Origin of the sequence: Pseudomonas sp. B23(2017), from assembly GCF_002113725.1 — a bacterium.
Classification (GTDB): Bacteria; Pseudomonadota; Gammaproteobacteria; order Pseudomonadales; family Pseudomonadaceae; genus Aquipseudomonas; species Aquipseudomonas putida_Z.
On the sequence record NZ_NEJM01000008.1, the window covers coordinates 1 to 57,671 of the forward strand.

At 62.4% G+C, this 57,671-nt stretch carries 42 protein-coding genes, 4 tRNA genes and 4 pseudogenes (1 of these 50 running past the window's edge); 31 read left to right on the forward strand and 19 right to left on the reverse strand.

The window, feature by feature from the left end:
* Positions 1 to 428 precede the first annotated feature (428 nt).
* On the forward strand, positions 429 to 2,237 hold the full coding sequence (locus CAG46_RS14420; protein WP_085617468.1) for an ABC transporter ATP-binding protein/permease: 1,809 nt from the start codon (positions 429 to 431) through the stop codon (positions 2,235 to 2,237).
* Here CAG46_RS14420 and CAG46_RS14425 read toward each other — a convergent pair.
* A complete protein-coding gene (locus CAG46_RS14425) occupies positions 2,234 to 3,463 on the reverse strand; it encodes an MFS transporter (protein WP_085617470.1) in 1,230 nt (409 codons plus the stop codon). The genes CAG46_RS14420 and CAG46_RS14425 overlap by 4 nt on opposite strands.
* 299 nt (positions 3,464 to 3,762) lie before the next feature.
* On the opposite strand from CAG46_RS14425, the gene CAG46_RS14430 reads away from it, so the two are divergent.
* From CAG46_RS14430 to CAG46_RS14450, 5 genes are all read left to right on the forward strand, one after another.
* On the forward strand, positions 3,763 to 5,997 hold the full coding sequence (locus CAG46_RS14430) for a TonB-dependent siderophore receptor (RefSeq protein WP_085617472.1): 2,235 nt from the start codon (positions 3,763 to 3,765) through the stop codon (positions 5,995 to 5,997).
* 204 nt (positions 5,998 to 6,201) lie between these two features.
* Positions 6,202 to 6,489, forward strand: coding sequence for an iron transporter (locus tag CAG46_RS14435; RefSeq protein WP_075044517.1), 288 nt, complete (start codon positions 6,202 to 6,204; stop codon positions 6,487 to 6,489).
* On the forward strand, positions 6,486 to 8,000 hold the full coding sequence (locus CAG46_RS14440) for a PepSY domain-containing protein (protein ID WP_085617474.1): 1,515 nt from the start codon (positions 6,486 to 6,488) through the stop codon (positions 7,998 to 8,000). The genes CAG46_RS14435 and CAG46_RS14440 overlap by 4 nt, the downstream gene beginning before the upstream one ends.
* Positions 7,997 to 8,323 (forward strand): DUF3325 domain-containing protein, encoded by a 327-nt coding sequence (locus CAG46_RS14445; RefSeq protein WP_085617476.1) that lies wholly within the window; start codon positions 7,997 to 7,999, stop codon positions 8,321 to 8,323. Before CAG46_RS14440 ends, CAG46_RS14445 begins: the two co-directional genes overlap by 4 nt.
* A 104-nt stretch (positions 8,324 to 8,427) precedes the next feature.
* Positions 8,428 to 8,967 (forward strand): histidine phosphatase family protein, encoded by a 540-nt coding sequence (locus CAG46_RS14450; RefSeq protein WP_085617478.1) that lies wholly within the window; start codon positions 8,428 to 8,430, stop codon positions 8,965 to 8,967.
* A gap of 3 nt (positions 8,968 to 8,970) precedes the next feature.
* Here CAG46_RS14450 and CAG46_RS14455 read toward each other — a convergent pair whose 3' ends face one another.
* On the reverse strand, positions 8,971 to 9,756 hold the full coding sequence (locus tag CAG46_RS14455; protein WP_046616814.1) for a sulfite exporter TauE/SafE family protein: 786 nt from the start codon (positions 9,754 to 9,756) through the stop codon (positions 8,971 to 8,973).
* A gap of 227 nt (positions 9,757 to 9,983) precedes the next feature.
* Positions 9,984 to 10,577 (reverse strand): helix-turn-helix domain-containing protein, encoded by a 594-nt coding sequence (locus CAG46_RS14460; protein WP_075044520.1) that lies wholly within the window; start codon positions 10,575 to 10,577, stop codon positions 9,984 to 9,986.
* Between the two features lie 114 nt (positions 10,578 to 10,691).
* Between CAG46_RS14460 and CAG46_RS14465 the strand changes: the two genes are divergently transcribed.
* The 3 genes from CAG46_RS14465 (at position 10,692) to CAG46_RS14475 (ending at position 13,466) form a co-directional block, all read left to right on the forward strand.
* Positions 10,692 to 11,828, forward strand: coding sequence for an FAD-binding oxidoreductase (locus CAG46_RS14465; RefSeq protein ID WP_085617480.1), 1,137 nt, complete (start codon positions 10,692 to 10,694; stop codon positions 11,826 to 11,828).
* A gap of 12 nt (positions 11,829 to 11,840) precedes the next feature.
* Entirely contained in the window at positions 11,841 to 12,218 is a 378-nt protein-coding gene (locus CAG46_RS14470; RefSeq protein WP_085617482.1) for a RidA family protein, read from the forward strand.
* Between the two features lie 183 nt (positions 12,219 to 12,401).
* Positions 12,402 to 13,466, forward strand: coding sequence for a hypothetical protein (locus CAG46_RS14475; protein WP_085617484.1), 1,065 nt, complete (start codon positions 12,402 to 12,404; stop codon positions 13,464 to 13,466).
* 112 nt (positions 13,467 to 13,578) lie between these two features.
* On the opposite strand, the gene CAG46_RS29340 is transcribed toward CAG46_RS14475, so the two are convergent.
* From CAG46_RS29340 to CAG46_RS14490, 3 genes and pseudogenes are all read right to left on the reverse strand, one after another.
* The gene (locus CAG46_RS29340; protein ID WP_370290711.1) at positions 13,579 to 14,319 is read right to left on the reverse strand and encodes a methyl-accepting chemotaxis protein; all 741 of its coding nucleotides are present in this window, start codon (positions 14,317 to 14,319) and stop codon (positions 13,579 to 13,581) included.
* Between the two features lie 114 nt (positions 14,320 to 14,433).
* Positions 14,434 to 15,510 (reverse strand): annotated as a pseudogene (mcpA, locus tag CAG46_RS29345) (methyl-accepting chemotaxis protein McpA); the annotation flags it as partial.
* A gap of 97 nt (positions 15,511 to 15,607) precedes the next feature.
* Complete coding sequence (locus tag CAG46_RS14490; protein WP_085617488.1) at positions 15,608 to 16,486, reverse strand: LysR family transcriptional regulator; 879 nt, start codon at positions 16,484 to 16,486, stop codon at positions 15,608 to 15,610.
* Between the two features lie 102 nt (positions 16,487 to 16,588).
* On the opposite strand from CAG46_RS14490, the gene CAG46_RS14495 reads away from it, so the two are divergent.
* Positions 16,589 to 17,017, forward strand: coding sequence for a PACE efflux transporter (locus tag CAG46_RS14495; RefSeq protein WP_085617490.1), 429 nt, complete (start codon positions 16,589 to 16,591; stop codon positions 17,015 to 17,017).
* Positions 17,018 to 17,141: 124 nt separating this feature from the next.
* On the opposite strand, the gene CAG46_RS14505 is transcribed toward CAG46_RS14495, so the two are convergent.
* The 5 genes and pseudogenes from CAG46_RS14505 to CAG46_RS14525 all read right to left on the reverse strand — a co-directional run bounded on the left by CAG46_RS14505 (position 17,142) and on the right by CAG46_RS14525 (position 22,120).
* On the reverse strand, positions 17,142 to 18,203 hold the full coding sequence (locus CAG46_RS14505) for a hypothetical protein (RefSeq protein ID WP_025338406.1): 1,062 nt from the start codon (positions 18,201 to 18,203) through the stop codon (positions 17,142 to 17,144).
* 267 nt (positions 18,204 to 18,470) lie between these two features.
* Positions 18,471 to 19,139 carry a GntR family transcriptional regulator gene (locus CAG46_RS14510; protein WP_025338407.1) on the reverse strand — a complete coding sequence of 223 codons (669 nt, stop codon included), beginning with the start codon at positions 19,137 to 19,139 and terminating at the stop codon, positions 18,471 to 18,473.
* A 16-nt stretch (positions 19,140 to 19,155) separates the two neighbouring features.
* Complete coding sequence (locus CAG46_RS14515; protein ID WP_025338408.1) at positions 19,156 to 19,860, reverse strand: FadR/GntR family transcriptional regulator; 705 nt, start codon at positions 19,858 to 19,860, stop codon at positions 19,156 to 19,158.
* Between the two features lie 44 nt (positions 19,861 to 19,904).
* Positions 19,905 to 21,215, reverse strand: coding sequence for a C4-dicarboxylate transporter DctA (locus tag CAG46_RS14520; RefSeq protein WP_003260726.1), 1,311 nt, complete (start codon positions 21,213 to 21,215; stop codon positions 19,905 to 19,907).
* Between the two features lie 438 nt (positions 21,216 to 21,653).
* Positions 21,654 to 22,120 (reverse strand): annotated as a pseudogene (locus CAG46_RS14525) (Lrp/AsnC family transcriptional regulator).
* Between the two features lie 102 nt (positions 22,121 to 22,222).
* Here CAG46_RS14525 and CAG46_RS14530 point away from each other — a divergent pair.
* Positions 22,223 to 22,657: pseudogene (locus CAG46_RS14530) on the forward strand (transposase); the annotation flags it as partial.
* On the opposite strand, the pseudogene CAG46_RS14535 reads toward CAG46_RS14530, so the two are convergent.
* The 5 genes and pseudogenes from CAG46_RS14535 to CAG46_RS14560 all read right to left on the reverse strand — a co-directional run.
* A pseudogene (locus CAG46_RS14535) lies at positions 22,649 to 22,890 on the reverse strand (IS5/IS1182 family transposase); the annotation flags it as partial. The pseudogenes CAG46_RS14530 and CAG46_RS14535 overlap by 9 nt on opposite strands.
* Before the next feature lie 104 nt (positions 22,891 to 22,994).
* Positions 22,995 to 27,503, reverse strand: coding sequence for an RHS repeat-associated core domain-containing protein (locus tag CAG46_RS14540; protein WP_085617494.1), 4,509 nt, complete (start codon positions 27,501 to 27,503; stop codon positions 22,995 to 22,997).
* Positions 27,500 to 32,479, reverse strand: coding sequence for a hypothetical protein (locus CAG46_RS14545; RefSeq protein ID WP_085617496.1), 4,980 nt, complete (start codon positions 32,477 to 32,479; stop codon positions 27,500 to 27,502). Before CAG46_RS14545 ends, CAG46_RS14540 begins: the two co-directional genes overlap by 4 nt.
* Positions 32,480 to 33,057: 578 nt before the next feature.
* Entirely contained in the window at positions 33,058 to 34,122 is a 1,065-nt protein-coding gene (locus CAG46_RS14555) for an ornithine cyclodeaminase (protein ID WP_085617498.1), read from the reverse strand.
* A 452-nt stretch (positions 34,123 to 34,574) separates the two neighbouring features.
* Positions 34,575 to 36,323: a sigma-54-dependent Fis family transcriptional regulator gene (locus tag CAG46_RS14560; protein ID WP_085617500.1), complete on the reverse strand. Its 1,749-nt coding sequence runs from the start codon at positions 36,321 to 36,323 to the stop codon at positions 34,575 to 34,577.
* A 224-nt stretch (positions 36,324 to 36,547) separates the two neighbouring features.
* On the opposite strand from CAG46_RS14560, the gene CAG46_RS14565 reads away from it, so the two are divergent.
* The 6 genes from CAG46_RS14565 to CAG46_RS14590 are packed head-to-tail and all read left to right on the forward strand — an operon-like array spanning position 36,548 to position 42,479.
* On the forward strand, positions 36,548 to 37,642 hold the full coding sequence (locus CAG46_RS14565; protein ID WP_025338412.1) for an ABC transporter ATP-binding protein: 1,095 nt from the start codon (positions 36,548 to 36,550) through the stop codon (positions 37,640 to 37,642).
* Positions 37,642 to 38,751: an ABC transporter ATP-binding protein gene (locus CAG46_RS14570; RefSeq protein WP_085617502.1), complete on the forward strand. Its 1,110-nt coding sequence runs from the start codon at positions 37,642 to 37,644 to the stop codon at positions 38,749 to 38,751. Before CAG46_RS14565 ends, CAG46_RS14570 begins: the two co-directional genes overlap by 1 nt.
* Complete coding sequence (locus CAG46_RS14575) at positions 38,748 to 39,611, forward strand: carbohydrate ABC transporter permease (protein WP_013971875.1); 864 nt, start codon at positions 38,748 to 38,750, stop codon at positions 39,609 to 39,611. Before CAG46_RS14570 ends, CAG46_RS14575 begins: the two co-directional genes overlap by 4 nt.
* Before the next feature lie 3 nt (positions 39,612 to 39,614).
* Positions 39,615 to 40,415 carry a carbohydrate ABC transporter permease gene (locus CAG46_RS14580; RefSeq protein WP_013971876.1) on the forward strand — a complete coding sequence of 267 codons (801 nt, stop codon included), beginning with the start codon at positions 39,615 to 39,617 and terminating at the stop codon, positions 40,413 to 40,415.
* Between the two features lie 12 nt (positions 40,416 to 40,427).
* Positions 40,428 to 40,700 (forward strand): DUF2160 domain-containing protein, encoded by a 273-nt coding sequence (locus CAG46_RS14585; protein ID WP_013971877.1) that lies wholly within the window; start codon positions 40,428 to 40,430, stop codon positions 40,698 to 40,700.
* 39 nt (positions 40,701 to 40,739) lie between these two features.
* Positions 40,740 to 42,479 (forward strand): ABC transporter substrate-binding protein, encoded by a 1,740-nt coding sequence (locus CAG46_RS14590; protein ID WP_085617504.1) that lies wholly within the window; start codon positions 40,740 to 40,742, stop codon positions 42,477 to 42,479.
* A 186-nt stretch (positions 42,480 to 42,665) separates the two neighbouring features.
* On the opposite strand, the gene folD is transcribed toward CAG46_RS14590, so the two are convergent.
* Complete coding sequence (gene folD / locus CAG46_RS14595) at positions 42,666 to 43,520, reverse strand: bifunctional methylenetetrahydrofolate dehydrogenase/methenyltetrahydrofolate cyclohydrolase FolD (protein ID WP_013971879.1); 855 nt, start codon at positions 43,518 to 43,520, stop codon at positions 42,666 to 42,668.
* Positions 43,521 to 43,791: 271 nt separating this feature from the next.
* Between folD and CAG46_RS14600 the strand changes: the two genes are divergently transcribed.
* The 11 genes from CAG46_RS14600 (at position 43,792) to CAG46_RS14650 (ending at position 53,893) form a co-directional block, all read left to right on the forward strand.
* Positions 43,792 to 43,868 (forward strand) — tRNA-Arg (locus tag CAG46_RS14600).
* Positions 43,869 to 43,909: 41 nt separating this feature from the next.
* Positions 43,910 to 43,985 (forward strand) — tRNA-His (locus tag CAG46_RS14605).
* A 52-nt stretch (positions 43,986 to 44,037) separates the two neighbouring features.
* Positions 44,038 to 44,122, forward strand: a tRNA-Leu gene (locus tag CAG46_RS14610).
* A gap of 44 nt (positions 44,123 to 44,166) precedes the next feature.
* Positions 44,167 to 44,242: transfer RNA gene (locus tag CAG46_RS14615), tRNA-His, on the forward strand.
* A gap of 625 nt (positions 44,243 to 44,867) precedes the next feature.
* Positions 44,868 to 45,167: a DUF6388 family protein gene (locus CAG46_RS14620; RefSeq protein ID WP_085617506.1), complete on the forward strand. Its 300-nt coding sequence runs from the start codon at positions 44,868 to 44,870 to the stop codon at positions 45,165 to 45,167.
* A gap of 247 nt (positions 45,168 to 45,414) precedes the next feature.
* Entirely contained in the window at positions 45,415 to 46,728 is a 1,314-nt protein-coding gene (gene tig, locus CAG46_RS14625) for a trigger factor (protein ID WP_024086620.1), read from the forward strand.
* A gap of 91 nt (positions 46,729 to 46,819) precedes the next feature.
* Complete coding sequence (gene clpP / locus CAG46_RS14630) at positions 46,820 to 47,461, forward strand: ATP-dependent Clp endopeptidase proteolytic subunit ClpP (protein ID WP_003259400.1); 642 nt, start codon at positions 46,820 to 46,822, stop codon at positions 47,459 to 47,461.
* 108 nt (positions 47,462 to 47,569) lie between these two features.
* Positions 47,570 to 48,853, forward strand: coding sequence for an ATP-dependent Clp protease ATP-binding subunit ClpX (gene clpX / locus CAG46_RS14635; RefSeq protein ID WP_025338419.1), 1,284 nt, complete (start codon positions 47,570 to 47,572; stop codon positions 48,851 to 48,853).
* A gap of 163 nt (positions 48,854 to 49,016) precedes the next feature.
* On the forward strand, positions 49,017 to 51,413 hold the full coding sequence (gene lon / locus CAG46_RS14640; RefSeq protein WP_015269697.1) for an endopeptidase La: 2,397 nt from the start codon (positions 49,017 to 49,019) through the stop codon (positions 51,411 to 51,413).
* Between the two features lie 152 nt (positions 51,414 to 51,565).
* Complete coding sequence (locus CAG46_RS14645) at positions 51,566 to 51,838, forward strand: HU family DNA-binding protein (protein ID WP_003259401.1); 273 nt, start codon at positions 51,566 to 51,568, stop codon at positions 51,836 to 51,838.
* A gap of 183 nt (positions 51,839 to 52,021) precedes the next feature.
* Positions 52,022 to 53,893 (forward strand): SurA N-terminal domain-containing protein, encoded by a 1,872-nt coding sequence (locus CAG46_RS14650; protein ID WP_025338420.1) that lies wholly within the window; start codon positions 52,022 to 52,024, stop codon positions 53,891 to 53,893.
* Positions 53,894 to 54,070: 177 nt separating this feature from the next.
* On the opposite strand, the gene CAG46_RS14655 is transcribed toward CAG46_RS14650, so the two are convergent.
* On the reverse strand, positions 54,071 to 55,111 hold the full coding sequence (locus CAG46_RS14655; protein WP_024086621.1) for a patatin-like phospholipase family protein: 1,041 nt from the start codon (positions 55,109 to 55,111) through the stop codon (positions 54,071 to 54,073).
* Between the two features lie 178 nt (positions 55,112 to 55,289).
* Between CAG46_RS14655 and CAG46_RS14660 the strand changes: the two genes are divergently transcribed.
* The 3 genes from CAG46_RS14660 (at position 55,290) to CAG46_RS14670 (ending at position 57,240) form a co-directional block, all read left to right on the forward strand.
* On the forward strand, positions 55,290 to 55,568 hold the full coding sequence (locus tag CAG46_RS14660; RefSeq protein WP_003259403.1) for a hypothetical protein: 279 nt from the start codon (positions 55,290 to 55,292) through the stop codon (positions 55,566 to 55,568).
* A gap of 17 nt (positions 55,569 to 55,585) precedes the next feature.
* Positions 55,586 to 56,365: a CHAD domain-containing protein gene (locus CAG46_RS14665; RefSeq protein ID WP_085617508.1), complete on the forward strand. Its 780-nt coding sequence runs from the start codon at positions 55,586 to 55,588 to the stop codon at positions 56,363 to 56,365.
* 77 nt (positions 56,366 to 56,442) lie between these two features.
* Positions 56,443 to 57,240 (forward strand): acyl-CoA thioesterase II, encoded by a 798-nt coding sequence (locus CAG46_RS14670; RefSeq protein WP_085617510.1) that lies wholly within the window; start codon positions 56,443 to 56,445, stop codon positions 57,238 to 57,240.
* A 136-nt stretch (positions 57,241 to 57,376) separates the two neighbouring features.
* Here CAG46_RS14670 and CAG46_RS14675 read toward each other — a convergent pair whose 3' ends face one another.
* Positions 57,377 to 57,671, reverse strand: partial view of an Mpo1-like protein gene (locus tag CAG46_RS14675; protein WP_038409214.1) — the 3' portion only. The gene runs 74 nt beyond the window's last position; only the last 295 of its 369 coding nucleotides appear in the window; the start codon falls outside the window, past its right edge — the gene reads right to left on this strand; its stop codon occupies positions 57,377 to 57,379.

Here is a 57,671-nt window from a genome sequence, read left to right on the forward strand (position 1 = left end):
AACTCAGCAGTGAAACGATGCATCGCCGATGGTAGTGTGGGGTTTCCCCATGTGAGAGTAGGTCATCGTCAAGATTCATTTCGCAAAACCCCTATCTGCGCATGCAGGTAGGGGTTTTGTCTTTGTGGTGCAAAAATTCCCAGGCATACGCAGTCCCTGTGGGAGCGGCCTTGTGTCGCGAAAGGGCCGCAACGCGGCCCCAGGATTGATGCGCAACAGTTGAAATTGCTGGGGCCGCTTTGCAGCCCTTTCGCGACACAAGGCCGCTCCCACAGGGGATCGCGCCAACTTTTAGAATTTGAGCAAGACAGTTGCTCTCACAGGGCCCGCGTAGCTCCGAAAAGCAATCATGAAATGTGCGTCATTTATGCCTGACGAGTTACAGGTCAATGCTACGCTCGCGGAAATACTCAGCACGGATACCCATCATGGAAATGAACTGGCACCAGGCCCTGCAAGAGAGCCTGAGCTGGCTGGCAATCGCCTCGTTCATCACCCTTGTCTGCTTCACGGCAGCCGCCACACTGGCCGTACGTTGTACGCGCTGGGGCAGCCAGTTCTGGCAGCTTGCCGGGCCCTATTTCAGTTTCAGGCGCAGTTGGCGGCCGTTACTGGTGTTCGCCCTGCTGCTGGTATTGACGCTATTCTCGGTGCGCCTGAACGTGCTGTTCTCGTTCTGGTACAACGGCTTCTACAGCGCCTTGCAAGGCCTTGACCAAGCCGCCTTCTGGTACCTGCTCGGCGTCTTCGCGGTATTGGCCACCATCCATGTGCTGCGTTCGCTGTTCACCTTCTATGTAAGCCAGGCGTTCAGCATCCAGTGGCGGGTCTGGCTGACCGAGCGCCTGACCCACGACTGGATGCACGGCGATGCCTACTACCGTGGCCAGTTCCTTGCCGAGCCGGTGGACAACCCTGACCAGCGTATCGAACTGGACGTCAACGCCTTTGTCAGCAACTCGGTGACCCTCGCCCTGGGCGCGGTCAGCGCGCTGGTTTCGCTGGTGGCGTTCACCGGCATCCTCTGGGGGCTGTCGGCGCCGCTGGCCGTCGCGGGTGTGGAGATTCCCCGGGCGATGGTGTTTGCCGTGTACCTGTACGTCATCGTCGCCACCTGGATCGCCTTCCGCCTCGGGCGGCCGCTGATCCGCCTGAACTTCCTCAACGAAAAGCTCACCGCCAACTTCCGTTACGCGTTGATGCGCCTGCGCGAGAACGCCGAGAACATCGCTTTCTACCAGGGTGCGCAGGTCGAGCGGGGCACCTTGCTGGGCCGCTTTGGTGCCTTGATCGTGAATGCCTGGGCGCTGGTGTTCCGGAACCTGAAATTCAGTGGTTTCAACCTGGGCGTGAGCCAGGTAGCAGTGGTGTTCCCGTTCATTCTGCAGGCACCGCGCTTCTTCAGCGGGGCGATCAAGCTGGGCGACGTCATGCAGACCTCCCAGGCCTTTGGCCAGGTGCAGGATTCGCTGTCGTTCTTCCGCGAGTCGTATGATGCGTTTGCCCAGTACCGGGCTACTCTCGATCGTCTGACCGGCTTCCTCGATGCCAACGAGCAGGCAAGCGCTTTGCCGCGCGTCATCACCGAGGACCAGGAGCATGCCTTGGCGATCAGCCGCCTGCAGGTGCTGCGCCCGGACGGGCATGCCCTTATCGCCGACCTGGACCTTGACCTGCACGCCGGCCAGGCGCTGTTGATCAAGGGGCCGTCGGGCAGCGGCAAAACCACGCTGCTGCGTGCGCTGGCAGGCCTCTGGCCGTATGCCGAGGGTGAGGTCAGGCGCCCGCTGGGCCACCAGGCGCTGTTCCTGTCGCAGCGGCCGTACCTGCCGCTGGGCGATCTGCGCGCCGTCATTGCCTACCCGGCGGCCAGCAGGCCTGAGGATGAAACGCGGATGCAGCAGGCCTTGCGCCAGGTCAACCTGGCCCACCTGGCCGAGCGACTGGACGTCAGCTGTGACTGGTCACACATTCTCTCGGTCGGTGAGCAGCAGCGCCTGGCATTTGCCCGGGTGCTGTTCAACCGGCCGCAGGTGGTGTTCCTTGACGAGTCCACTTCGGCCATGGACGAAGGGCTCGAGCATGCCCTGTATTCACTGTTGCGCACGGAAATGCCGGGGGCCTTGCTGGTCAGTGTCGGGCACCGCAGCACGCTGGCAGGTTTCCATACCCATCGGCTGGAGGTGGATGGGCATGGCGGCTGGTCGCTACTGGAGCAGCAGCCAGCCCTGGCCTAGTGCGGCTTGCCGGTGATCGGGCCTGACCTGAGCAATGCGACCCCGACCAGGGTGCTACCGGCACACGCTGCGCCAAGCAGGAATGTCGCCTTGAAGCCGACCCCGTCCCACAGCAGCCCGGCCACCACGCTGGCCACCAACAGCGCCACGCCGGTCAGCAGGTTGAACAGGCCGAAGGCTGTACCGCGCAGTTCGGCGGGGGCGCTGTCGGCGATCATGGCGGCAAAGACGCCTTGGCTGAAGCCCAGGTGCAGGCCCCAGGCAGCCACCCCCATGGCCAGCCCGGTCCAGCCCGGCAGCAGGGCCAGCAGCAGGTCGGCGGCGACCAGCAGCCCCAGCCCGGTCATCAGCACGCCGCGGCGGCCCACGCGGTCCGACAGCACCCCCGCGGGGTAGGCCGACAGCGAGTAGGCCAGGGCCATGAGCACCAGCACTGCCGGCGCCCACAGCGGCGCCAGGCCCATGTCCTGTGCGCGCAGCAGCAGAAACGCCTCGCTGAAGCGGGCGAGGGTGAACAGCGTGGCCAGGCCGATCAGCCGCCAGTAGGCCGGGCCCAGGCGGGCCAGCTCGTGCAGGGCCAGCGGTGAGCGCACCGGCCGGGTAGTGGCTGGCGTTTCAGGTTCGCGCACGAAGGCGATGAGGATGTACACCGCCACGAACGCCGGGAGCACCGCCACCCAGAACACCGTCTGGAAATGGCTCGCGGTCAGCCACATCAGCACGATCGCCAGCAACGGCCCAAGGAAGGCGCCCACGGTATCCAGCGCCTGGCGCAGGCCGAAGGCTGCACCACGCAGTTCTGCGGGCGTGACGTCGGCCACCAGCGCATCGCGCGGCGCCCCACGAATGCCTTTGCCTACCCGGTCGACGAAGCGTGCCGCGGTCAACCACTCCAGCCCGGAGGCCATGGGGAACACCGGCTTGGTCAACGCACCCAGGCCATAGCCCAGCACCGTGAGCAGCTTGCGCTTGCCCAGCCGGTCGCTGAGGGCACCGGAAAACACCTTGGTGATCGAGGCGGTCGCCTCTGCGATACCTTCGATAAAGCCCACCGCCACTACCGAGGTACCAAGCACGGTGACCATGTACAGCGGCAGCAGGGCGTGAATCATTTCCGAGGAAATGTCCATGAACATCGACACGAAGCCCAGCGCCCAGACGCTGCGAGGGATCTTCGACAGGGACCTGGTGGTGTTCGTGGCGTGGCTTTCTTCGTGGCTGCGCATCAGGAGGCTCGGCAGAGGGCTACGTTCGAAACTGTAGGAGCCGTCACGCAGGATGCAAATCGGACAGGTGTATGCAAGCAAGAGCGCGAATAGCCGGGCTGCGCCGGCAACGCTGTCGTGTCAGCAAAGTTCCGTTACAAACATGTAAACTTCGTAAATAAGATTTAAACTCATTTGCGAATCTCTATATTTACCATCCCTGTTGGCCACCAAACTGTGTTTGCGAGGCCGGTGGGCGAGGGCTCCCGGTTTCCGACAGGGATGTGCCGTTTCGCTCATGAATCGCAGGAGATGTACCCATGCAGTGCAAGACTTCACCCAACAGCCTGGCCCTGGCGTTCGTCGCGCTGGCGTCACCGGCCATGGTGGCCACCGCGGCCCAGGCCGAAGAACAGCGTACGGGTGAGGTGCTGGAGATGCCGGTCGCCGACAACGCGCTGGTGATTCAGGACACCCTGGTCACCGCCGAGCGCGAGGCACGCCAGGCCCTGGGTACGTCGATCATCACCGCCGAAGACATCAAGCGCCATCCGCCGGCCAATGACCTGTCAGACATCATCCGTCGCGAGCCCGGGGTCAACCTGACCGGCAACAGCGCCAGCGGCGCGCGTGGCAACAACCGGCAGATCGACCTGCGCGGCATGGGCCCGGAAAATACCCTGATCCTCATCGACGGCAAGCCATCCAGCGCACGCAACGCCGTGCGCTATGGCTGGAACGGCGACCGCGATACCCGCGGTGAAACCAACTGGGTACCGGCAGAAGCGGTCGAGCGCATCGAGATCCTGCGTGGCCCGGCGGCCGCACGTTACGGTTCCGGCGCCATGGGCGGGGTGGTCAACATCATCACCAAGCGGCCCACCGACGAACTCAAGGGCAGCGTCAGCCTGTACACCCAGCTGCCGGAAGACAGCGCCGAGGGCGCCAGCCGTAGGGCCAACTTCAACCTGGGAGGCGGCCTGACCGACAACCTCGGCTTCCGCCTGTACGGCGGCCTGGCCAAGACCGATGCCGACGACCTGGACATCAATGCCGGGCATGCCACCAGTGCGCTGGTGGCGGGCCGCGAAGGCGTACGCAACAAGGACATCAATGGCCTGCTGAGCTGGAAGCTGAACGACGAGCACCGCCTCGAGGTCAGTGCCGGCTACAGCCGCCAGGGTAATATCTTTGCCGGCGACACCATGAACAGCAACGGCGGTGGTGACGTCGAGTTCGTGTCCAGCCTGTACGGCCACGAAACCAATGTGATGCAGCGAAGTACCTACGACCTGACCCACCTGGGCGATTTCACCTGGGGTACCAGCAAGACCGTGCTGGCCTACGAGTACGTGCGCAACTGGCGCCTCAACGAGGGCCTGGCAGGCCGTACCGAAGGTGCCCCCAATGCCGAAGGCGCCGCCATGTCGCGCCTGCGCAACACGCGCCTGAGCAGCGAAGTGAACCTGCCATTCGCCATGGGCAGCACCGAACATGTGCTGACCCTGGGCGGCGAGTACCTGTACGAAGCGCTCAATGACCAGGGCTCGCTGCGCCCGCAAAGCTCGGACCCTACCGGTAACGACGGGTTGGTCGGTTTCGACCGCAGCAGCTCGAAGATGACCGCCCGCAGCTATGCGCTGTTCGTCGAGGACAACATCATTGTCGGCGACACCACCATTACCCCGGGTCTGCGTTTCGACCACCACGAAACCTTCGGCGACAACTTCAGCCCCAGCCTGAACCTGTCGCACAAGCTGACCGAAGCACTATCGGTCAAAGGCGGTATCGCGCGCGCCTACAAGACCCCGAACCTGTACCAGTCCAACCCCAACTACTTGCTGTACAGCCGCGGCAATGGTTGCAGCGTGCAGCAGACCAACAACGGTGGCTGCTACCTGCAGGGCAACGCCGACCTCAAGCCCGAGATCAGCGTCAACAAGGAAATCGGCCTGATGTACGACCGTGGTACCTGGCGCACCAGTGCCACGTACTTTCGCAACGACTACAAGAACAAGATCGTCGGTGATACCGATGTGTTGTACACCATCGGCACCGGCAGCCGCGTGACCCAGTGGGACAACGCCGGCAAGGCGCGGGTGGAAGGTATCGAAGGCAACCTGTTCATCGAGCTGACCCCGGCCCTGGACTGGAACACCAACCTGACCTGGATGCTCGACAACGACAACCGCGAGACCGGCGAGCCGCTGTCGGTGATCCCGGAATACACCGTCAACACCACCCTCGACTGGCGCGCCACCGAGAAGCTGTCGTTCCAGGTGGCGGGTACCTACTTCGGCAAGCAGAAGTCGCCGACCTTCAACGAACGCACCCAGCAAGGCTACGACAAGACCGCGCAACAGGACGTGGAAGCCTACGGCCTGGTGGACGTGAGCGCTGGTTACAAGTTCAACGCCAACTACGACGTGCGGGTGGGGGTGAACAACGTGTTCGACAAGCAGATCCTGCGTGGCGGCAACGCCAGTACTTCGGGCGCCAATACCTATAACCAGCCGGGCAGGGCGGTGTTCGCTGCGCTGAACATCAACTTCTGATCCAAGGGGCCGCTGCGCGGCCCATTCGCCGGCAAGCCAGCTCCCACAGGGATCGCGCCAACGTTTGGAATTTGAGCAAGACAATTGCTCCCACAGGTACCACACAGTATTTGAACCCTGTCCAATCCCTGTGGGAGCTGGCTTGCCGGCGAATGGGCTGCAAAGCAGCCCCGGATGCCACCGATCAACGCCAAGGAGCCCCCGATGATCAAAGCCCCCGCCTGGCTGCAGATCCTCTCCCGCAGCTGTGCCGCACTGCTCGGCGGCTATGCCCTCAGCTACGCCGCCAGCGCCTGCCTGGCCCGTATCCTGCCGCTGGCTGCCGCCGATGCGGTCATCGTCGCGACCCTGCCGGCCTTCATCTTCTACACCGCCGCCATCCTCTGGGCCTTCGCCTGCAGCGATGCCCTGCGTGCCTGGGCCCCGCTGGCTGTGGCCGTACCGCTTGCCCTGATCGGCTTCTGGCCGCAGGCACTGGAGTGGCTGGCATGAAGAACACCTTCACCCAATCGATGGCCTGGCTGCACACCTGGGCCGGGCTCATTTTCGGCTGGCTGCTGTTCGCCATCTTCGTCACCGGCACCCTGGCGGTATTCGACAAGGAACTCGACCACTGGATGCAACCGGAAATCCCGGCCACCGAGGTACCCCAGGCCGACGCCGCGCGGCGCGCCATTGCCTACCTGCAGGCCCACGAGCCGCAGGCTGGCAACTGGGGCATCAGCCTGCCGAGCGAGCGCTCTCCCGGGTTGCGCGTGTCCACCGGCGAGCGTCGCCATGGCCCCACCGTACAGCTCGACCCGCGCACTGGCGAGGCCATCGAGGTGCGGGACAGTGTTGGTGGCAACTTCTTCTTCCGCTTCCATTTCACCCTCGACCTGCCACGCAACTGGGGCATCTTCGTGGTCGGCGCGCTGGCGCTGGTGATGCTCGCGGCGCTGGTCACCGGTATCGTCATCCACAAGAAGATCTTCAAGGAGTTCTTTACCTTCCGGCCGAACAAGGGCCAGCGCTCGTGGCTGGATTTCCACAACGCCAGCGCGGTGCTGTTGCTGCCGTTCCACCTGATGATCACCTACACCGGCCTGGTGATCTTCATGCTCATCTACATCCCGGCCGGGGTCGATGCGCTGTTCGCCGGCGACAACCGTGCCTACTTCCAGGCCCAGGGCAATACCCGCCTGGAGCAGCCTCGTGGCCTGGCCAGGCAACCGGCCGCGCTGGTCGATGTCGCGCCATTGCTGGCCCAGGCCGAGGCGCGCCTGGGGCCGATTGGTGGCCTGAATATCCGCAACCCCAACACGGCGGCGGCGCGTATCGAAATACGCCCCGGACTGGGCAACCGCATTGCCTTGGGCAAGGGCCAGGCCATGGTCTTCGATGGTGTCAGCGGGCAGTTGCTCGGCGACGTCGCCGAATGGCGCGCGGCGCCATTGACCCAGCGGGTCATGGCCGGCCTGCATTTCGCCCAGTTTGGCGGCTACCCGATGCGCTGGCTGTATTTTGTCTGCGGGCTGGTCAGTTGCCTGATGATCGCCAGCGGGCTGGTGCTGTTCTGCGTGAAGCGTGGGCGCAAGTACGCCAGCGCCGAGGCTTCGGTGCGGCGTTGGTACCGGGTGGCGGAGGTGTGCAACGTGGGCTTCGTCAGTGGCCTGTTGTTGGCGTGCGTGGGGTTGCTTTGGGCCAGCCGTGTGCTGCCGGTGGAACTGGCGCAGCGGGAGAGCTGGGAGGTTCGTGCGTTCTTTGGTGTATGGCTGCTCGCGCTGTTGCATGCCGGTATCAGGCCGGTACGCCGGGCCTGGGTCGAGCAACTGCTGCTGACCGCGTTTCTGTGCATTGGCCTGGGTGCGTTGGGTGGCTTGGGCGACGCCATGCGCCTGGGGGTGGTGGCCTGTGCCCTGGTGTTGGGTGTATTGCTCGGGCTGCTGGCCTGGCGCGTATGGCAGGCGCAGTGGGTGCCGCAGAAGGCCAGGGCAGGGCGGCGGATGGAGGCCGGGGCATGATGATGTGGGTCATGGGCAGCGTGTTGTTCGCCTACGCTGGCATGCTGGGGCTGTGCCAGGGGCTGGAGCGGCATTACAAGCAGGTATGGAACCGCACCTGCCCGCCGGTGCTGCGTGTCGGCTTGCGCGCGGCCGGCTGGCTGGCGTTGCTGGCCAGTCTGGTGCTGTGTGCCCTGGCCTGGGGCTGGGCCATGGGGCCGGTGGCCTGGTTTGCCGTGATGTCGCTGGCGGGGATGGTGCTGGTATTGCTGCTGCCATACTGGCCGCGGCTGGCGGTGGGGTTGGTGGCGGCGGTGCCGGTTTGGGGACTGATGCTGCTGTGATCTGACCAGGCTCCATCGTCGGCGCAGCCGGTGCCAGGTTGTTGCGGTAAAAAGTGCCAAGGCATGTTACACCTTGCGCCCCAACCCGCTGCGAGAGAAACCCGGTGAAAGCCGTCCGCCTGACCCTGATCTGCCACGCCCTTACCCAGGCCCAGAAGACCGGGCGCCTGCACCGTGCCGACGACGGCATCCTGCCGTTGGGCCAGCAGCCTTTCGCCGACCTTTCTGGTGTGCCGGTGCTGACTGCACCAGAGCGGCGAGCCTGCGAGACGGCGGCGTGGTTTTTGGGACCGGTGCAGGTCGAGCCGGCCTTGGCCGATTGCGACCTGGGGCGTTGGCAAGGGCTGACGCTGAAGCAATTGCAGGCCGAGCAACCGCAGGCGATGGCCGAATGGCTGCAGGCCCCGGCCAGTGATGTGCACGGCGGCGAGTCGTTCGCCGTGCTTTGCCAGCGCATCGCCGCCTGGTTGGCGGCCTTCGACAGGCCGGGTGAATGGGTGGCGGTTACCCACCCGATGGTCATGCGCGCTGCGCTGGTGCACGTACTTGGCTGCCCGATGAGCGCCAGTCAGCGGGTCGACGTGTTGCCGCTGTCGCGCCTGGAGCTGAGCTTTACCGGGCAGTGGCGCCTGCGCCTGGGCTGAAGGTCAGAACGCCAGCTTGTAGCCGATCAGCAGCAGCATCGCCGCCAGGCACGGACGCAGCACGCGGTCGGAAATCCGCCCAGTGAGGTGGCTGCCCAGGTAGATGCCTGGCAGCGAGCCCAGCAGCAGGTAGCCCAGCAGCGACCAGTCCATGTTGCCCATGCCGGCATGGCCCAGGCCCGCCACCAGGGTAAGTGGCACGGCGTGGGCGATTTCGGTACCGACCAGGCGGCGGGTGACCAGGAACGGGTACAGCAGGAACAGCGCCACGGTACCCAGTGCGCCAGCACCGATGGAAGTGAGGGTGACCATCACCCCCAGCACCACGCCGGTGAGCACGGTAAGGATGTTCAGGCTGCGGTCGCTGAGGTGGTAGTGGTCACCGGCATGGCGGCTGGCGAAGGCCTGCAGGCGCGATTTGAACAGGATGGCCAGCGCGGTCAGGATCAGCACCACCGCCAGGCCTTGCTTGATGACGGCGTTGAGCGCCGAGGTGTCGGTGTGCAGGGTGCTGAGGAACCACAGGGTCAGCGCCGCAGCGGGCACGCTGCCCAGGCTGAGCAGGCCGGTGATCTTCCAGTCGACGTTCTTGTTGCGCGCATGCACCCAGACGCCACTGGCCTTGGTGATGGCGGCGTAGAGCAGGTCGGTGCCGACGGCTGTTGCCGGGCTGATGCCAAACCACAACAGGATCGGGGTCATCAGCGAGCCGCCACCGACGCCGGTCATTCCGACGATGAAACCCACGACCAGGCCCGCAATGGTGAAACCGAAAGAACCTACATCCATACGCTACTCGACTGCCCAACTTTGCCCGTTATCGGATGCAGCCCAGCATATAGATTTTTTTATAGCCAAATAGACTTGTTCGTTATTAGGTTATAACCGGGTGCTTGCCTGCAAGAGCCCTATCGCCGGCAAGCCGGCTCCCACACCGACCGCATCAACCTCACGGCCTGTGCAGTACCTGTGGGAGCTGGCTTGCCGGCGATAGGGCCCTGGCAGGCAGCACCGGGTCAGCGATCAGTCATCACCACCATCACATGCGCATCTGCGCCATCGTCACTTTCCGACAGGTAGATATGCCCCACCTGGCTGTCGAAATACGCCGTCTCCTGCGGCCCGATGCTCACCGCTTCGCCGGTTTCGAACTCGATGCGAACGCGCCCGCTCAGCACCAACGCGAACTCTTGCCCGGGGTGGCGGATAAAATCGTCGAACTGGCCGCGTTCACGGGCAATGATGCGGGCATAGGCGGGTGTCATGCGCCGTTCGGGGAAGTCGCCGGCGATCGGGTGGTAGTCATAGGTGCCGGTCGAGTAGCCCGCCGCCGCTGGCAGTGAATCGACCACCACGGTCACCGGTGCCGGTGCCGTGACCGTGCCGCTGGCGCGCAACAGCTGGGCAATGTCGACATTCAGCGCCCGGGCGGCAGCGGCCAGTTTTTCATAGCTGACCGAGACCTGCGCCAGTTCCATCTTCGACAAGGTGGACAGCGGTACGCCGCTGGCTTCGGACAATTGCTTGAGGGTCATCTGGCGCGCCTTGCGCACCTGGCGCAGGCGCTGGCCGACTACGGCACGGTCCAGCAGGGGTAGGGCAGCGGGCATTCGGGGTCTCGGCATGCGGCGTTGGTCGGGCATCTTACCTTGGACCCTTGCGTATTCGTAAATTCTCATATATTAGAATTCTCATAAATGATAATTAGCCTGGCAGGAGCGTGCATGACCCCGATCTACGACACCCTGATCATCGGCGCCGGCATTGCCGGTGCATCCCTGGGCTATCGCCTGGCCGGCCAGCAGAAGGTGCTGCTGCTCGAGCGCGAGGCACAGCCTGGCTACCATTCCACCGGGCGTTCGGCAGCCATGTTCATGGAGGCCTACGGCACCCCGCAGATCCAGGCGTTGACCCGCGCCAGCCGGGCCTTCTACGAAGCACCACCACAGGGTTTCTGCGAGCACCCGCTGCTGGAACCGCGTGGCTGCCTGTACGTCGCCAGCCTGGAACAGCGCACGCTGCTCGAGCAGACCCATGCGCAGAACCTGGCCAACGGCACCGAGGTCAGCCTGCTCGACCGCGACGCCGCCCTGGCCCTGGTGCCGAGCCTGCGTGGCGAGAACCTGGCCGGCGCGGTGCTCGAGGCGGGGGCCATGGACCTGGACGTACATGCCCTGCACCAGGGCTTCTTGCGCGGCTATCGCGCCGCTGGCGGCGAACTGCGCTGCAACGCCGAGCTTGTCCAGGCCTGGTACCTGGATGACCTGTGGCAGGTGCAGCTGGGCGATGGCAGCCGCGTGCAGGCGCGCCAGCTGGTCAATGCCGCTGGCGCCTGGGCCGACCGTGTGGCCGAGCAGTGCGGCGTGGCGCGTATCGGCCTGCAACCCTGCCGGCGCAGTGCCTTCACTTTCCCCGGCCCGGCAGACCAGGACTTCGCCCGCTGGCCGGCGGTAATCGGCGTAGACGAAAGCTTCTACTTCAAGCCCGACGCCGGCCAGCTGCTGGGTTCGCCGGCCAATGCCGACCCGGTCGAACCCCAGGACGCCGCGCCCGAGGAGCTCGACGTGGCTTTGGGCATCTACAACATCGAGGCCATGACCACCCTGGCGATCCGCCGGCCGAGCCACACCTGGGCCGGGCTGCGCTCGTTCGTCGCCGACGGCGACCTGGTGATCGGTTTCGATGTGCACGCGCCAGCGTTCTTCTGGCTGGCGGCACAAGGTGGCTATGGCATCCAGTCGGCTGCGGGCGCCTCGCGCCTGGCTGCCGACCTGCTGCTGGGCCAGCCGCTGTGTCCTGGCCTTGTCAGCCAGGGGGTGGCGCCCGAGCGCCTGTCCCCGTCCCGTTTCCAGCAATCCTGAAAGGAGCATCCCATGAGCAATGATATCCAGCGTTTCCCCAGCAGCCTGCCGTTCCCGTTCTCCCGTGCGGTGAAAGCCGGCGGCTTCCTGTTCCTGTCCGGCCAGGTGCCGATGAGTGCCGGCGGCGAAGTGGTGCGCGGTGACATCCAGGCCCAGACCCGCGCCGCCTGCGAGCGCATCGGCGAAAGCCTGGCGGCCTGCGGCGCGCGTTTCGACCAGGTGGTCAAGGCCACGGTGTGGCTGTCGGACATGAGCCACTTCGCCGGCTTCAACGAGGTGTACAAGGAGTTCTTCGGCGCAGCGCTGCCGGTGCGCTCGACCGTGGCCTCGGCATTGGCGCTGGGGGTGGATGTGGAGATTGAAGTGCAGGCGTTTGTCGGAGATTTTTGACCGAACAAATCGCCCATGTGGGAGCGGCCTTGTGTCGCGAAAGGGGCGCGGAGCGGCCCCAAGATTTCTGCATTGCTGCACAGATCGCCGGGGGCCGCTCTGCGGCCCTTTCGCGACACAAGGCCGCTCCCACAAAAGCGATGTGGTGGCAGTGAGACAACAACAATAAATCCAGAGGTTCACATGCAAGAGCAGCTGAAGATTGCCGGCGCGTTTGTCGGCGTGATCGTGGGGGCGGGGTTCGCTTCGGGGCGGGAACTGTTGTTGTTCTTTGTCGATTTCGGTATGTGGGGGCTGGTCGGTGCGCTGGTCAGCGCAGCCTTGTTCACCTTCCTCGGCATGGCCCTGGCGGGGCTGGGCAATCGCCAGCAGGCCACTTCGCACAAGGATGTGATCCAGGCCATCTGCGGCCGTCACCTGGGCCTGTTCGTCGACTGGCTGATCACCTTTTTCATGTTTGCCGTCACCGTGGTCATGCTGGCCGGTGGTGGTGCCTTGCTGGAGCAGCAGTTCGGCATCCCGGCGCTGGCCGGCAGCGTGATGGTGACGCTGGTGGTGGTGGGCATCGTGTGCCTGGATGTGCGCAAGGTGATCCTCGCCATTGGTGCCATCACGCCGTTGCTGATCCTGGTGGCCTCGGCGATTGCGTTGTACGCCGTGTTCAGCCGGGAGCAGAGCTTCGCCCAGCTCGACCAGCTGGCCAGCCAGCAACAGGCGGGCACCCGTCACTGGCTGCTGGGGGCGTTCCTGTACGTGTCGTACAACATCGTTGCCGGCGCGCCGATCCTGGCCATCCTGGGCGGCTCGGCCAAGGGCGAGAGAACGGCGGTATGGGGTGGGCTGCTCGGTGGTGCAGCACTGGGCGGGCTGATGCTGGTGATGAGTGCCGGGCTGTTGTCGCGCCTGGACAGCGTGGCTGACCTGCCGATGCCGATGCTGTCGATCGCCAACGAAGTATCGCCACTGCTGGGGCTGGTGATGTGCCTGATCATCTTCGGCATGATCGTCAACACCGCGGTGGGTACGTTGTTCTCGTTTCTCTCGCGGCTGATGCCGGCGGGGACGGCGAAGTTTCGCTGGGGCTCGGTGGTGACCGGGGTGGTGGCATTCGGCTGCAGCCTGGTGGGGTTCATCAGCCTGGTGGGTGAGGTGTACCCGCTGTTCGGCTACCTGGGCTTCGTGTTGATGGCGGCGGTGCTGCTGGCCTGGGTCCGGCGGAGCAAAGTGGTTAAAGCGGCGGTGGCGTAGGGGGCTGCTGCGCAGCCCGATCGCGACACAAGGCCGCTCCCACAAGGATCGCATGGCACCTGTGGGAGCGGCCTTGCGTCGCGATTGGGGCGCAGAGCGCCCCCCTGGGCCATCAGATCCTGAAGCTGCCTACCAGCTGCTTCAGACGCCCGGCCTGCTGGGCCAGTTGGTCGCAATGGCGCAGGGTCTCGTTGAGGTTCTCCACCCCTTGCTGGTTCAGGGCGTTGATCTGGGTGATGTCCAGGTTGAGGCTCTCGACCACGGCGGTCTGCTCTTCGGTAGCGGTAGCCACCGATTGGTTCATGCCATCGATCTCGCCAATGCGCTGGGTCACGCTGGCCAGGCGCTCGCCGGCCTGGTTGGCCACCTGCACGGTCTGCTCGCTGGAAACCTGGCTGGTGTTCATGGTGTGCACCGCTTCGCGCGAGCCTACCTGCAGGCTGGTGATCATGCGGTGGATTTCTTCCGCCGACTCCTGGGTGCGGTGCGCCAGGTTGCGTACCTCGTCGGCCACCACGGCAAAGCCACGGCCGGCCTCACCGGCACGGGCCGCTTCGATGGCGGCGTTCAGCGCCAGCAGGTTGGTCTGCTGCGAGATGCCCTTGATCACGTCGAGGATCTTGCCGATTTCGTCAGTGCTGGCGTTGAGCGTTTCGATTTGCGCGCAGGACTCGCTGATGCGCTGCGACAGGGCGGTCATGGCGCTGATCGCTTCTTCGACCACTTCACGGCCACCGTGGGCCTGCTCGCTGGCACCGCTGGCATGCTGCGAGGCATCGGCGGCGTTGCGGGCGATTTCCTGGGTGGCGGCACCCAGTTCGTTGATCGCTGCGGCCACGCTGTTGGTGCGCATGCTTTGCTCTTCGGAACCGGTGATCGACGCATTGGAGGCATTGACCACCTTTTCCGACAGGTCGTGCACCAGGCGGGTTGCCGAGGACACTTCGCTGATCGAGGCATGGATGCGCTCGACGAAGCGGTTGAACGAAGTGGCCAGTTCGCCGAACTCGTCCTTGTTCTGCACGGTCAGGCGGCGGGTGAGGTCACCTTCGCCCTCGGCGATGTCGCGCATGGCGCGGCCCATGGTGGTCAGCGGGCTCATCAGCACCGGGATCAGCAGGCCGAGCAGGCCGGCGATGGCCGCCACGGCGATCAGCATGGCGATGATCGCCGAGGTGCGGAACTGGCTGAGCGCGGCGTAGGCCTTGTCCTTGTCGATCGACAGGCCGATGTACCACTGTGCCGACGGCAGGCCGGCCACCGGGGCGAAGGAGATGATGCGGTCCTGGCCATTGAGGGTGACATCCTGCATGCCGGCGGCGACTTGCAGGTTGCTGCCGGGGTAGATGTCCTTGAGGTTCTTCATCACCTGGTCTTTGTCGGGGCTGACGATCACCTGGCCATTGCTGTCGGCCAGGAAGGCGTGGCCGATGCCGCCGAAATCGACCGAGTTGATGATCTCGACCAGGGTGTCGAGGGTGACGTCACCGCCGACCACACCGATCAGCTCGCCATTGCCCTTGCTTTTCACCGGCGTGGCGATGGTGACCATCAGGCCGCCGACAGCACCCTGGTACGGGGCAGTCAGCACGGTCTGCCCGGCGCTGGCCGCGGCGCCGTACCAAGGGCGCTGACGTGGGTCGTAACCGGCCGGCATCTGTGTATCGGGGCGCTGGGTGAATACACCGTTGGCCTGGCCCAGGTAGGTGAACAGGAAATTGCGCGTATAGGACGGCTGCTCGATCAGCCCGGCCAGGGTGTCGCCGGCACCTTGCTGGGCGATGTCCTGGGCCAGGTTTTCCAGGACCAGGATGCGCCCGCTCATCCAGTTCTGCACGCTGCTGGCGGTCAGTGCGCCGGACTGCTGCACCGAAGCTTCGATGTTCTGGCGAATGGTGTTGCGTTGCAGGTAGTCGTTGTAGAGCGTGAACAGGGCAAATGCCAGGACCACGACACCGCAGGCGCTGAGCAGGATCTTGTGGCGAAATTTCAGGTTCATGTTTCGAGACCTTGGGCCAATGAGGGGAGGGCGCAGCGCGCTCATGACGCATTGCGCAACCTATCGTTCGGGATATCGGCTCACGGGGTAAAAGATTGAAGTGCTTACAGAAATTTCTTACGGTCATTTCGACGGACGGCATTCACTGGTTACACAACTGCTCGATCAACAGGCGTGCAGCCTGCTGCAACGGTTGTTGCTTGCGCCAGAAGATGTGTACCGGCAACTGCAGCTCGTTGCGGGTGTTGCGAAAATCCAGGCGCACCAGGCGCCCGCTGGCCAGCAGTGGCGCGACCCGCGACAGCGGCAAGTCGCCCCAGCCCAGGCCGGCCTCCACCATCTGCAGGGCGAGGTCGAAGCTGTCGGTTGACCAGTGCGTGGCGCCTATTAACGGGCGTGGGTCGGCCAGCGGCAGGTCACGGCTGCGCACCAGAATCTGGCGCACCCGGGTCAGGTCTTCGAGGTAGTGGACACGCCCCTCGCGCAGGGCCGGATGGGCGGGCGACAGGGTGGCCACCAGCGACTCCATGCCGATGTGCTGGAAGCCGCGCCGGGCATCGACCTGCAGCCCGGCAAAGGCCACGCAGAGGTCGGCGCGGCCGCTGTCCAGCAGGTGCACGGCCTCTTCCTGCGGGGCGCTGAGCAGGGCGATGTCCAGCAGCGGGTGCCGCTCACCCAGGCGAGCGATGGCCGCCAGCAGCGGGCGGTGGTCGATGTCCGGCACCACCGCCAGGGTCAGGCTGCTCTCCAGCCCCTGGGACAGCTCCAGGGCATGCACCTGCAGCAGCCCCAACTGCTCGGCGATCAGCCGGGCATGGGGTTCCAGCGCCATGGCCTGGGCGGTCGGGCGGACTTCCCGCGGGCCGCGCTCGAACAGGGTGTAGCCCAGTTCGGCCTCGAGGTTGCCGATGGCCATGCTCACGGCCGAGGGCACCCGCTGCAGGGCGCGCGCGGCGGCGGAAAACGAACCGCGGTCGAGCACGGCGAGAAACAGCTGGATATTGTCGCTGGAAAAGTTCATGGCAGCCTCCTGTCAGTAGATCTGACAGCTGCTGACTTTTGCTGTCAAGCATGATGAAGCATGATCGCGCCCCATCGCTTTTGTCATTGGAGGTAACCCCGGGTGCAGGGACTCAAACGCAAACTGGTCTACGTGACTTTCTATGAACTGATCGGGCTGTGCATGTCGACCCTCGGGCTGGCCTACCTGTCGGACACCCAGGCATCGCATACCGGGCCTCTGGCGGTGATGATCACCACTATCGCCATGCTCTGGAACCTGATCTACAACACCCTGTTCGAGTGGTGGGAGAGTCGCCAGGCCACGCGCGGGCGCAGTGTGGCACGGCGGGTGGCGCATGCCATCGGCTTCCAGCTGACCCTGGTGGTGTACCTGATCCCGCTGATTGCCTGGTGGCTGGACATGACATTGCTGGAGGCGTTGCTGGTGGATATGGCGTTCATCGTGCTGGTGCCGTGCTACACCTTTGCCTACAACTGGGCGTTCGACCGGATCTTTGGCTTGCCCAATTCTGCGTTGGCTACGATCTGACGCGTTACCTGTGGCGGCCTCTTCGCGGGTAAACCCGCTCCCACAGGGATATCACAGGCCTTGAAGGCAGTGGGCGACCCTGTGGGAGCGGGTTTACCCGCGAAGAGGCCGGAACAGTCAACCACTAGGGTGGCAGGCGAATGATCAAAGGCTCCTGCTGCTGCTTCACCTGCTGCTCAACCGGTTGTTCCGCCGGCCGCGGCGCACTGGCCAGCAAGCTGTCCTCGACCTGCCCCGACAGGTAGTACACCCCTGACATGGCCCCGCTCTGGCGGTTCTCCATCAGCTCCTGCCATTCCTGGTTCAGCGCCACGTTGAGGATCACCCGCAACTGCTCGACCATCTGCGGGTGTTCGCGGTCATGGGTCATCATCCCGTAACCGGCCGCCGCAATCGAAATCATCGCCCCCGCCACCTTGCCCACCGCCGACGCCACGGCACTGGCGATGCCGCGCGGGGCCAGGGTGGCGCCGAGCTTTTCGCTGGCCTGGTTGGCCACCGAGTTCAGCCCGACATCGGTCTTCCCGGGGCCTTTGCTGGCCTGCTGGTGCAGGTGCTGGCGCATGGCTTGCCAGGCCGGTTGCTGGGCCAGCGACTTGGCCCGTAGCAGTTGGTACAGGCTGGCATTGCGCGCATCCGGCGGCCCCAGGGCGATTGCGGGAATGCGGTTGAGGCGCTGGCTGAACTGCTCGGGGGGCGCGTTGTAGCGGCTGATGATGGCCGGCAGCTGCTGGCCGAGCAGTTGCAGGTACAGCTCGCTGGCACGGTCGCGGATGCCTTCGGGGTTGATCTGCTCGGCCACCGGTTCGATCACCCGCTTGTGATACTGCTCCTGCAGGTAAAGCGCCAGGCGCTTTTCCGCCGGCTCCCGGCCTTCACCGCTGTCGATCTTGTACCAGGCCACCTTGAGGGTCAGCCACTGCTGGGTCCAGTAGCCGGTGAACCAGGGGATGAAGTCGCTTTCGGTGCGCTGCTGCACCTGTTCTTTCCACACTCGCATGGAGCGCCGGGCATAGTCGTTGGCCGAGCTGGCGGCGCCGACCGAGGCTTCGATCAGTTCCTGGTCGATGCGTTGCCAGGCGGCGGGGGTGAGCACCACCGGTGGTGGCGGGACAGGTGGGGGCTTGCCTGCGCAGCCGGCCAGGGCCAGCAGCAGGCACAGCAGCAGGAGGACTCGAGTGCTCACGCAACCGCCTCCCTGATAGAGGCTGGGGTGGTTCTCGGAGTATAGGGTGGGGAGTGAAGGGCTGCCGTGCAGCCCATCGGCCGTTCAGGATCAACGCAGATTTCTGCGTGAACGCGGTCATTGTGGGAGCGGCCTTGTGTCGCGAAAGGGCCGCAAAGCGGCCCCGGCAGTTGAAGCAGAAATACCGAAATCCGGGGGCTGCTTCGCAGCCCTTTCGCGACACAAGGCCGCTCCCACAGGGACCGCGTTCACCAGAAAGAGCGTGGGTCATTCCAGGTCGAGCTTTTCTTCCAGGCGGTCGAGATGCTTGTGCATCAGTCCCAGCGCTGCCTCAGCATCGCCGTGCTCCACGGCATCGATGATCGCCGCATGTTCCTGCCACGCGCAGTGGTCGCAGCATGGCGACTCGTAGCGGGCGATGATCAGCGAGGTCATCGGCACCAGGCCGTTGAGGAACCGTGCCAGTGGCGCATTGGCGGCCACCTGCGCCAGTTTCAGGTGAAACTCGCCGCCCAGGCGGATCGCCGCACAACGCTCGCCGTTCTCATGGTGCTGGCGCTCGCGCTCCACCAGTTGTCGCAACTGGCGAATCTGTACCGGACGGGCGCGTTGCGCGGCCAGGGTGATCAGCGTGGTTTCGGCCAGGCGCCGGGCGCTGAGCACCTGGCGTGCCTGCTCCGGGTCGGGCGCGGCCAGATGCGCAGTGTGGCTGGGGCGCTGCACCACCACCTGCTGGTCGGACAGGCGCCCGAGCACGCGGCGGATCACTGTACGGCTGACGCCAAAGGCATGGCCCAGCGCCTGTTCGGGCAACAGGCTGCCAGGTGGCAGGCGCTGTTCGAGAATGGCATCGAACAGCCGCGGGTAGATCTGCTCGGCCGACAGGCGGGTTTCGCCGGCCGCGAGCAGGGCCGGCAAGTGAGGGGCGGCGTTCATGGTCGCTCTCCTGGGGTCATGGATGCGGGTGTTCGTCCGGGATGTTCAACGGGATGCCCATGCGCAACCCTTCGGCCAGGATGTGCTGGCGCATCTGGGCACTGGCCTGGGCGCTGCTGCGCTCACGTATGGCGCGCACCACCGCTTCGTTTTCCTTCAGCCGCGCGGCCAGGTGCTCTGGCGAATTGCGCAGCATGTCGGCGCTCTGCTTTAGGGCATTGCCGGTCTGTTGCACCACGCTCTGGAAGATCGGGTTGGTGGTCAGGGCGAACAGCGCTTCATGGAAGGCGATGTAGGCCCTGACGCCGGCTTCGCTGTCATCGGCCTCCAGCGCTTCGCGCATGTCCATCAGGGTCAGGCGCAGCTGGCCGATGTCCTGGCTGTTGGCCGACTGCGCCACCAGGCCGACGATGAAGGGCTCGAGGGTGTAGCGCAGCTCCAGCACGTCGGCCAGGCTGGCTGCGGCGCTGGTGTCCACGCCCGGTTCCTGGGCGGCGGCATCGGCATCCAGCACCAGCACGCCCTTGCCCGGCAGCGAACGCACCAGGCCCAGGGTTTCCAGCACGGTCACCGCTTCGCGCAGGCTGGGGCGGCTGATACCCAGTTGTTCGGCCAGCTCGCGCTGGCCTGGCAGCATGTCGCCGGTACGCCATTGGCCTCGGGCGAGGGCCTGGCGCAGTTTTTCCACCACTGAGTTGACGACGGTAGATGAGCTGATCACGGTTCGCTCCTGGAAGGGCCGGCATCAGTGCCGGCCACGTTCGTTCAGAATTCCTGTTGATGGGGGTTGGGCTGCTTGCGTGGCGTGGGGGCGAAGCCGGGTTTGCCGTCGAGCACGTTGTGCGCGCGTTCCAGGTCGATGTCCTTCTCCCAGCGGGCGATGGCCACGGTGGCCACGCAGTTGCCGATCAGGTTGGTCAGCGCCCGGCCGATGCCCATGAACCAGTCCACCGCCAGTACCAGTACCAGGCCGACCACCGGGATCGCCGGCACGGCGGTCAGGGTAGCGGCAAGGATCACCAGCGCCGAGCCTGGGATGCCGTGAGCGCCCTTGGAAGTCACCAGGGATACCAGCAGGATGGTCAGCAGGTCGGTCATTGCCAGTGGCGTGCCGGTGGCGTTGGCAATGAACACGATGGCCAGGGTCAGGTAGATGGAGAAACCATCGAGGTTGAACGAATAGCCGGTGGGGATCACCAGGCCGACGGTGGAGCTGCCGATGCCCAGGTGCTCGAGCTTGCGCATGATCTGTGGCAGTACGGCATCGGACGAGGCGGTGCCCAGCACGATGGTCAGCTCTTCACGCAGGTACTTGATCAGTGGCAGCAGCTTCAGGCCCGACAGGCGCATGACCGTGCCCAGCACGATCAGTACGAAGCCGGCACAGGTCAGGTAGAACAGCGCCACCAGCCCGCCCAGGTGTTGCAGCGATTCCAGGCCGTACTTGCTCGTGGTGAAGGCGATGGCACCGAACACGCCGATCGGTGCCAGGCGCACGATCATGCCCATTATGCGGAAGATCACGTGGCTCAGTTCGTTGATCAGCCGCGAGATACCGGCTGCCGAGTCACCCACCAGGTTCAGCGCGCTGCCGAACAGTACCGAGAACAGCAGCACCTGGAGGATGTTGTTGTCGGCGAAGGCGCCGATCACCGAGGTGGGGATCAGGTCCATGAAGAACGCCGTGGCACCGTGGATGTGCTGGCCGCGCTCGGCCAGGCTGCTGGCGTCGGCGCTGGACAGTTGGTCCAGGTGGATGTTGGCGCCGCTGCCGATGCCGCTGGTGAAGGCGAACACCAGGCCGATCACCAGCGCCAGGGTGGTCAGCACTTCGAAGTAGATCACCGACTTCAGGCCGATGCGACCGACCTTTTTCAGGTCGCCGGCGCCCGAGATACCGCTGACCACCACGCAGAACACGATCAGGCCGATGAGCATCTTGATCAGCTTGATGAAGCCGTCGCCAAGGGGTTTGAGTTGCAGGGAAAGGTCGGGGAAGCTGAGACCGCAGGCGATGCCGAGGGCAAGGCCGAGCACGACTTGAAGGAAGATCGAACGCGAGCACCATTTGAGCATGGGAGGGATCTCTGATCGGTGTCCTTGCTTCGGTAGCCGCACGGGGCGAAAGAGCGCAGGACTTAATTATTGTGGTCTTACCGGTTTGTTCAGCGCGAAGCCATGAAAGCGCGAAAAATCCGACATTGCAAGGATTTTTGGCCTTACCGGTCTGACCAGTTGTGGGGCAATCCAGCCAGCCTCGCTCTAATTCGGTGCGTCTGGTTGATCGGGCCGCAGTGCGGCCGTTCGCAGGTGAATCACAGCGGCGAACCGCGTGCGCACATGAATCAGATCAGGCTTTGGCCAGTGCCTCGGGCACCATTGCAATCAGCTTGCCAAGCGCCATGCCGACTTCAATATTTTCGATAACGCCATGATTCACAAAGGTTATTTGCATTATGCAGGTGACCTCGTAGAGTCCGCGCCCGGCGTAATGGCGCGACTCTTGATAGCGCGTCAGCGAGCCATTGGCTTGACCTCGGCCAGCACCGGGTGCGCGACCAGCTTGTCGATGTGCAGGGTGTCGTCGTTCATCCAGCTTTCGCTGAGCAGCCGGTAGTGTTCCATGTCGCGGCAGCGCAGGCGCAGGCTGTAGTCGAAGTGGCCGCTGATCAGCTGGCACTCGTGCACTTCCAGGCAGTTGCGCAGGGTGGCTTCGAAGGCCTTCTGCGCGGCCCGCCCGCTTTGGTTGGACAGGGCGACCAGCACCAGCAGCGACACCCCGGCAGGTCGATGATCGCCCCGTAGCCGCGGATCACGCCACGGCGCTCCAGCTTGCGTACACGCTCCAGGCAGGGGCGGGGGGTGAGGTGGACGAGACTGGAGAGCTTCTCGAAGGTGATGCGGCCGTCATGGCGCAGGATGTCGATGATCGCTTCGTCGATGCGGTCGAGGGGGTGGGCGTTGGCGTCCTTGGTGTCCATGCGCTTGGGCTTCGTTCGGAAGAGGGCATGGGACAGGTTAGGCGGTAAAGGGCTGCGCCAAAGCCCCAAGTTCTATCAGGCGCAGACGGAGTTAGCCTTGTAATCGCGGCGGAGCATTACCCTCTGCTGACCAGACTCGCTCATGCACAGCCATATTCCAGCCAAGCCGAACTGGCGCAGGAATTTCATGCTGAAACGGGTATCACCGCTCATCCCGACACCTTTGCAAAAGCGCTGAAGCTGGCCGGGATCGTTCGTGTCAAGGAGCGAGCCAAAGGCAGTTTTCAGACACCCAAGCCTCGTAAATCTTATGGTTACACCGAGGCGCACCGACGTCAGTTGCCGGAGCAGCGTTACCCCAGTTGCCTGACGGACGCAGAGTGGGCGCTGGTTGCTGACTTATTTGAAGTCTCGGGAGGCCGTGGCGGACCGCCTCGTCACTCCCGGAGGACGCTTTTGGAAGCTTGCTGTTATGTGGTGCGAACGGGATGCTCCTGGCGAATGTTGCCTCATGAGTTTCTGCATTGGGAGGACATGGTGCACCAGACCCGATTCGGCCTCTGCACCGATATGCGCCTTCATGTCAAAGAAATATTGGTTACCTTTCTTCGTCTGATGCATCTCGGGATCACGTTTGCCTTCCTTCTTCTTGGTCGACTGGGTGCGTGGATGATGGTGGCGCCGACAATGGTGCGCTGGCGCAACGACAGGACCTTGTCTCGCAGGTAATGGTTGATGGTTTCCAGAATGCCCGCCTCCAGTTGGTTGCGATGAGGTCAAAGGTGCTGGTGCTGGATGAACCTGTGCCGGCTCTTTCGCGGATAGCGCCGCGATGAGGCCGGTACAGGCGCCAGAACAAGAAAAGCTATGAACACTAGTTCGGAGGGCTTCTGAAAATGAGTCCTTTCTTCAAGTTATCAGCCTCTTGTGCACCTGAGAACACGGCACCTCCCATGTTGAAAACCGCGCCGACCACCCGGTCAGGGATCGACGAAGTCGTATCGCCTACCCATCCAGTGGCCGACTCAAAGAATGCTGTAGTGTTACTGATTTTTCCAGCCTCTACGTCCTGCGTTAATCGTACGTACTGTCCTAGCTTCGCTGTCGAAATATCGGCAGCTCCGTTGGAAGCCAGGTTTGAGTTCACCATATTGACTGCCTGGCTGAAAGGTTTGTTGCTGTCGGCATTCATCAGGTGTTCGGCAAGCGTAGTACGGTTTGGGATCGCCTCCACCAGCGGTTTTTGAGTGCCGGGCATGAGTGATTTTCTGGCGGTAGTAAATGCACTGGAGAGCCAAGATGAATCGTTCGATGGTGGAGGTGAAACAGGGGGAACTTGGCTGGGGCCACCGGGTAGGGGGGTTCCAGTTCCCCCCGCAGGATAGCCAATCTTGCCGTTGACTCTTTGGGGCATGCGCATTCCCAGCTTTTTCATCAGGGATGCTCCTAGTCTTTGGTTAAGGCTAGGGCGAGCCACAACACCCGGCGTGTACATCCAGCTATGCGAGCGCCCTAATATTCTACTCATGCTATTGGAATGTATTGAAAGGCGCAGGGAGCGTAAGGCGGTCAACGCGTTTGAACCCAATTTCCCAAGTACGCGTCCCAGGTATCTGGCTCCGCTATGAGCCAAGCCTAGCAGGCCTGCAGCCATCGCTGCCCATCCCAGCTTCTCTGCCAGCTCAGGATTGCTCTGTTGCACCGACACCTGCGCGATGGTCAAACCTGCATACGCCAGCGTCGATCCATACATCACCGCCTTCGCCACCCCGGCCATCTGTGAACCTATCGCGGGCGCACTGGCCAGTGCCATCATCACCTGCCCCACAGGTTCCAACGTCCGCGACAACTCCGGGTTCGACTGCCTCAATGCCATCCCCGTCGCCGTGACGGCGGCACCCGCTGTATAGACGATCATCAGGCCGGCGATCACCGGCGCACTGAGGGTGCCCGCCGAACCTATGATCATCAGTGCGCCAAAAATCGTCAGGCCAGCGAACAACAGCCAATCTCCGACGCTGGCAGCCTGGGGCGGCGCCGTCTCCGTGCTGGGCGTCAGCGCCGCAAGAATGGTATCGAGCCTTGCCAGGCTGGCTGCCTGGGCCTGGCGGTTGAGCATGATGTGGCCACTGGGGTCCTCGAAGTTGACCGGATCGGCTTTCGGGCAGTAGGCACGGTCATTCGGGCCGGCCGCACCCAGGGGACTCCAGTCGTCGGGCTGGCAGAATACTTTGTGCTGGGCGTCGTAGAAGCGGTACCCATCGCCCAGATGGAACCCCCCTGTCACCCGATCCACCCGCTGGCGGTTGTAACCGACGCCCACAGACTGAGTGTTGAGGGTGGCCAGATCGGTTACGCCCCAGGGCGTGAACGTGACCGAATCGCGAACCCAAGCGCCATCCTTGAAGTGGTATTCGTCACCCCCGCCGGTCTGCGGGTCGCCGAGCACGAACAGCCATTGATCGTTCAAGGCAACCGCAAGGCCTGCCTGGTCATCCAGCGTCAGGCGCTTGAGCACCTCGCCTGCATCATCCAGCCAGGTTTCCCCACTCAGGCCATTGGCACCATAGTTGAGGATGCGCCGCTGTTTCCTGACGACATCACACTGAGCAATCAACCGGTCATGTTCGTCATACTCGTAATAGGTCAGCGGCGTCGTGCTACCCTTGGCAGTCACTGACCTCAGGCGGCCGCTCTCGGTGTATGCCAGGGACTGTTCCCGCTCGTTGGTCGCGAGGTTGCCGTTGGCGTCGTACGTCAGGGTGACCGTGCGGGTATTGGCCTTGCCGGCAAGGGTCGAGGTGCAGGTCATCGCGGTACGCCGAGTCGGATGCATCGCATCCTCGTAGGCATAGTTGCGTACCAGCGTGTCTTTGTTGCTCCGCGTGGTCGAGCATTGGGTCATGCTACCCAGCTCGTCGTATTGGTAAGTCTCTTTCTCGATGGCATATCCTTCGTCATCCTTGACCTCCTCGCCTGCCACTGCGTTCACCGTCCATTGCTGCAATTCATCGCTGGTACCGGTCACGCTGGTGTAATAGACGAATGTCTCGGTTCTTGCCCGCTTGCCGTCACGGTACAGCGTCTTGCTTAGCAGCTGGCTGGCCGGTGACCAGGCTTGCTCGTAGCGCACCTTTTCCTGGCCGTTCAGTGAATAGCTGAGCGTGGTTTCGCGGCCAAAGGCATCGTAGTCGTGCAGCACCTGCAAGTGCTGGCCGCTGCGCATGTCCTGCACCGTGAGGCAGGCCAACTGGCCCAGTGCGGTGTAGGTGTAATGGTATTCGAGTGATCCGCGGCGTAACCGGCTGCGGTAGCCTTGGGCATTCTCCCAGGCCTGCAGGGGCAGGCCGTTGCTGTTCCATGTGCCGGTCAGGACGCCGCGCAGGGAGGCCGAACCCTCATCGCGCTGCTGTTGCTTGTGTACCGTCCGGTTGAAGCGCCAGGTGCCCAGCAGCAGCGGCTGCAAAGTTTCGCTGGTGACCAGGCTTTGATGATCGCCGTGCACCGGGCGTTCGGCCTGCAAGGCTTGTGTGACGGGGCTCAGCTTGAAGGTTACCAAAGGCGTCTTGCTCGCTGCGCCGCTGCCTTTTTGAGCATACCAGGACAGGCTCCCATCATCGTTGCGTGCATGGTAAAGGCTGGTGCCATCTGGCTTCACGTAACCGTCTGGTCGGGCGCTCAGCGTTTGGCGGGTATCGCTGCCCCTGACCAGCGTCGACACGGCGCCCTCCTTGAACGTGCGGCTAGCCAGTACCCGCTCCGGCGCCTTCGCCGACTTCTTCACGCTCATGCGGGTCGGGGCGTCGTTCAAGCCTTCATAGGCCCAGGCGATGATCGATTTGTCCGGTTGGGTTAGCGTCTCTGGGCGCCCCAGGCCGTCGTAGGTGATATCCCAGGTTCTGGCTTGCTTCGCATAGCCGGGGATATCCTCGCTCACCTGGGTGCACTGGCCTTTCTGGTTGAGGGTCTGGGTGGTCGTGATGGCAGCTCCGACGACAGGTTTCTCCAGGCCTTTCCAGGTCTCGTGAGTCAGGGTGACCGATCCGTCCGGCAGGTTGCGCTGGGTGGATTGTTGGGTGGTCAGTGCGCCTTGCGAGATCAGCCCCAAGGTGGAGCGGGTGGTCAACGACACATTCTTGTTTGCGTCGGTAATCAACGGGTCATGCCCGTGGGCCTGCCAGAACCAGTCCTTGCTCTGCTGAGGCAGTGCTTTGACGTTGTCGATGCGCAGTCCACCCGGCAAGTAGTCGAACAGCACTTGGCCGGCCATTTGCCCATCGCTGTCCCAGTATGTTTCCTCCACCGCGCAATAGTTGTCGGCACTGTGGTCAGGCCCTGGCACGCGTTGCAGCTCACGGCGCACGAGGCGTTGCTGGCCATCGTAATAGCACTGCTGGTGACGCTTCTGGGCGTCGCAACTCCTGACCAGCCTGCCCTTGCCGTCTTGCGCGTAGTGGATGGATTGCGAGTGGGTGGGGCTTAGCGTAGTCACCACGCCGGTAGTAAAGGCACTTTCTTCGAACGCATAGGTGTCACTGCCCACGCCCCGGCCCAGGCTATCGTACCGATGGCAGGTGAACGCTATGGCCTTGCCCTCGTTGTCTTGCTGGGTTTCACGCAGCAGGCGGCCGGTGCGCGCCGACACGATCTGGCGCTGCAGGATGGCCGTTGCCGTCGAGTAGGGCGTGGTGCGCAGCAGTTCGTATGTGGCGGCTTGTTTGCCGGTGGTCACCACCTCGGTCACGGTCTGGGTGCTGCGAGCGTTGTCGTTCTGGTACCACTGGGTGGCGATGCGTTCGCTGCTGCGGACCGCGCCGGCCTTGTGCTGGTAGTTGGCCTGCACCAGAGAGACGGACAGCGCAGTCGGTTTGGCCAGCTTCACGTCCTTCAAGGCCAGGGTGTCGCTGTCGGCAAAGGCTTCGAAGCCTTCGAAGGTCAGCACGGTGTTGGGCAGCAGGGTGCCGTGCTCGTCGCGCTGGTTCAGGGCGTAGCCGAACAGGGTCAGTACCGGGGCCTGGCGGGTACCGTCGGGCAGCAGCAGGTACTGGTATTGCGCGCACAGTGGCAGCAGGCCTTTACCAGCCTCCGGGCGCTCGGTGCAGCTGAGCTGGGAGGCATCGGCCAGTGTCCTGCCGGTGCTGCCCTGCGTGGCGTTGGTACCGGTGGTGGCCTTGGCCAGTGTCAGCCCTGCAATCAGTTCGCTGATATCCAGTGGATGGTCGCCGGTTTCGTAGTACCAGAGCCGTGTGTGCAAGCCGTCGTCAGTGATGAACTCTATAGGTTCCAGGCCGCCTGGGCGGTAGCGGGTACGCGCGGTTTCCGTGAGCGAAGTCGCTGGAAGGGTGGGCGATGGGCTGGAGGTGTTCTGATCCGTGCTGGTCATGGCTGCTGTTCCTCGGCAGTGGCGGCGACGCGGAGATCTTCGACGGTGATGTGCTGCTCTGTTTGCCGCGGCTGGCGCAGCGGCTCGGGCACGCCGTTGTCGGTCTGATAGACATAGCGCGTGATCCGCTGCTGCTCGCCGGGGACCTTCTCGATCAGGCGCGCAAGTTGTGTGGCACCGTCAGCGCTGTGGGACCACTCCCAGCGGGTGGATGGAACCTGCTCCAGGTCGCTGCCGACAGGGGCGTGCGCGTAGCGGGTGGCTGCGGTGATCCGCTTTTCACCCTCCCAGGCCCAGGCGTGGTGGGTATTGGGTTGTTGGCCTCCGGGGACGAGGGTGTGCAGTTCGACGCGAGGTAATGAATCGAAAGCCCGCCAGTCGTAGGCGACCACTTCCCGTGAACCATCGTCCTTGGCAATGCCGCACAATACATTGTCTAGCGTTTCCGACACGGTGTACTGGAAGTGCAGGCGCTGGTCGGGCTTGTCGGTCTGGGAGCCGCTGGATCGAGTCAAACGCCTGAGCAGGCAGTCCTTGATGTCCAGGGTGATACAGCAGCTCTCATCAGTCTCTGGCCAGAGGGTGAAAACGCTCTGTTGGCTGCCCTCCAGCATCGGCTCGGCGGAATGTTCGGCCTTGAGCAGAACGTTGTCGCCGTCCTTTATGCTTTTCAGGCGGACATGGCCCTTCACGCCTTGCCAGGCCAGTTGCAGCGCTCGGTTGTCGGCCTTGAGTTGCAGGGGCACCAGGACCAAGGCATTCCGCTCGACTTCGGCGAGTGTCAGCATCATTTCGATTTTCAGTTTGTCCAGCTCTGTTTCACTCGCGATGACCTTCTTGAGTTTTTCCCGGTCCTTCCCTAACATATCGGCGCCCCACGCGGTGCTGATAAAGGTCGCAACAACGGAAGAGAGATGTATACATCGGGTTTTTTCGTAATCATCGATTTTTTTACCAGCTACTAGACCTATGGGGCCGGCAAGCACAACACCGAGAATGCTCCATATCGGCGCTGCATCTTTTGACGGGCTTTTAAGGTCTGTCAGTGCATTATCGATTTGCTGAATAATCCTCTTGATCTTTCTTTTAAGGCTGTCTTTATATGCCCCGCCACTTTCCAAGTTGTCACGAGTTTGGGGGAGGCCGAGTACTTCCTCGTGGCCGTTGAGGAGTTCGATCGTGAAAGAACTTAGGTGATAGACCTTTCGGGTGCCACCTCTAGCGCTCAACTCTTCGGTAGTCCCTTGGCCTGCTTTGAGTGTATAGCCAAGGCGCACTATCGACTTGCCATTGATAAGTTGCTTGATGTCATCAATACTGAGCTCATGTACGGTGCCGTTGCTCAGTACCAGGCGCCGGTTACGATTGTCGTAAGAAGAAAAGCCGGAGAACGCAAAGCCATCGCCAAGGCCGCTTTCGTTGGCACGTAACGGCGAGTAGTTGAACGCCAGTGGGATCGCGGGCGTGTTGCCGGAGAGGCTGGAGAGCGTTGCAATTGTGTGATGGAAGTGGAACAGGCCTGTCTGGGGCGAGACGCCATGGGGCTGCGAATCGCTAGAGGCAAAGAGTTCGGACGCTAGAGTATTGGCCATATCGGCACACAGTGTGTCCTGCGCAGGTATTTCAAATACTTCTCTCGTTGTGGTGCAGCTTTGAATTTTCTTCCAAAGAGAACTTGGCGATACGATGCCGGTCAAGATGCCTGCTGTAGCGCTCTCTTCATCTGGTTCGAAAGGGAAGTTTAAATCGAGTGTGAGTTCGCCGTCATTTTGGCTGCATGAAACCAGAGAAAAGCCTTTATCGGTGGCCTGAGTGTCGAGTGCAATGCAGAGTTGCTCCCATGGTGAGGCGGTGCGGATCTCGATAGTTGCGAAGTGGCCTTGGGTGGTTGCTACATCTGAGAGGGTCTTTTTGATGAGTTTTCTGTTATGAAAGGCTGGCGCAAGAGCTTCAATGCACTCGTGATTGGAGAGGCCGTCACCGTAAATGAAGTTTTCGTACCCTTTCATAATAAAATAGTCGGCACCAGAAGTTTTCTGAGGGATGGGGCTGATAGGCATCCAGGATGTATCTCTATCCCCTTTTATTATCTGGCGTCCAGGGTCGTTTAAACGATGTAGCACGTCTACATCGAATGTATTTGAGGTTTGCGGAATGAGTATATTGATTCGCGCCGGATTTTTTGTGACTATTTTTTCGATGGCGTCAAGGGGGGCATGTCCTTCCTGAAAGATTTTTAAGTATGAATAATATATAGGGTCTATGTAATATTCGTATGGTTGCAGCTTGGCTGTGCCGGTCTTGAAAATGTGATTATTAAGTTCTTGGATTGCTCCATTTGTAATGAGTTTGTCGATGTAAAATGGCAAAGGGAGAGTGCCGTGCTTGTTAGCCGTAATGGGCGATGGAGTTATTTTCTCCAGTGTCGTTTGTAAATGAAGATCAGTTGCTTCGCACAATTTCCAATGGTTCTTGGAGGTGCCGGAAACATTGGATTCGATGCTGAGTCCAAGCCAAACAACCCCGTTTTTCTTCAGGTGCTGTTCAAGCGTTTTGGCCAGCTTGGCCCGCTTTGCTGCCTGATCGAGTGAAGACTCCATCGCCGGCAAAGTAATGGATGAAGCGTGGCAGAGGTATCCCGTGCGCGTGTCGCGGCTCTCAATGAGCAACTGGAAACTGTCTTCGTCGAGGCAGGCTTCAAGCACGTCATCGATATCCTTGCCGGCGCGGCTTGACCAGGCAGGTGACGCCAAGGGCTCGCTCATCCAGATGCGCAGTGGCACCGCTGCGCGTAGGCAACGCCATGTCGAAGCAGGGGCCGTGCCGCCGCTGCTTGCCTGCTCCAGTTTGATGTAGGGTGCCAAGGGACTGCCCGCCAACTGGCGGGCCAACGCGCTCGGCCACTGGTCCTGCGCTTGTGTTGCAACACTTGGGCAGAACGTGAACGGCGATCCCGGCAGCGGCGCGCCCGTTACATGATCGTGTACCGCAATGATCACCTTGTCTTCCAAGGCCAGGCCCGAGTTCACGGTGAATGATGCGTGCTCAAGCCAATTGACGGATTCAAGTTGAACAGAGAGATCGGATAGTTGCGGTATCCAGACCTGGTTACCCTGCTCCGCGGGCGTGATGCTGATGCCATCGTCCTGGAGTTTGCCGGCCCTTAGCATCGGACTGTCCTGGTTGAGGAATTCGCACAGCTGTTTGCTCCAGCTGCCGCGGGTGCTGTTCGCTTCGGGCTGGTAAAAATGAGATTTGTACAGGTGCTGGCTGGTCCTGTGGCGTACTTGTATGCAAACACGTTCTCCCGAACGCGGCTCTGCATCTGGAAGCCGGAGAGCACAGACCTGATTGGCCTTGAACGGAAGGTTGCTGAGTAGCTTGCAATGCGAATCAAATGCCCACAAACGATCGACCTTGCTTTTCTCGATGTTGTTGTAAACCGTGAAGGTTTGCGAGGTAGGGGCATCGGCGTTTTCGGTAAATTCGGCGTCGTCCGAGAGATGCCCGGCCTGGAGCAGCACGGAACCCTCGACCAGCGTGCGGTCGGCCTGGATCGCCTTGACCAACGCAGCCGGCCACGCCACGCGGGCCTTGTTGGCTTCGGTCGCTTTCAGCGAGACGGTTTTCAGCACGCGCCCGTCGATGGGGTCGACGGCCCAGACGTGAACGCTTTCGCCCAGCTGCAGGTCCCGGTCCGCCAGCACATGGCAGGGGCTTGCCCAAACGCAATCACCTGTGCCCAACTCACTGTGCTCGAAGCCTGTCATGTTGGGCAACATGCCGTTATTTAATGCGCCGACGGAAAGACCCCATTGTGCAGCCGGGTACAACGCTTCAGTTGTCTGCGCGTTTGAAGGCACGGGCTCTGCAGTGAACTTGATGTCGGCCAGGGTGTAGATGGCTGCGATTTCCGACTCATCGATCTCCACGCTTTCGTGTGCAGCAAATTTTTCAATTAACGCGTGTTGCTGGCACAACGCGTCATAGGTTTTTCTGGAGGAGATGCTGCAACTGACAGTAATACTGCCTGAGTAAACGTCATGTGCAGTGATAAGGCCGAAATAGCCATAGTGGCTGTTGATCTCGCCCGCATCGTTGTCCAGAAATACCAATATTGGTCCGGTTTCAGTGGTCAAGTCATCGTGATTGGAAGTAGACCTAACAGGTTTTGCCCCAGTCTCGAGCAAAGCAGCAATCAGGCTTTTTCTTGTTGTACGCGCTTCCGTTACTGATTTGAAGTTCTCTACGCCAGCGAGCGAATAAACTGTACGGATGTCTTGAGTAGATATGACGATGTCGTTGTCAGGTGCAGTAAAGTAATTCAGTAGGGAATATTGTTCCGCTAGCTGTGTTTTTACGTCTCGGAGCACTTTGTCTCCCGATACAGTGATGTATTGTGCGCTTGACAGGAAAGGGGCGTTGTTATCAAGATAACCTAGTAAGCTATAGTTTTTCAGCTTTCGAACAATAGGATCGGAAAATTTGCTGTGTGCATAATGCTCCCAGGAAGTTTCGATGCTGTCAGGGTATTCGGCAAGGTATTCGACAGGGTGTTTAAGTTCAATCAGTACGGGTGTGTGGTTGAGGGAGAACGGCATGAGATCTGCAGTTGTTATTATTGAAGCTCCCGCTTCAATAATCTCCGATACGAGTTCGTCGTAAGCGTCTTCACAATTTTTGTAAAATTCAGGGTTGCTGCTATAGAGCGTGATGACTTCGGGGGCAACGCCATCGATGCCCTTCAGAAGCTCCGTATACTCTGGGCCCAATGCGAATTCATCAAAAACAAAACGTTTGGGGCATTTTCGCTGGGAATCCTGAGCGGCTGTAATTCCGTCGCTCTCTAAGCTCAAAAAAGTACTGGCGTTTATATGGAAGGCATGAATTGTTATGTTGTCGCCATTTTTTAGTTTTGCTTTCTCGATGACTTCTTTGTTGTAGCCTGTTTTGAATGTTTCTGAAAAGCGTCCCATAGAAGTGTCCTTGGTGATCGCCGTTAATAATGATAATGCGCTTGGCACTTCTATGAAATGCCCTGACGCTCGGTGGTGCTACGCTGAAGGCCACCTCGGCATGTTCATTTCCAATTCCTAAACTCCGTTTTCTCGGCTGTTTTCGCCTTGCCTGACCTTCGTCTCAAGACTTTTGATACAGACCCTAGATTCATTCAGTATTGAGCGTATGTCACCTGGCAAAAATGTCAGTTGCTGTGCTTCGGAGTTGATCCTCCCGTGCGCGCCACTACGGCGGCCTCCACTTTCTTTAGCTGTGAATGCAGCCAGCCGCCGTTGTTTAGCCAAGGGGACCTGTCGTGGCTTGTTGTTGGGCAATGACCATGGGCTGGATTAGGCCAAGGCGGTGGTAGGGGCGTTGCTGGATAGTGTGGAAAGGCAGCAGTTGGCCGGGCGGGGTAAGACTTCTTAAGAGGGTGTAGATAAAACAAATTAAGCTGCTTGTCGCGACATAAGAGGTCGCTCCTACAAGGGATACGCGGTCCTTGTTTCGGAGCGGCCTCGTGTCGCGATGGGCTGCGTAGCAGCCCCAGGATCCATCAGGCGCAGACAGAACCAGCCTTGGGCACCGCCCGCAACCCCACCACCCGCGGCTGCAACAACCCATACAAATCCTTCGGATCCTCCAGCACCGGCACCAGCCCGATGTCCGTGCCGATACCCAGCGCCTGCGCCGTATCCAGCACATAGCGCAAGGCCGAGTAATCCTCCAAGGCAAACCCCACCGAGTCGAACAGCGTCACCTGTTCGGCGCGCTCACGCCCCTTGGCTTCCCCGGCAACCACGCGCCAGAATTCGGTCACTGGCGAGTCCGCCGGCATCTGCTGGATCTCGCCTTTCACCCGGCTCTGCGGCTCGTACTCGACGATCACCCGGGCCCGCTCGACAATCGCCCGGTGCAGCTCGGTCTTGCCTGGGCAGTCACCGCCCACGGCGTTCAGGTGCATGCCCGGCTCGATCATCTCCGGGGTGAGAATGGTGGCGCAGGCCTTGTCGGCGGTCACCGTGGTGACGATATCGGCCCCGCGTACCGCTTCGGCCACGGAGCTGGCGATGCTCAGCTTGAGGCCGGGTCGGTTGGCCAGGTTGGCGACCAATTTGGCCGAGGCGGCCGGGTCGATGTCGTACAGGCGGATTTCATCGATGCCCAGCAGGGCATTGAAGGCGATGGCCTGGAACTCGCTTTGCGAACCATTGCCGATCAACGCCATGCTGCGGCTGTCTTCGCGCGCCAGGTAGCGGGCGGCCAGGGCCGAGGTGGCCGCAGTGCGGATGGCGGTGGTCAGGGTCATTTCGCTGAGCAGCAACGGTGCACCGGTATCGACGCTCGCCAGGGCGCCGAAGGCCATCACCGTGGGCAGGCCATGGCGAGTGTTCTTCGGATGGCCGTTGACGTACTTGAAGGCGTAGCGGCTGGCGTCCGAGATTGGCATCAGCTCGATCACGCCGTCCGCTGAATGGTTGGCCACCCGGGCACACTTTTCGAAGACAGGCCAGCGCAGGTAGTCCTGGCGGATGTACTCGGCCATTTCCAGCAGGCACGTGGGCAGGCCTTTGCGGTTGACCAGGCGGGCCAAGTCTTGCACATCGATATAGCGGGTCATGAGGGGTCTCCCTGCGGTCGACGCTTCCAGAGTGGGCTCTGGTTTCATTGTGCGGCGGGTGGGGAGGTAAAGCTGGCTGTAATGGGCTGTGGCGGCAGCGGCTTTGGCTGATTTCGCTGCGCTGGCAGCCGAATCGGCTGTGGTTGCCTGGCCCGGCCCTATCGCCGGCAAGCCGGCTCCCACAGGGATATCACAGGCCTTGAGAGCGGCGCTGTAGGAGATAGCCCAGCCCTTTGGGCCGTGCTGTCGCACAGATAACTGAATTCGCGAGCGATCCTCGTACCCTGTGGGAGCGGCTTTAGCCGCGAAGAATCCAACGCGGTGCATGGCACCGGCTGCGCCGGTGTTCGCGGCTAAAGCCGCTCCCACAGGGTCCCTGCTAACTCAATGACTTATGTGCAGTTCTATGAGAGCTGGCTTGCCGGCGATGAGGCCCGCACAGGCAAAGGCAATCATCGCTCACGCAGCCGCTTGTATAGCGTGGTGCGGCTGATCCCAAGCCCGCGCGCCACCGCCGACAGGTTGCCGTTGGCTTGCTCCACCAGCGCGTGCAGGTCCGCTTCCTCAGTGGCAAGCAGCACGGGGGCCTGCAACTCGGCCAGAAATCCTGCAGGCAGGTGCTCGACGCCAACCGGCCCATTACCCGCCAAGGCCAGCGCCACCTGCAGCACACTCACCAGTTCACGCATATTCCCCGGCCAGGGGTGCTGATCGAGCAGTTCGATAATGGCCGCAGGCAGCCGCGCAGGCTGCCCGGGGTCGCGGTAGCGCGCATGCACCTGCTCGATCAGTTGCCGGCGGTCACTGCGCTCGCGCAGCGGCGGCAACACCACCGCCAGCCCGGCGATGCGGTAATACAGGTCCTGGCGAAAGCGCCCGGCGCGCACTTCTTCGGCCAGGTCGCGGTTGCTCGCCGACACCACGCGGATATCCACCGCCACCGGTTCGCCGCTGCCCAATGGCTGGATACTGCGCGTCTGCAGCACGCGCAGCAGGCGGGCCTGGGTGGGCAACGGCATGTCGCCGATTTCGTCGAGGAACAGGATGCCGTGGTGGGCCTTGCGGATCAGCCCCGGGTTGCCCTTCTGGTGCGCGCCGGTGAACGCGCCCTTGTCGTAGCCGAACAGTTCCGACTCCACCAGCTCGGCCGGGATCGCCGCGCAGTTGACGGCGATCAGCGGCTGGCTGGCGCGGCTGCTGGCCCGGTGCAGGGTATCGACGAATACCTCCTTGCCTACGCCAGTCTCCCCCTGCACCAGCACCGGGATGTCCTTTTCCAGCAGCAGGCCGGCCTGCGCCAGGGCCTTCTCCAGGCGGGGTTCGGCGCTACTGGCGGCGGGGCGGCCGGGGGCCTCGCGCGGCGGCTGCCACTGGCAATGAAAGCGGTTGCGCCCGGTGGCTTGCAGGGCGAAGGGCTGTTGCCGGGGATGGCTGAGCAGCTGTTGCAGGGGCAACTGGAACAGTTGCGCGATGTTCTGCTGCAGCGGGTTGCCCCCGAGCAGGGTGTCGGCCCGGTGATTGGCGGCCAGCACCTGCCCGTGCTCATCGAACACCAGCAGGCCGGCCCAAGGGCTGTCGAGGTTGTCGGAGGCGCTGTTGAAGATCAGTTGCGCGTGCTGGTCGGCGTGCTTGGCGAGGATCAGGCGGTTCTCCAGGCTCTGGCCCATCATGCGTACCAGGCCCAGGGTCTGGCTGGCGGGCAGGTAGCCGTCGCTGGCCACATCGAGCACCCCGACCAGCTGCCGCTCGGCGTCGAACAGCGGCGCGGCGGCGCTGGACATGTAGCGGTTCTGGCGCAGGAAGTGCTCGTCCTGGCCAACGTGAATCGCCTCGGCGCAGACCAGCGCGGTGCCCAGCGCATTGGTGCCGACACCGCGCTCGTGCCAGTGGGCACCGGCGCTGAAACCATGCTGCTGGCGGGGCTCGATGAACCGCCGCGAGCCCCAGCTGTCGAGCAGGCAGCCGCTGGCATCGGCCAGCATCACCAGGTAGCTGGCATTGCCCAGCAGGTGCGCATATTGCGGTAGCACCGCTTCGCGGGTCAGGTGCAGCAGGGCCTGGCGCTGCTCCAGCAGGGCGTTCAGCTCGGCGCGGGTCAGGCAGTCGAAGTCCGGGGCGTGCTGGGGTTGCAGGCCGTGGTCGCGGCAGCGGGCCCAGGAGGCCTGGATCAGTTGGGCATGGGGCGAAGCGGATGCGGCCATGGGCCTGTCCTGTGTGATTGTTGTCATGGGGCCGACCGCTGTTCAGTGTCGTGCACGGTTGTTCAATGTCAAACCGGCAAGTGTTCAGTTGTTCAGTGCTTGTGTTCACTTGTGAACCTGCGATTGGCCGGTGTTGCCAGCAAGGCCCCGAGCCAGACGGTCGCGGTGCAACTGGCACGAAACTGGCTGTGCCCGGCAGACAAAAACCACAAGAAGGCCACGCCATGTCCCTGGTGCTGGAACAGGTCAGCCGCAGCGTCGACAACCAGGCCTGGATCGTCGATGCCTCACTGCGTTTCGAACCCGGCTCGTTCAACGTGCTGCTGGGCCGCACCCTGGCCGGCAAGACCAGCCTGATGCGCCTGATGGCCGGGCTCGATCGCCCGGACCGGGGGCGGGTGCTGATGGATGGCCAGGACGTGACTGGCGTGCCGGTGCGCCAGCGCAATGTGTCGATGGTGTATCAGCAGTTCATCAATTACCCGACCCTCAGCGTGTACGAGAACATTGCGTCACCGCTGCGCCAGGCACGCATGGACGAGCCCCAGATTCGCCGACGGGTGCAGGAAACCGCCGAAATGCTGCGCATCGAAGCCTACCTGCAGCGCCTGCCGCTGGAGCTGTCCGGCGGCCAGCAGCAACGCACGGCAATGGCCCGGGCGCTGGTCAAGGATGCCTCGCTGATTTTGTTCGACGAGCCACTGGTCAACCTCGACTACAAGCTGCGCGAGGGCCTGCGCCAGGAACTGCGCGAACTGTTCGCGGCACGCCACTGCATTGCCGTGTATGCCACCACCGAGCCCAACGAGGCGCTGGCTCTGGGCGGCACCACCACCCTGGTGCATGAGGGCCGTATCGTCCAGAGCGGGCCTACCGCCGAGGTCTACCAGCGCCCGGGCAGCGTGCTTGCTGCCGAGCTGTTTTCCGAGCCGCCGATCAACCTGGTGCCTGGCCGTATCAGCGGCAACGACGTGAGCCTGGCCCAGGCCGTGCACTTTGCCCGCAATGCCGACTTGCAGCCGCTTGCCGAGGGTGACTACCGCTTTGGCGTGCGGCCCAGCCACATCAGCCTGGTGCCGGCCCACGACGACGACCTGGAACTGTCGGTGCTGGTGGAACTGGCCGAGATCAGTGGGTCAGAGACCTTCCTGCATGTGCGCAACGAACACTGGCGCATGATCCTGCACCTGCCAGGGGTGCACGAATACCAGGTGGACACGCCGATCCGCGTGTTCATCCCCACCCACAAGCTGTTCGTGTTCGACAGCGCCGGGGCGCTGGTGCAGGCCCCTGGGCTGCGCCAGGCAAGGAGAGGGTGATGGCCGAGATCCGCCTGCGCCAACTGGCGCACAGCTACAGCCGCCAGCCCGCCAGCGAGGCAGACTATGCCCTGCACGCGCTGGAGCATGTGTGGGAGCAGGGCGGTGCCTACGCCTTGCTCGGGCCGTCGGGCTGTGGCAAGTCGACCTTGCTCAACATCATCTCCGGGCTGCTGACACCGTCCCACGGCGAGGTGCTGTTCGACGGCAAGCCGGTCAACCAGCTGTCACCACAGGCGCGTAACATCGCCCAGGTGTTTCAGTTCCCGGTGGTGTACGACACCATGACGGTGTTCGACAACCTGGCGTTTCCCTTGCGCAACCAGGGGCTGGACGAAGCCCGGGTGCAGGCCCGGGTGGAGGAAATTGCCGAGGTGCTCGACCTCTCGGCCGTGCTGCGCAAGAAGGCGCGCAACCTCAGTGCCGACGAAAAGCAGAAGGTCTCCATGGGCCGTGGCCTGGTGCGCGATGACGTGTCGGCGATCCTGTTCGACGAGCCGCTGACGGTGATCGACCCGCACCTGAAGTGGAAGCTGCGGCGCAAGCTCAAGCAGATCCACGAGCAGTTCAACATCACCATGATCTACGTCACCCACGACCAGTTGGAAGCCTCGACGTTCGCCGACAAGATCGCGGTGATGCACGGCGGGCGCATCGTTCAGTTCGGCACCCCGCGCGAACTGTTCGAGCGGCCGCGGCATACCTTCGTCGGTTACTTCATCGGCAGCCCGGGGATGAACCTGATCGAGGTACGCGCCGAAGCGGACGGGGTGGCGTTCGGCGATATTCACCTGGTGCTGCCCGGGCAACTGCGGGAGCACCTGCGAGAGCGCCTGGCGGCCACAGGCGGTGGACGCCTGCAGGTAGGCATCCGCCCGGAATTCGTGCAGCTGTGGGACAGCCCGTTCGATGACGCCTACCCGGCACGGGTGCTGGACGTCGAGGACCTGGGCACCTACCGCATCGTCACCCTCGAACTGGGCGGTGTCGCGCTCAAGGCGCGCCTGGGCGAGGACCGCCCGCTGCCGGTGGCCCAGGCCTGGGTCAGCCTGCCGGCGCAGTGGCTGATGCTGTACGTCGACGATGTGCTGCTGGAGGCCGGGCCATGAACAAGGTGCCGAACAACAAGGCCTGGTGGCTGGTGCTGCCGGTGTTCCTGCTGGTGGCATTCAGTGCGGTGGTGCCGATGATGACGGTGGTCAACTACTCGGTGCAGGACATCTTCGACCAGTCCAACCGCTACTTTGTCGGCGCCGACTGGTACCGCCAGGTGCTGCGCGACCCGGCGCTGCACGATGCGCTGCTGCGCCAGTTCATCTATTCCGCCTGCGTGCTGCTGATCGAGATCCCGCTGGGCATCGCCATTGCCCTGACCATGCCGACCAAGGGGCGCATGGCCTCGGTGTGCCTGATCGTCATGGCCATTCCGTTGCTGATCCCGTGGAACGTGGTTGGCACCATCTGGCAGATTTTCGGCCGGGCCGACATCGGCCTGCTCGGCGCCACCCTGGCCAAGCTCGGGGTCAGCTACAACTACGCCGGCGACCCGTTCGACGCTTGGCTGACCGTCCTGGTGATGGACGTGTGGCACTGGACATCGCTGGTGGCGTTGCTCTGTTATTCGGGGCTGCGCGCCATCCCCGACGTGTACTACCAGGCTGCGCGCATCGACCGCGCCTCGGGCTGGGCGGTGTTCCGTCATATCCAGTTGCCCAAGCTGAAGAACGTGCTGCTGATCGCGGTGATGCTGCGCTTCATGGACAGCTTCATGATCTATACCGAGCCCTTCGTGCTGACCGGTGGCGGGCCCGGCAACGCCACCACCTTCCTCAGCCAGACCCTCACGCGCATGGCCGTGGGGCAGTTCGACCTGGGCCCGGCGGCGGCATTCTCGCTGGTGTACTTCCTGATCATCCTGCTGGTTTCGTGGCTGTTCTACACAGCCATGACCCATGCCGACAAGGACTAGGCCATGAGCACGCGCAAATCGCTGGCCCTGTTGCTGTACTTCTTCTTCCTGCTGGTGCCGATCTACTGGCTGCTGAACATGTCGTTCAAGAGCAACACCGAGATCCTCGGCGGCCTGACCCTGTGGCCACAGGCGTTCACCCTCGACAACTACCGGGTGATTTTCACCGATGCCAGCTGGTACAGCGGCTACATCAATTCGCTGTACTACGTGTGCCTGAACACGCTGATTTCGCTGCTGGTGGCGCTGCCAGCGGCATATGCCTTCTCGCGTTACCGCTTCCTCGGGGACCGGCACCTGTTCTTCTGGCTGCTGACCAACCGCATGGCGCCACCGGCGGTGTTCCTGCTGCCGTTCTTCCAGCTGTATTCGTCGATCGGCCTGTTCGATACCCATATCGCCGTGGCCCTGGCCCACTGCCTGTTCAACGTGCCGCTGGCGGTGTGGATCCTCGAGGGGTTCATGTCTGGTGTGCCGAAGGAAATCGACGAAACAGCCTACATCGACGGCTACAGCTTCCCGCGCTTCTTCGTGAAGATCTTCATCCCGCTGATTGGCTCCGGCATCGGCGTGACGGCGTTCTTCTGTTTCATGTTCTCCTGGGTCGAGCTGCTGCTGGCGCGCACCCTGACCTCGGTGAATGCCAAACCGATCGCCGCTGTGATGACCCGTACCGTGTCGGCCTCGGGCATCGATTGGGGCGTGTTGGCGGCGGCGGGGGTACTGACCATCTTGCCGGGCATGCTGGTGATCTGGTTCGTGCGCAACCATGTGGCCAAGGGCTTCGCCCTGGGCCGGGTGTGAGGAGGGCAAGGCATGGAGTGGATGGCCTGGACCTTGCCGACGGCGCTGTTCTTCGCCGCCGTTGGCGTGCTGCTGCTGGGCATGACCCTGCTCGAACTGCGTCGCCCCTGCGTGGAGCGACGCGGCTTCCTGCCGCTGGTCACCAGCCGTGGCGACCGCTTGTTCATCGGCCTGCTGGCCAGCGCCTACCTGCATTTGCTGGTGGTTGGCGTCAGCGAGTGGCCATTGTGGGTGGCCTCGCTGCTGTCGCTGGCGTGGCTGGTGGTGGTGCTGCGCTGGGGCTGAGCGAGCGGCCCTGTGGGATAACTGAAACGGGAGATCACAATGTTCGACAACAAGTACAACAGGCGACATTTGACCCTGGCCGCGTTGCTGGTACTGGCCAGCGTGCAGGGCACAGCCTGGGCCGACCAGTACGAGGATGCGGCAAGGAAGTGGCTCGGCAGTGAGTTCAAGCCTTCGACCCTTACCCCTGAACAGCAGCTGGCCGAGTTGAAGTGGTTCATCAAGGCTGCCGAGCCGTTCCGCGGCATGAAGATCAATGTGGTGTCGGAAACCATCACCACCCATGAATACGAGTCCAAGGTGCTGGCCAAGGCCTTCAGCGAGATCACCGGTATACAGCTGACCCACGACCTGTTGCAGGAAGGCGACGTGGTGGAAAAGCTGCAGACACAGATGCAGTCGGACAAGAACATCTATGACGGCTGGGTCAACGACTCCGACCTGATCGGTACGCACTTTCGCTACGGCAGGGTGGAATCGATCACCGACCTGATGGCCAACGAAGGCAAGGACTACACTTCGCCGACCCTGGACCTGAAGGACTTCATCGGCATTTCCTTCACCACCGCGCCGGATGGCAAGGTCTACCAACTGCCCGACCAGCAGTTCGCCAACCTCTACTGGTTCCGTGCCGACTGGTTCGAGCGGCCCGAGCTGAAGGCCAGGTTCAAGGAAAAGTACGGCTACGAGCTGGGCGTACCGGTGAACTGGTCGGCCTACGAGGACATTGCCAGGTTCTTCAGCGAAGACGTCAAGGAAATCGACGGCAAACGCGTTTATGGCCACATGGACTACGGCAAGAAAGACCCGTCGCTGGGCTGGCGCTTCACCGATGCCTGGTTCTCCATGGCGGGTGGCGGCGACAAAGGCCTGCCCAATGGTTTGCCGGTGGACGAATGGGGCATTCGCGTGGAGGACTGCCACCCGGTGGGGTCCAGCGTGACCCGTGGCGGCGACACCAACGGCCCGGCCGCCGTGTATGCCACGCAGAAGTACGTGGACTGGATGCGTGCCTATGCGCCCAAGGAAGCCCAGGGCATGACCTTCTCCGAAGCCGGCCCGGTGCCGGCCCAGGGCAACATCGCCCAGCAGATCTTCTGGTACACCGCGTTTACCGCCGACATGACCAAGCCCGGTTTGCCGGTGGTGAATGCCGACGGCACGCCGAAGTGGCGCATGGCGCCTTCGCCGAAGGGGCCGTACTGGGAGGAGGGGATGAAGCTGGGCTACCAGGACACCGGTTCGTGGACCTTCTTCAAGTCCACCCCCGAGAAGCAACGCCTGGCTGCGTGGCTGTACGCCCAGTTCGTCACCTCCAAGACCGTGTCGCTGAAAAAGACCATCGTCGGCCTCACGCCGATTCGCGAGTCGGACATCAATTCCCAGGCCATGACCGAACTGGCGCCCAAGCTGGGCGGGCTGGTGGAGTTCTACCGCAGCCCGGCGCGGGTACAGTGGACACCGACCGGCACCAACGTGCCGGATTACCCGCGGTTGGCGCAGTTGTGGTGGAGCCACATCGCCGAAGTGGCCAGTGGCGAGAAGACCCCGCAGGAAGCGCTGGACGGCCTGGCCCGCGACCAGGACCGGATGATGGAGCGCTTGCAGCGGTCCAACGCCCAGGCCACCTGCGCACCGAAGCTGAACCCGGAGAAGGACGCCCAGTACTGGTTCGACCAGCCCGGGGCGCCGAAACCGAAACTGGCCAACGAAAAGCCCAAGGGCGAGACGGTCAGCTACAACGAACTGCTGAAGTCGTGGGAGGCGGCCAGGAAGTGATCGGCTGAATACCGCGCCGGCTTCTTCGCGGGTAAACCCGCTCCCACAGAGATATCGCCATCTTCTGGGACGGCGCGCAACCTGTGGGAGCGGGTTCACCCGCGAAGAGGCCGGTAAACCCAGTGCATATTTTGCGGGCAAAAAAAACGGCACCTGCCAGAGGTGCCGTTTTCATATCACGCGGTCTTACTTGTGCAGCTCTTCCGCCGCATACAGCGTGTTCTCCAGCAGGCATGCGCGGGTCATCGGCCCGACGCCGCCCGGCACCGGCGTGATCCAGCCGGCGCGCGGCAGGGCGGTCTCGTAGACCACGTCGCCGACCAGCTTGCCGTCTTCCTGGCGGTTGATGCCCACGTCAATGACGATGGCACCTTCCTTGATCCATTCACCCTTGACCAGGCCAGGCTTGCCGGCGGCCACTACCACCAGGTCGGCGCGGCCGACATGGCCGGCGAGGTCCTTGGTGAAGCGGTGGCAGACGGTCACGGTGCAGCCGGCCAGCAGCAGCTCCATGGCCATCGGGCGGCCAACGATGTTGGAGGCGCCGACGATGACCGCGTTCATGCCGTACAGGTCCTGGCCGGTGCTTTCCAGCAGGGTCATGATGCCCTTCGGCGTGCACGGGCGCAGCAGCGGGATGCGCTGGGCCAGGCGGCCGATGTTGTACGGGTGGAAGCCGTCCACGTCCTTGTCCGGGCGGATGCGCTCGAGCAGCAGCGAGGCGTCCAGGTGCGCTGGCAGCGGCAACTGCAGCAGGATACCGTCGACGGCCGGGTCGTCATTGAGGCGGTCGATCAGCTCGGTCAGGGCCTGCTGCGTGGTTTCGCTGGGCAGGTCGAACGCCTGCGAAATGAAGCCGACCTCTTCGCAGTCCTTGCGCTTGTGCGAGACATAGACTTGGGAGGCGGGGTCGGTGCCGACCAGGATCACCGCCAGGCCCGGCGTACGCAGGCCTTGCTGGCGACGCTCCACGACACGTTGAGCGATCTGCTGGCGCAGGCTGGCGGCGATCGCCTTGCCATCGATTAGGTGTGCAGTCATAGACGCGTGATTAACCATCGAGAAGGAAACAATTAAAGAGGGCGCATTCTCGCACGACATGGGCCAAGGGCAAAGGCGGGTGGTCGGGCAAATCCCCTAAGCCCTTAAATAATTTAAATTTTTTTGAGAAAGGTGTTGACGACTATCAGGCCCGCCTATAAGATTCGCCGCACTTGTCGGGCACAGCCTAGCACTGGTTGGCTAAGTCGGGCAGAATGAGTGGTTTAGCAGTTACCTGTTAAGGTCTCGTTCGGTTAGGCTTCAAGCTTAAGCGCCCGTAGCTCAGCTGGATAGAGCATCCGCCTTCTAAGCGGATGGTCGCAGGTTCGAGTCCTGCCGGGTGCGCCATTAGGCAGCTTTGGCAAGCAAGTAGGCTGTAATGCAATATGGTGGGCGTAGCTCAGTTGGTAGAGCGCTGGATTGTGATTCCAGTTGTCGTGGGTTCGATTCCCATCGTCCACCCCATATTCTTCAAAGGCGCCTCGATAGCATCTGGCGCCTTTGTTTTAAGCGTTACGCGGACGTGGTGAAATTGGTAGACACACTGGATTTAGGTTCCAGCGGCGCAAGCTGTAAGAGTTCGAGTCTCTTCGTCCGCACCATGCTTCTGTAAGGCTGTACTGCAACATCGCAAGACTGCAATATGGTGGGCGTAGCTCAGTTGGTAGAGCGCTGGATTGTGATTCCAGTTGTCGTGGGTTCGATTCCCATCGTCCACCCCATATTCTTCGAAGGCGCCTTGATCGTGAGATCGGGCGCCTTTTTGTTTTTGCGCTCGGTGTATGGCTTGAGGGTTCTGGCACCTGTGAGATCGAGCGCCGCCCGCGCGGCGCTTCGCGGGACAAGTCGGATCGCCGCACCGCCGCTCCCACATTTTTTGCAACGTGCCGAACCTGTCAGGCCATGGTTGTCAGCCTTGTTGCCTTGACGCGGTTTCTCGGCTGGCGCAACCGCCGCCTCACCGGCCTCAAACAATGCACCAAGGCGGGCAACGCCTCTCTTACAGGCATGGCCACGTTGCAACAAATGTGGGAGCGGGCTTGTCCCGCGAAGCGCCGCGCGGGCGGCGCTCGATCTCACAGGCGCAGAAAGTGTCAAGGCGAATGCCCGCGAAGCGCCGCGCGGGCGGCGCTCGATCTCACAGGCGCAGAAAGTGTCAAGGCGAATACCCGCGAAGCGCCGCGCGGGCGGCGCTCGGTCTCCCGGGCGCTGAAAATGCCCTGGCGAACGCCCTCCCGGCCAAATCGCATCCCGGCCCTTGCAATCCTCTGGTGAGACCCCAATAAAAGCTGTTAGATTTCAGCCGGTTGAAACACCGGCCCATTTGGCCGGCAGAGGAACAGCCCGATGATCGCAAAAGAAGCCCGTCAGGCCCTGGCGCTACAGCGCTTTGCCGAGGCCAACCCGCAGCTGCTCGAAGAGATCCGTGAGCTGGATGCGCGCGAGCAGGCCCAGCAGATCGAGTGGGCGTTCGAGGATGCGGCCGAGGAGCAGGGTATCCAGCCTTGGGATCTGGCCCTGCAACTGATCGCCGAAACCCCCGAGCAACTGCAGGCCATGCGCCTGGAGACGCACCGCGAGGTAGCTGAGGCGCTGGGGATGGAGTGGGAGGAGTACTGCCAGTTCAACGAAATCGACCCTGAATAAAGGCAGCGAATTCGTTCCTGGTAGTTGTTTGACAAGGTATTTCGGCTGCAGGGCGCCCCGGGCGTCGTGCGGCCCCCATTGAAGCAGGCCCGGCGCTATGTCGTCCGGGCCTTGAAAGTTAATCGACCGGCGTGGTTTCCCGTCGTCCCGAGTGGGGTGACTTCTGCTGCGCGACTCACTAGAATGCTTGCCCTTGATTCTGGAGTCGGGCTAACGCCGGCTAACGTCTGTGCAACGAGGAATATCCATGCAAGTTTCTGTTGAAAACACTTCCGCTCTCGAGCGCCGCATGACCATCGCCGTTCCGGCCGAGCGCGTCGAGAACGAAGTCAACAAGCGTCTGCAACAGACTGCCAAGCGCGCCAAGGTTGCCGGCTTCCGCCCAGGCAAAGTGCCGATGAGCGTGATCCGTCAGCGTTTCGAAGCTGATGCCCGTCAAGAGGCTTTCGGTGACCTGGTCCAGGCTTCCTTCTACGAAGCCATCGTCGAGCAGAAGCTGAACCCGGCTGGCGCCCCTGCGGTAGAGCCGAAGTCCTTCGAAAAGGGCAAGGACCTGGAATTCGTCGCCATCTTCGAAGTGTTCCCGGAGTTCACCGTTGGCGGCCTCGAGTCGATCAACGTCGAGCGCCTGAGCGCCGAAGTGGCTGACGCCGACCTGGACAACATGCTGGAAGTGCTGCGCAAGCAGAACACCCGCTTCGAGGCCGTCGAGCGCGCCGCGCAGAACGACGACCAGGTCAACATCGACTTCGTCGGCAAGGTCGACGGTGAAGTGTTCGCTGGTGGTTCGGCCAAGGGCACCCAGCTGGTACTGGGCTCCGGCCGCATGATCCCAGGCTTCGAAGATGGCCTGGTTGGCGCCAAGGCTGGCGAAGAGCGCGTTGTCAACGTGACCTTCCCTGAGGACTACCAGAACCTGGACCTGGCTGGCAAAGCCGCCGAGTTCACCATCACCGTCAACAGCGTTGCCGCTCCTGTGCTGCCAGAGCTGAACGAAGAGTTCTTCGCCCAGTTCGGCATCAAGGAATCGACCCTGGAAGGCTTCCGCACCGAAGTTCGCAAGAACATGGAGCGTGAACTGCGCCAGGCCATCAAGGCCAAGGTGAAGAACCAGGTCATGGACGGTCTGCTGGCTGCCAACCCGATCGAAGTGCCGAAAGCCCTGCTGGAAAACGAAGTCAACCGTCTGCGCGTGCAGGCTGTTCAGCAGTTCGGCGGCAACATCAAGCCTGAGCAACTGCCGGCCGAGCTGTTCGAAGAACAAGCCAAGCGCCGTGTGGTCCTGGGCCTGATCGTGGCCGAAGTGGTCAAGCAGTTCGAGCTGAAGCCGGACGAAGGCAAGGTTCGCGAAATGATCGAAGAAATGGCTTCGGCTTACCAAGAGCCTGAGCAGGTCATCGCGTGGTACTACAAGAACGACCAGCAACTGAACGAAGTCCGTTCGGTTGTGCTGGAAGAACAAGTTGTAGATACTGTTCTGCAGAAAGCGACTGTGACCGACAAGTCGGTCTCGTACGAAGATGCCGTTAAACCAGCACAGGCTCCAGCCGCCGCTGAGTAACAGGCTTCTCTCGTAGGAAACCCCCACAAGCCAGCCTTCGAGCTGGCTTGTGCGTATTCAAGCCATGACTATTTGGGAGTGAGCGCAGGACATGTCCCGCAATTCTTATATTCAGCAGAGCTCTGACATCCAGGCCGCAGGCGGCCTGGTCCCGATGGTTATCGAGCAGTCCGCCCGTGGCGAACGCGCTTACGACATCTACTCGCGCCTGTTGAAGGAGCGTGTGATCTTCCTGGTTGGCCCGGTAGAGGACTACATGGCCAACCTCGTCGTCGCGCAACTGCTGTTCCTTGAAGCGGAAAACCCGGACAAGGATATCCATCTGTACATCAACTCGCCGGGCGGTTCCGTCACCGCCGGCATGTCGATCTACGACACCATGCAGTTCATCAAGCCGGACGTCTCGACCATCTGCATCGGCCAGGCCTGCAGCATGGGCGCCTTCCTGCTGGCCGCAGGTGCCAAGGGCAAGCGTCACTGCCTGCCGAACTCGCGCGTGATGATCCACCAGCCGCTGGGCGGCTTCCAGGGTCAGGCCACCGATATCGAGATCCACGCCCAGGAAATCCTCAATATCAAGGCCCGCCTGAACGAGCTGCTGGCCTACCATACCGGCCAGGATCTCGAGACCATCAAGCGCGACACCGAACGTGACAACTTCATGAGCGCCTCGCGCGCGGCCGAGTACGGCCTGATCGACTCGGTCTACGACAAGCGGCAACTGGCCTCCTGAACCGGGGTGCCAGAGCAGGTGGGCGCCGAAAGCGCCTACCTGCGGACTTGAAAAAGCCCGCAATTGCCTTCATCTTGTGTTGCAAGCCTACCGGATTGGATCGATCGAATGACTGACACCCGTAACGGCGAGGACAGCGGCAAATTGCTTTATTGCTCCTTCTGCGGCAAAAGCCAGCACGAAGTGCGCAAACTGATTGCCGGGCCCTCGGTATTTATCTGCGACGAGTGCGTCGACCTGTGCAACGACATCATCCGTGAGGAGGTGCAGGAAGCCCAGGCCGAGAGCAGCGCGCACAAATTGCCTTCGCCGAAAGAAATCAGCGGTATCCTGGACCAGTACGTCATTGGTCAGGAACGCGCGAAGAAGGTGCTTGCCGTAGCGGTGTACAACCACTACAAGCGCCTGAACCAGCGTGACAAGAAGGGTGACGAAGTCGAACTCGGCAAGAGCAACATCCTGCTCATCGGGCCAACCGGCTCGGGCAAGACCCTGCTCGCCGAAACCCTTGCACGCCTGTTGAACGTACCGTTCACCATTGCTGACGCCACCACCCTGACCGAAGCCGGTTACGTGGGTGAGGACGTCGAGAACATCATCCAGAAGCTGTTGCAGAAGTGCGACTACGACGTGGAAAAGGCCCAGATGGGCATTGTCTACATCGACGAGATCGACAAGATTTCGCGCAAGTCGGACAACCCGTCCATCACCCGTGACGTCTCGGGCGAGGGCGTGCAGCAGGCACTGCTGAAGCTGATCGAAGGCACCGTGGCCTCGGTTCCGCCGCAAGGCGGCCGCAAGCACCCGCAACAGGAATTCCTGCAGGTCGATACCCGCAACATCCTGTTCATCTGCGGTGGCGCCTTCTCGGGCCTGGAAAAGGTCATCCAGAACCGCTCCACCAAGGGTGGCATCGGTTTTGGCGCCGAAGTACGCAGCAAGGAAGAGGGCAAGAAGGTTGGCGAGTCCCTGCGTGAGGTCGAGCCGGACGATCTGGTCAAGTTTGGCCTGATCCCGGAATTCGTCGGCCGCCTGCCGGTACTGGCAACCCTCGACGAGCTGGACGAGGCTGCGCTGATGCAGATCCTCACCGAGCCGAAGAACGCCCTGACCAAGCAGTATGCCAAGCTGTTCGAGATGGAAAGCGTCGACCTCGAGTTCCGCAGCGATGCGCTCAAGGCCGTGGCGCGCAAGGCCCTGGAGCGCAAGACCGGCGCCCGTGGCCTGCGTTCGATCCTCGAAGGCGTGCTGCTCGACACCATGTACGAGATTCCTTCGAAGAAGGATGTCAGCAAGGTGGTGATCGACGAGAGCGTCATCGATGGTACCTCGCAGCCGCTGATGATCTACGAGAACAGCGAGCCGCAAGCCAAGGCCGCACCGGACGCCTGATCCAGGCAATGGCCGGTTGACGGTTGCAAGCAAGAAGGGGCCTACGGGCCCCTTTCTGCTTTTCCTGCGCTAGCGCTTGTAATTTCCCAAGCGTGCCCCCACATTAGGTCCAAGCATCATTTCCACCGGTTTCCGGCCATAAGGCCGCTGTAGAGGCGAAATCATGAAGACCACCCTCGACTTGCCTCTTTTGCCATTGCGCGATGTCGTTGTTTACCCGCACATGGTCATCCCGCTGTTCGTGGGGCGCGAAAAGTCCATCGAAGCCCTTGAGGCGGCGATGACGGGCGAAAAGCAGATCCTCCTGCTGGCCCAGAAAAACCCGGCCGACGATGATCCGGGCGAAGACGCCCTGTACCGCGTCGGTACCGTTGCCACCGTGCTGCAATTGTTGAAACTGCCCGATGGCACCGTCAAGGTGCTGGTCGAGGGCGAGCAGCGCGGCGCCGTGGAGCGTTTCAGCGAAGTAGAAGGGCACATCCGTGCCGAAGTTTCCCTGATCGACGAAGTCGACGCCGCCGAGCGCGAGTCGGAAGTGTTCGTGCGCACGCTGCTGTCGCAGTTCGAGCAGTACGTGCAGCTGGGCAAGAAAGTCCCTGCCGAAGTGCTGTCGTCGCTGAACAGCATCGAAGAGCCAGGGCGCCTGGTCGATACCATGGCCGCACACATGGCCTTGAAGATCGAGCAGAAACAGGAAATTCTCGAAATCGTCGACCTGCCGACCCGTGTCGAGCACGTACTGGCGCTGCTGGATGCCGAAATCGACCTGCTGCAGGTCGAAAAGCGCATTCGCGGTCGGGTCAAGAAGCAGATGGAGCGCAGCCAGCGCGAGTACTACCTGAATGAGCAGATGAAGGCCATTCAGAAAGAGCTCGGCGATGGCGACGAAGGCCACAACGAAGTCGAAGAGCTGAAAAAGCGCATCGAAGCCGCTGGCCTGCCCAAGGACGCACTGGCCAAGGCCCAGGCCGAGCTGAACAAGCTCAAACAGATGTCGCCGATGTCGGCCGAGGCCACCGTGGTCCGGTCGTACCTCGACTGGCTGGTGCAGGTGCCGTGGAAGGCCCAGAGCAAGGTGCGCCTGGACCTGGCCAAGGCCGAGGAAATCCTCGATGCGGACCACTACGGCCTGGAAGAGGTCAAGGAACGCATCCTCGAGTACCTTGCCGTGCAAAAGCGCGTCAAGAAGATCCGCGGGCCGGTACTGTGCCTGGTCGGCCCACCCGGCGTCGGCAAGACCTCGCTGGCCGAGTCGATCGCCGCTGCCACCAACCGCAAGTTCGTGCGCATGGCCCTGGGTGGTGTGCGTGACGAGGCCGAGATCCGTGGTCACCGCCGTACCTACATCGGTTCCATGCCTGGCCGCCTGATCCAGAAGATGACCAAGGTGGGGGTGCGCAACCCGCTGTTCCTGCTGGACGAAATCGACAAGATGGGCAGCGACATGCGTGGCGACCCGGCCTCGGCACTGCTCGAAGTGCTCGACCCGGAGCAGAACCACAACTTCAACGACCACTACCTGGAGGTCGACTACGACCTCTCGGACGTGATGTTCCTGTGCACCTCGAACTCGATGAACATCCCGCCGGCGCTGCTCGACCGGATGGAAGTCATCCGCCTGCCGGGCTACACCGAGGACGAGAAGATCAACATCGCGGTCAAGTACCTGGTGCCCAAGCAGGTCAAGGCCAACGGCTTGAAGAAGGACGAGCTGGAAGTCGACGTCTCGGCGATCCGCGACATCATCCGCTTCTACACCCGCGAAGCCGGTGTGCGTGGCCTGGAGCGGCAAATCGCCAAGGTCTGCCGCAAGGTGGTCAAGGAACATACCGGGCAGAAGCAGGTCAAGGTCAAGGTGGCCAGCGAGCAGCTGGAACACCTGCTGGGCGTGCGCAAGTTCCGCTACGGCCTGGCCGAGCAGCAGGACCAGATCGGCCAGGTTACCGGCCTGGCCTGGACCCAGGTGGGCGGCGAACTGCTGACCATCGAAGCCGTGGTCATCCCCGGCAAGGGCCAGCTGATCAAGACCGGCTCGCTGGGCGACGTCATGGTCGAGTCGATCACCGCCGCGCAGACCGTGGTGCGCAGCCGTGCCCGCAGCCTGGGTATCGCCGCCGACTTCCACGAGAAGCACGACGTGCATATCCACATGCCGGAAGGCGCCACGCCGAAGGACGGCCCGAGTGCCGGTATCGGCATGTGCACCGCGCTGGTGTCGGCGCTGACGCAGATTCCGGTGCGTGCCGATGTGGCCATGACCGGCGAAATCACCCTGCGTGGCCAGGTGCTGGCCATTGGCGGGTTGAAGGAAAAACTGCTGGCGGCACACCGTGGCGGGATCAAGACGGTGATCATTCCCGAGGAGAATGTTCGCGATCTGAAGGAGATTCCGGAAAATATCAAACAGGATCTGCAGATCAAACCGGTCAAATGGATTGACGAAGTCCTGCAAATTGCGCTGCAATACGCCCCGGAGCCCTTGCCAGATGTGGCTCCGGAGATTGTCGCGAAAGATGAAAAGCGCGACGGCGATGCTAAGGAAAGAATTAGCACGCACTAGTAGTTTTTGGCTGGGGGGCTTTCCTTGACAGTTTTTTCGGGGCCTTGCTATAAAGCGGCACGCTATTGTCATCAGGCCACCCAGCGCACGTTTCATAAGCTTTTCATTACATACTTAGAAACAAACTCAATAGAGAAATAAGGGGACTTAGAGTGAACAAGTCGGAACTGATTGACGCTATCGCCGCATCTGCTGACATCCCGAAAGCTGTAGCCGGCCGTGCGCTGGACGCAGTCATCGAATCCGTCACCGGCGCCCTGAAGCAAGGTGACGATGTGGTACTGGTTGGTTTCGGTACCTTCTCGGTCAAGGAGCGTGCAGAGCGCACCGGCCGCAACCCGCAAACCGGTAACGCGATCAAGATCGCTGCCGCCAAGGTTCCAGGCTTCAAGGCTGGCAAAGGCCTGAAAGACGCCGTCAACTAAGTCGTCTCTTTCAGCCGGACCCGGCCTGGCCAGGTCCGAGCACGTTGATGGCGGGGCGCAAACGTTCCCGCCTGACACGTTTGCTAAGAAAAGGCGCATCCTCGGATGCGCCTTTCTTTTATCAGGTTTCTACCCACGCTCCGCGGTTGTCGACGCAGTGGTACAGCCGTTTCTGGGGGACGCATGCTGCAAAATATCAGGGACAATTCACAAGGTTGGATTGCCAAGACCATCATCGGCCTTATCGTCGTGTTGATGGCGTTGACCGGCTTCGAAGCCATTTTCCAGGCCGCCACACATAGCCAGGACGCCGCCAAGGTGAACGGCCAGACCATCAGCCAGAACGAGCTGAGCCAGGCGGCCGACATGCAGCGCCGTCAGCTGATGCAACAGTTGGGCAAGGATTTCGACCCGGCGCTGCTGGACGACAAATTGCTGCGCGAAGAGGCACTGAAAGGCCTGATCAGCCGCAAGCTGCTGCTGCAAGGCGCCGAAGATGCCAAATTCGCCTTCTCCGAGGCCGCGCTGGATCAAGTGATCCTGCAGACGCCGGAATTCCAGGTGGACGGCAAGTTCAGTGCCGACCGTTTTGACCAGGTCATTCGCCAGATGGGCTATGGCCGCATGCAGTTCCGCGACATGCTCGCCGAGGAAATGCTTATCGGCCAGCTGCGCACCGGCCTGGCCGGCAGCAGCTTCGTCACCGACCAGCAGGTCGATGCCTTTGCCCGCCTCGAGAAGCAGACCCGTGACTTCGCTTCCCTGACCTTCAAGGCCGACCCGGCCGCGGTCAAGGTCAGCGATGAAGAGATCAAGGCGCACTACGACCAGCACGCCAAGGAGTTCATGTCGCCGGACCAGGTGGTGATCGACTACATCGAGCTGAAGAAGTCGGTGTTCTTCGACCAGGTCAAGGTGACCGACGAAGAGCTCAAGGCCCAGTACGAGAAGGAAATCGCCAACCTCGCCGAGCAGCGCCATGCCGCGCACATCCTCATCGAGGTCAACGACAAGGTCACCGACGCCCAGGCCAAGGCCCGCGCCGACGAGATCGAGCAGCGTCTGGCCAAGGGTGAAGACTTTGCCGCGCTGGCCAAGGAGTTCTCCCAGGACCCGGGTTCGGCCAACAGCGGCGGTGACCTTGGCTTCGCTGGCCCGGGCGTTTACGACCCGGCGTTCGAAGATGCACTGTACAAGTTGCAGGATGGCCAGGTCTCGGCGCCGGTGCGCACAGAGTTCGGCTACCACCTGATCAAGCTGCTGGGCGTACAGGCACCGGAAGTGCCGAGCTTTGCCAGCCTGAAGGACAAGCTGACCCGTGACCTGAAGATCCCGCTGGTCGAGCAGCGTTACGTAGATGCCAGCAAGCAGCTGCAGGATGCCGCCTACGAGGCTTCCGACCTGGCCCAGCCGGCCCAGGACCTGAACCTGAAGGTGCAAACCTCCGCAGCCTTCGGCCGTGAGGGTGGTGAAGGCATCACTGCCAACCGTTCGGTCGTGCAGGCCGCATTCTCCGAAGAAGTGCTGGAGGAGGGTGCCAACAGCACCGCCATCGAGCTCGACCCGGAAACCACCGTGGTACTGCGCGTCAAGGAGCACCGCAAGCCTGAGCAGCTGCCGCTGGAAGCCGTGGCCAAGAACATCAGCGAACACCTGGCCAAGGAGAAGGCGACTGCCGAGCTCAAGGCCAAGGCGGACAAGCTGATTGCCGGCCTGCGTGACGGTTCCATCGCAGCGGGCAGTGTGCACGAAGGGCAGGGCTGGAAGGCCTATGAAGCAGTTACCCGCGGCGAGGACGGTATCGACCCGGCCGAGCTGCAGGCACTGTTCCGCCTGGGCAAGCCACAAGCCAAGGACAAGCCGGTTTATGGCAGCGTCGTGCTGCGTGACGGTAGCCTGGTGGTACTGCAGCTCAAGGGTGTCAACGAAGGCGCTACTGCCACCGACGAAGAGAAGCAGCAGATCCGCCGCTACCTCGCGTCGCGTGCTGGCCAGCAAGACTTCGCGGCGTACCGCAAGCAGCTGGAAGCCAAGGCGGACATCACCCGTTACTAAGGTGATCGATGCATGAACGAACAGGCCGCCCAGTGCGGCCTGTTTCGTTTCTGTTGTCTGTGCCGGCCTCTTCGCGGGTAAACCCGCTCCCACAGGTCCAACACAGGTTTCAAGTACTGTGGTGAACCTGTGGGAGCGGGTTTACCCGCGAAGAGGCCGGCACCAGCAGCGCAGGGTCTAGCGTTTCACCCCTTCATGGATATCCAGCGTATCCCGCGCAATCTCCCGCCCCAGGGCAATCAGCTCCGGCGCCTTGTAGAACTCGAAAAACCGGCATACCCGTTTGGGCACGTTGATCAGTACATCCGGCGGATAGCCGGCGATCTTGTACTGCGCCAACGACGTCTGCATGACCTCGAAGCTCTGGTTGATCAAGTCCAGCAGCGAAGCGGGCCCCACGTTGTCGATGATGAACGAGCCGGTCGCCGACTTCGGTGCGCCTTCGCGCTCCGGCGCCGCCGCCGGTTGCTGGCCTTCCGGGTTGGCGGCATCGGCCAGCCATGGGTTTGGCGGCGCCAGCCCTTCGGCGACGATTTCCTGCTCGATGCGGATCAGCTCCTCCGCCGGCTTGCGCCGGAACGGCAAGCGCGAGCCCAGCGAACTGAGCAGGGCATCGAAACGCATCTTGAACGCCGCCGGGCGTTCGATCACCGGTAACTGGTACTGCTTCTGGTTGGTGGCGTTGAGGTTGACCGCGATGATCAGGTCGCAGTGGCTGGACACCACCGGCACGATCGGCAGCGGGTTGAGGATGCCGCCGTCGACCAGCATGCGGTTGCCTTGCATCACCGGGGTGAACAGGCTGGGGATGGCCGCCGAGGCGCGCATGGCCTGGTGCAGGCAGCCTTCCTGGAACCAGATTTCCTGCTGGTTGGTGAGGTCGGCTGCAACCGCCGTGTAGGGGATGCGCAACTGCTCGATGTTGATCTCGCCGACGATCTTGCGGATTTGCCCGAACACCTTGTCGCCGCGAATTGCGCCGAGGCGAAAGCTGACATCGACCAGGCGCAACACATCCAGGTAGTCGAGGCTCTCGATCCAGTTGCGGTAGTCTTCCAGCTTGCCGGCGGCATAGATGCCGCCGATCACCGCGCCCATGGAGCAGCCGGCGATGCAGGCAATGTCGTAGCCACGCCGCTCGATTTCCTCGATCACCCCGATATGTGCATACCCCCGGGCTCCGCCGGATCCCAGTACCAGTGCCACGCGTTTGCTCATGAACATTCCCCGGCCAGTGCAACCATGGTCCTACAATGCACCCATCGCCACCTGTGCTTCAATGTGCATCGCGCTGAGCTACTGTAATAAAACTGGCTGGGCCAAGCGGGCTGGGCAGGGCACTTTTCAGCTGCCGAGGCGTCAAAAAGCCAACGTTTTTTCTTTTGAGGTATTACCGATGAAAGCCTGGATCTGCCTTCCCTTGATCGCCTTGGCCCTTGCTGGCTGCGCGGGCAAGACGGCCTACCGCGAGAGTTGCGCGACCCAACTGGATGCCGCCTGGAAGGAACTGGACCTGGCCAAGGCCGAAGGCTTTGCCGGTGCCGTGAGCTACTCCAAGGCCTTGTCGTTGCTGACCGGGGCCAAGACCCAGCAGCAGTTCGAAGGTTATGAAAGCTGTACCAGAAAAGCCGAAAAGGCCCGTTTCTATATTCGTGAGTCTCGCGCCGGGCGCTGACCAAGGAGCGTCTTTCGATGTCTGCCATGCTCGATCATGTGGTTGCCCAGATAGTGGCCTTGCAGGTGCGCCTGCTGGCCTGCCGCGAGCGCCTGGCTGCCGATACCGACAGTGAGGCCTTGCATGACCTGCGCACCACCCTGCGGCGCCTGCGCAGCCTGCTGCGGCCGCTGCGTGGGCTACCGGGGGTGGAGCAACTGGAGGACGCCGCCAAGTCGTTGGGTACGCTGACCACGCCGTTGCGTGACCGTGAGGTGCTGGCGGCCGAACTGATCGGGCGTGGTTTTGCCGAGGCCGGGCAGCGGCGCCTGGAAGGGCGTGGCAGTACCTTTGCCAGTGTTGCCGCCAGCCCGCAGCTGACCCGGGTGCTGGCGATTGTCGACGCGTTTCCGCTGTTCCTGCGTGCAGCTGGCCGCGAGGGCCTGGTCAAGGCGTTGGAAAAGCGTATCGACAAACGCCTGGTCAAACAGTGGCGCAAGTTGCACAAAGCGCTGCAGGACCCGGCCCACGATCGCCATCGCCTGCGTTTGCTGATCAAGCGTGCGCGCTACGGTGACGAGGCATACCCGCAGCTCGACCATGCGGGCAAGCCGTTGCGGCGCTTGCTGAAGCAGGCCCAGGGCGACCTGGGTGACTGGCATGATCGCCTGCAATGGCTGTTGCAGGCGCGCGACCATGCCGACCTGGCACCGTGCAAGGTCGCCTGGGAGCAGGAGTTGCACGAGGCCGAGCGCCATTCGGATGTGACGCTGGATGCACTGCTGCAGGCGCTGGCGCGGCGAAAGCCCGAAAAATGACCGATATGCGGGCTGATCGACAAGGGTTTGCTGGCTAGGATGGACAGACCTTTTTCGCTGCAGGCAGGAGCCGGCCAATGAATTTCAACCAACTGCTCGACGCCGTGCGGGCCAACCCCGAAGCGGTGAGCGTCCCGCCAAGCTGGGCCCAGGGTCGCGCCGCCTTTGGCGGGCTGATGGCGGCCATGGTGTATGAAGCCATGCGCCAGAAAATCTCCGATGACCGCCCCGTGCGTTCGCTGGCCATCAGCTTTGTGGCGCCGGCCGCGGCGGATGTGCCAATCCGCTTCGACGTGGAGGTGCTGCGTGAAGGCAAGGCAGTCAGCACCTTGCTGGGCCGTGCCGTTCAAGACGGCCAGGTGGTGACCCTGGTGCAGGGCAATTTCGGTGCAGGGCGGCCATCAGTGGTCGATGTGCCGGCGTTGCCGGCCACGGAAATGAAAGCGCTCGAAGACGCAGCCCCCGAGCTGCCGCATATCAAAGGCGTTACCCCGGAGTTCATGCAGCATGTGGCCTTGCGCTGGGCGGTGGGTGGGTTGCCGTTCAGTGGCAATCAGTCGCGCCAGATGGGTGGCTGGGTACGTTTGCGCTCGGTGGCCGAAGAACCGGTCAACGAGGCGCACCTGCTGGCGTTGGTCGATGCCTGGCCACCGAGCCTGATGCCGTTTCTCAAGCAGCCGGCTGCCGGCAGCACGTTGACCTGGACCATCGAATTCATGCAGCCCACGGCGCAGCTGTCGACCCTGGACTGGTGCCGTTATTGCGTGGAAACCGAGCATGCGCGGGATGGTTACGGGCATGCCGCCGCCGCGTTGAGGACGGCGCAGGGCGAGTTGCTGGCCTTGAGCCGGCAGACGGTTACCGTGTTTGCCTGACCGAACCCGGGAGCGCGTTGCGCTCCAATCGCGACACAAGGCCGCTCCCACAGGATCGCGTAAATTTCAGGACATGCGCGGTTCTTGTGGGAGCGGCCTTGCGTCGCGATTGGGCTGCAGAGCAGCCCCAATGGCATCAGCGCCGATGCTTGTGTCGTTCCCGCCAGGCCTTCCACCAGGCCCCGCTCAGCAAGAAGCGCGGAAAGGTGATGAACTGCTCGGTCAGCAGGCGTTGCACGGCATCCTTGCGGTTGGCGAAGGGCTCGGGTTGCTCGGCTTCCAGGCGATGGCCCTGGCGCTGCAGGCCCAGGCCGGCGATCAAGGCAATGATGCCAACGGCAATCTGGCCCAGATCCAGGCCGAACAGGCCGGACAGAATCAGCAACGCGCCAAGGATGAACAGCGGCACGGCGATCAGGTGCAGCACCAGG

Bases quoted from the DNA above. Each gene is read 5' to 3' on its own strand.
- CAG46_RS14510 (WP_025338407.1), bottom strand. From the start codon at position 19,139: ATGAACGCCGCCCCTCACTTGCCGGCCCTGCTCGCGGCCGGCGAAACC.
- CAG46_RS14465 (WP_085617480.1), top strand. From the start codon at position 10,692: ATGACCCCGATCTACGACACCCTGATCATCGGCGCCGGCATTGCCGGT.
- CAG46_RS14475 (WP_085617484.1), top strand. From the start codon at position 12,402: ATGCAAGAGCAGCTGAAGATTGCCGGCGCGTTTGTCGGCGTGATCGTG.
- folD (WP_013971879.1), bottom strand. From the start codon at position 43,520: ATGACTGCACACCTAATCGATGGCAAGGCGATCGCCGCCAGCCTGCGC.
- CAG46_RS14665 (WP_085617508.1), top strand. From the start codon at position 55,586: ATGTCTGCCATGCTCGATCATGTGGTTGCCCAGATAGTGGCCTTGCAG.
- CAG46_RS14455 (WP_046616814.1), bottom strand. From the start codon at position 9,756: ATGGATGTAGGTTCTTTCGGTTTCACCATTGCGGGCCTGGTCGTGGGT.
- CAG46_RS14545 (WP_085617496.1), bottom strand. From the start codon at position 32,479: ATGGGACGCTTTTCAGAAACATTCAAAACAGGCTACAACAAAGAAGTC.
- CAG46_RS14660 (WP_003259403.1), top strand. From the start codon at position 55,290: ATGAAAGCCTGGATCTGCCTTCCCTTGATCGCCTTGGCCCTTGCTGGC.
- lon (WP_015269697.1), top strand. From the start codon at position 49,017: ATGAAGACCACCCTCGACTTGCCTCTTTTGCCATTGCGCGATGTCGTT.
- CAG46_RS14580 (WP_013971876.1), top strand. From the start codon at position 39,615: ATGAGCACGCGCAAATCGCTGGCCCTGTTGCTGTACTTCTTCTTCCTG.
- CAG46_RS14560 (WP_085617500.1), bottom strand. From the start codon at position 36,323: ATGGCCGCATCCGCTTCGCCCCATGCCCAACTGATCCAGGCCTCCTGG.
- clpX (WP_025338419.1), top strand. From the start codon at position 47,570: ATGACTGACACCCGTAACGGCGAGGACAGCGGCAAATTGCTTTATTGC.
- CAG46_RS14490 (WP_085617488.1), bottom strand. From the start codon at position 16,486: ATGAACTTTTCCAGCGACAATATCCAGCTGTTTCTCGCCGTGCTCGAC.
- CAG46_RS14650 (WP_025338420.1), top strand. From the start codon at position 52,022: ATGCTGCAAAATATCAGGGACAATTCACAAGGTTGGATTGCCAAGACC.
- CAG46_RS14420 (WP_085617468.1), top strand. From the start codon at position 429: ATGGAAATGAACTGGCACCAGGCCCTGCAAGAGAGCCTGAGCTGGCTG.
- CAG46_RS14555 (WP_085617498.1), bottom strand. From the start codon at position 34,122: ATGACCCGCTATATCGATGTGCAAGACTTGGCCCGCCTGGTCAACCGC.
- CAG46_RS14440 (WP_085617474.1), top strand. From the start codon at position 6,486: ATGAAGAACACCTTCACCCAATCGATGGCCTGGCTGCACACCTGGGCC.
- CAG46_RS14565 (WP_025338412.1), top strand. From the start codon at position 36,548: ATGTCCCTGGTGCTGGAACAGGTCAGCCGCAGCGTCGACAACCAGGCC.
- CAG46_RS14435 (WP_075044517.1), top strand. From the start codon at position 6,202: ATGATCAAAGCCCCCGCCTGGCTGCAGATCCTCTCCCGCAGCTGTGCC.
- CAG46_RS14575 (WP_013971875.1), top strand. From the start codon at position 38,748: ATGAACAAGGTGCCGAACAACAAGGCCTGGTGGCTGGTGCTGCCGGTG.
- CAG46_RS14470 (WP_085617482.1), top strand. From the start codon at position 11,841: ATGAGCAATGATATCCAGCGTTTCCCCAGCAGCCTGCCGTTCCCGTTC.
- CAG46_RS14670 (WP_085617510.1), top strand. From the start codon at position 56,443: ATGAATTTCAACCAACTGCTCGACGCCGTGCGGGCCAACCCCGAAGCG.
- CAG46_RS14540 (WP_085617494.1), bottom strand. From the start codon at position 27,503: ATGACCAGCACGGATCAGAACACCTCCAGCCCATCGCCCACCCTTCCA.
- CAG46_RS14585 (WP_013971877.1), top strand. From the start codon at position 40,428: ATGGAGTGGATGGCCTGGACCTTGCCGACGGCGCTGTTCTTCGCCGCC.
- CAG46_RS29340 (WP_370290711.1), bottom strand. From the start codon at position 14,319: ATGCGCACCAACAGCGTGGCCGCAGCGATCAACGAACTGGGTGCCGCC.
- CAG46_RS14520 (WP_003260726.1), bottom strand. From the start codon at position 21,215: ATGCTCAAATGGTGCTCGCGTTCGATCTTCCTTCAAGTCGTGCTCGGC.
- CAG46_RS14430 (WP_085617472.1), top strand. From the start codon at position 3,763: ATGCAGTGCAAGACTTCACCCAACAGCCTGGCCCTGGCGTTCGTCGCG.
- CAG46_RS14425 (WP_085617470.1), bottom strand. From the start codon at position 3,463: ATGCGCAGCCACGAAGAAAGCCACGCCACGAACACCACCAGGTCCCTG.
- CAG46_RS14570 (WP_085617502.1), top strand. From the start codon at position 37,642: ATGGCCGAGATCCGCCTGCGCCAACTGGCGCACAGCTACAGCCGCCAG.
- clpP (WP_003259400.1), top strand. From the start codon at position 46,820: ATGTCCCGCAATTCTTATATTCAGCAGAGCTCTGACATCCAGGCCGCA.
- CAG46_RS14460 (WP_075044520.1), bottom strand. From the start codon at position 10,577: ATGCCCGCTGCCCTACCCCTGCTGGACCGTGCCGTAGTCGGCCAGCGC.
- CAG46_RS14655 (WP_024086621.1), bottom strand. From the start codon at position 55,111: ATGAGCAAACGCGTGGCACTGGTACTGGGATCCGGCGGAGCCCGGGGG.
- CAG46_RS14445 (WP_085617476.1), top strand. From the start codon at position 7,997: ATGATGATGTGGGTCATGGGCAGCGTGTTGTTCGCCTACGCTGGCATG.
- CAG46_RS14620 (WP_085617506.1), top strand. From the start codon at position 44,868: ATGATCGCAAAAGAAGCCCGTCAGGCCCTGGCGCTACAGCGCTTTGCC.
- tig (WP_024086620.1), top strand. From the start codon at position 45,415: ATGCAAGTTTCTGTTGAAAACACTTCCGCTCTCGAGCGCCGCATGACC.
- CAG46_RS14590 (WP_085617504.1), top strand. From the start codon at position 40,740: ATGTTCGACAACAAGTACAACAGGCGACATTTGACCCTGGCCGCGTTG.